A 54,133-nucleotide genomic window follows, 5' to 3' on the forward strand; every position below is an offset into this window, starting at 1 on the left:
CGCCCTAGTACTGCAACGGTGCTTGCCGTGACTGGTGGCCAGGTCAGGGGATGTGTCCGCGTTGTTTGTAGTGACTGGTGCGGGCCTGGTGCTGTCGTCGTCGGCGCCAGGTCGACCAGTGCAGGATGTGCTCGACGGGTGTGGGCCGGCGGTTGGTGAGGCGGGTGATCAGCCGTCGTACCTCGGCGAGGCTGAGGTGGATGAGCTGGGAGGATCCGTTTCTGCTTTCCCTGCGTCCAGCTCTCGGGCTCGCAGGACGGTCAGGCAGGCACGGGCGGCCATGGCGAGGGTGATGTGGCGGTGCCACCCGGGATAGCGGCGGACTTGGTAGTCATCCAGTCCGCATTCCTGCTTGGCGCTCTGGAAGCACTCCTCGATGGCCCACCGGCTGCCCGCGATGCGGATCAGGTCATCCAGCGTGGTTCCGGCGGGGCAGTAGGCGATGTAGTAGGAGATCTCCTGCGGTCGGGCGATGCTGCGGCGGGCGATCACCCAGTGGCGGCGGTCGGGCCGGTGCCACGGTCGCACCTCGACGCGTGCCCAGTCATAGATTCGCAGGCCGTGAGCCCCGTTGCCGCAGGAACGACGTTTCCATTTCTGCCGGGCAAGGCCGTTGAACAGGTCGTGGACGGGATGGTCGATGGCCCAGCGGGTGACCACGGTGTCGTGCCGGGTGGTCGCCATGACGTGGAAGACGTCCGCCCGCTCCAGCTCGGAGCGCCAACCTTTGCTGAACCCGTAGGCGGCATCCGCGGTCACCCACCGAAACGGGATCTTGTCCGCGATCGCGCGGCGGACCATCGCCTTGGCCATGGCCACCTTGGTCTCGAAGGCGACCTCGTCGCCGATGCCGGCCCCGTGGCATCTTTCGCGGTCGTCGGTCCAGGAGGTGGGCAGATACAGACGCCGGTCGATCAGCGTCCGCCCGCGGTCGGTGGCATAGGCGAGGAAGACGCCGACCTGGCAGTTCTCCGTTCGCCCGGCGGTTCCGGAGTACTGCCGCTGCACCCCTGCCGACTGCGTGCCCTTCTTCAGGAAGCCCGTGTCGTCCACGACCAGGACGGCGCCGGGGTCGCCGAGGTTGTCGACCACGTACTGACGCACATCGTCGAGCACCTCGTCAGCGTCCCAATCGATCCGGTTCAGCATCCGGTGGATGCGGTCCGGGCCTGCGTGGCCGGCTTCTTCCGCCAGCGTCCAGCCGTTTTTCCGCTGCAGCGGAGCGATCAGGCCCCGCATATAAGCCAGTGCGGACTCCCGCGGCTCCGACCTGCTGAAACGGTGCACGAACCGCCCATGCACAGCTTCCAGTTCGCCCGCCCACAACCTGACATCAGCAAGGTCCCCACCCATAACCACACCAACGACCAACCTGGCCACCAGTCACGGCAAGCACCGTTGCAGTACTAGATGCAGGGTCACGACGGCTCGGACGAGGCTTGTGACGCGAGTGGTCGAGTACCGCGGCTTGCGGAGGAGTAGCCAGGACTTGAGGGTGGCGACGGCTTGCTCGACCAGGGCCCGGATCTCGGCGTGAGACCGGCTGACGGCCTTCTGACCTCGGGACGGTGTCTCCCAACGTCCCCGGTACGGGACGCGGACTGTGCCCCCGGCACCTCGGTATCCCTTGTCGGCCCAGCACGTGATGTCGGCGTCCGTGAGTGTGCGGACGACGCCGTGTTCGTGGGCGGTCCGGACGTCGTGGACGGCACCGGGCAGAGCCGGAGAGGTCCACAGCAGCCAACCGGACGGATCGGCCAGGCCCTGCACGTTCATCCCGCGTTTCTTGTGCTTGCCGGAGTGGAAGGGGCGGTCCGCGGCGATGCGGTCGATGAGCAGCAGGGTGCCGTCCATCAGCACGAATGCCTTCGTCGATGCCGTACGGGCCGCCTCCTCGAGGGCTGGGGCAAGTGCGGCCAGGAGCTCGACGGCCTCGGCGACGTACCGGTAGGCGGTCGTGGTCCCGATGCCGAACCCGGTCGCGAGCTGGGCATACGGGTGGCCGTTGCGAAGGTGGGCGAGAGTGAGTAGGGCCTGTCGGCCCGGGCTCAGGCGCCGCCACCGGGTGCCGAGCTCGCGACGGTGTCGGCGGAGCTTTGTGGACAGGAAGCGCAGGGCAGAGCTGGACACGTCGATGCCCGACGGGTAGACAAGCACACGAAGCCTCTGGTGGAGACGGTTCTCTTGGTCGAAAACCCGCCTACCAGAGGCTTCACCTGTCTGTCAGTCCAATGGGCTTGTCCTGCGGCCAGGTTGGAAAGGGCTCATTGCACCGTGGATGACCGGTCAGGCCGGCCCTACCGTCACAGTGCGTTGCCGCACCACGATCACGAGATCGACATCAGTGACGCGCGCGGCGGGTATCTCGGACCCGCGTACTTCGCGCAGGCGGCCACCCCCGAACAACTCGGGGCCCTGCGCACAGCCCGGGCGGAGCGTGCCCGGTCTGGCGCAGCCGCCCGCGATCACGTGCTTGTCGGTTGGAGCACGGCGGAAAGCCAGTTCCTACGGACAGCGCCGGGTGTAGTCGGCATGGTGCCGCGCAATATTGGTGGCGGGCGTTGTCGCGTCGATGCCACACTGCGCGGGTGATCGACGATCTTCCAGCTTCCTTCGCCGTCCGACACCCGACCTCTGATGACCATCCACGGGTGCTTGCCGTACTGGATCGGTGGTGGGGCGGGATGAAGGGGGAGGCGGGAGCGCTGGAGCGGGCATTGCTGCTGCCCCGGCTGTATTTTCAGCATTTCAGCTCGACCAGTTTCCTTGTCGAGTACCCCGACGGAGAACTGGCCGCGTTCCTCATCGGTTTCCTGTCACAGACGGAACCGGACACCGCCTACGTCCACTTCGCAGGCGTGGATCCTTCACTGCACGGGCAGGGCCTCGGAAGGTCTCTTTACCGGGCGTTCTTTACGCTCGTCCGGTCGCAGGGCCGCCGGTACGTGAACTGCGTCACCAGCCCCGAGAACACCGTTTCGCGTAACTTCCACACCCGCCTCGGTTTCAGCGCCTCCGGCCCCCTGTTGGACTACGACGGACCCGGCCTCGCCCGCGTGGCCTTCAGCATCGGCTTGACCGACGAACCGACCCGCCCCGCGCGAAGGCTCCGGGTGCTGGACAAGACCCTTTACCTCGAACACCTCCCGGAGCTGCGAGAGCCGAGCGACGATCACTGGCTGGCCCTGGTCCGTGCTCCAGAAGGGCTGACGGTGATCCGCGCCGCCAGTTCCTCCGCTGCGATCCAAGACCGCTGGGTCGCGCTCTACGACGCCGACCCGGACCACGGCCTCGACGAACCGGGCTTGCTGGCCGCAGTCCTCACACCGCTGGCCCGCGCCGCAGTTCCGGCGTTCACTGCCTCGACCTACCACGCTGACCTCGTGCTGGTACCCGAGGAACGCCGGGATCTGGCACTGGACGCCTTGCGTTCGGCTGGATTCGAAATCTGCTGATTCTTGCACCCGACCGCGTGGCTCAAGAGTGATAATCGCGCTCGAAGGCCCGGCGGCTCCAACTCACGGCCACACACTGATCGCTGATCACTGATGACAGCGGGCTCTGCGGCAAAGTACACGGAGTCCGGGGCGGCGGCCACCGCGGCGGACATGGTGGTGAGACTCCACCGGCTCCAGCCTGCCGGGGCTTCTGCACGCAGTTATGAGACGACGATGCCGCACCGGAGTGCTCCGGTGCGGCATCGTCGTGAGGCTGGTTGCGCCGATGTTGCACCGCGCGGACGGCGCCTCACCCGGTTTGTGATCCGGTGAAGACGAGGGCCGCGGTACGGCCATTACCTGCATACCTGCAAAGATCCTGCTGCGCACAGCGATTATGCCCTCACAAGTCTTGATCCTCGGGCGGCGTCGGGCTCCGCTGCCGTCTCAGCTGCGGTGGCTGGAACCGGCACCTGCCAGTCCCGTGCAGAGAAGAACGTATGTGGCCAGAGCCGGGAGCGGCACTTGCCCGCCCATGCGGTCGATGTCGTCGATGAAGTACCCGGAAAGCGCTACCCAGGACAGCCCACCGGTGATCAGCAGTACTGTGTTGCCGGCCTTCCCCATCACCCGCATGCCGGCCCACAGCGATACGGGCATCAGCGCCCAGGAAGCGGCCGTCGTGACCAGGAACTCGAACGCACCGGAGAACACCGTGTCGCCCGCGGCAGCGCTGCCGCGGGCCCATGCGTAGCCGGACGACATGAGGGTGTGACTGGCCGCGGTGGCACCGGTGACGGTCAGGGTCCCTTTTAAGTGTCGTGCGCATCGTCTGGCGGGGACCCTCGCTCTTCCTCGGCTGAGGGTCCGGCGGACAAGCGACCGATCGGTCGAATCTGTAGACACCTCCTGAAGGTAGGCGATGCTCACGACTCACGCATAAGTAGCGCTCCTTACCCTCTCCGCTGATTGGTGGTCCGTTTGAGTTTGATGCCCTGCTCGTGAGGGCTGGAGCATGCACTTGTTGCCTGTCCGGTTGACGCATGTCGGTGCCCGCGCGGTCGCCTCCCCACCGAGGGGGTGTCCGTGGTTGCCATAGCCGGCTCGGTGCTCCAGGCGCTGGGAGGGTGTTCCCCTGCGGTGGACCGTCTTGGGGGGCGTAGACACCGTGGGAGCGTCGGCAGGCGCGACATGCGGTCGGAGCCGAGCCAGCCGAGGACCTGGGCAGGCAAGCCGGTCAGCGTGTGGGCGATGCGAGGGCGTCGTAGTGTCCGGCTGCAGCCACTGTGAGACGTTCACGGCCAGCACGAGCCGGCCGTCCACTCCCCTCAGCAGTAGTACGGGCCTTGACCCCTGATGTTGGACACACGAGACACTGGATCCTGCGGATCTGAGAACGGACATCTCGTGGTCATGAAGAACTACCCGCCGCAGTTCAAGGCGGACGCGGTCGCGCTGTACGAGTCGCGGCCGGAAGCGACGATCAGGTCGGTCGCCGCCGATCTGGGGATCAATCCGGAGACACTGCGGAACTGGGTGAGGGCAGCCGGGGTGAGCCGTCCCCGAGGACGGCGGACGCAGGAGCCGGCCCAGCCGCCCGCCCCGCTGGAGGCGGAGAACGCCGCCTTGCGGAAGAAGGTCCGTGAGCTGGAGGAGGAACGCGAGATCCTGCGCAAGGCCGCGAAGTATTTCGCCGGGGAGACGCGCTGGTGAACCGCTTCCAGTGCGTCGCCGACCTCCAGCGCCGCCACGGCGTGAAGCGGCTCTGCAGCATCCTCGGCGTCAGCCGCTCGAGCTCCTACTACTGGCAATGGACGGCCGTCGACCGGGCCGCCCGGCAGGCGGCCGACGCGAAGCTGGCCGCCCGGATACGGGCGGTGCACCAGGAATCGGACGGCACCTACGGAGCCCCGAGGATCACCGCCGAGCTCCGCGAGGAGAACGGTGTCGCGGTCAACCACAAGCGCGTCGCCAGGATCATGCGGGCGTCCGGGATCGAAGGGGTCCGGTTGCGTCGCCGGCACCGCACCACCGTCTCTGACCCGGCAGCGGCCAAGGCCCCGGATCTGATCAGCCGCGACTTCACCGCGGACAGGCCCAACACGAAGTACGTCGGCGACATCACCTACCTGCCCCTTGAGGGCGGGAAGTTCTGCTACCTGGCGACCGTCATCGACCTCGCCTCACGCCGTCTGGCCGGCTGGGCGATCGCCGGCCACATGCACGCGGACCTCGTCACCGACGCCCTGGCCGCGGCGATCCGCACCCGCGGCAGCCACGCCGGATCGATCATGCACACCGACCACGGAGCCCAGTACACGAGCAGGATTTTCGCCGAAGCCTGCAGGTCAGCAGGGGTTCAGCAAAGCATGAGCGCGGTCGGGTCCAGCGCGGACAACGCGCTGGCCGAGTCCTTCAACGCGACGTTCAAACGCGAGACCCTGCAAGGACGAAAGAGCTGGCCGACCGAGCGCGAGGCCCGACTCGACGCCTTCCGATGGCTCCACCGCTACAACACCCGACGCCGACACTCCCACCTCGGACAACGATCACCGATCGCCTTCGAGAACGCCCTCCACCGCACACCAACTACGCTGGCACAAGCCGCATAACCCGTGTTCAGGATTCGGGGTCAAGGCCCGTGCTTGAAACGGCACCCGATGCTGTTGTCCGGGTCGTCTCCCGGGATCTGCAGGAGGATCAACCGGTCATCCCCTTGCAGTATGGTCAACGATTCACTGGCTTTGGTTGTCTCCACCTCGAAGTACTGCTTGCCGTCCACTGTCTCCAGCGTCCAGCTCCCCTGGCCGTCTTCTCTGCCGGTGATGCGGGATTCACTCACGCTGTAGCCCGTTGCCCAATGCTTCCACCGGGCCGAACCGCCCTTTTCCAACACGAGAGAGGCGTCGCACGACCCACCGGCATGCCAGTGGCCCGCGAGGTCGGAACGGTTGACGTCTTCTGCTTCGGGCTCCGGGGAGCATCCGGCGGCAAGGCCAGTAGCGAGACAGAGGAGGATGGTGGCTGCCAAACGATGTTGCATTCATGCCCCCGGCTTCATATGTGAGGCAGACGATATACCTCGGTCAGAGGTGCTTTCCCAGAGGGCCTCCAGACCGGTCCGGGCCGGCCAGGCCGAGTGTCCCGAGCGCGGCGCAATTTGGGTGGCCGGGGTGGACCGGCGTTCGAACACTGTGTATTGCTCGCGGCGGTGCGTGGTGAGGGCCTGGAGGGCTCGGAAGGAAACGTTCGGTGAACAGTCACAGTGACCGCATCGCGAACACCTTCGGGTCACAACTGCGTTCAGAATGTGGCCAGCTACGGCCGTTCCTTGTGATCGTCGTAGAAGGATGGAGCAGCGAATGCGGCAGAGGAATTGGTGGCCCTGGCCGCTGCCCATCCCGACGACACTGCCCTGTACTGCGACGTACTCCTGAACATCAACCCCGAGGGGCTCATACCGGCGTTGATGGCGGATGTTCCTCGAGCACTCAAGATCGTCCGGGCAATGCCCGAGCTCCTGGGCACACACCGGTCAACGGAGCGTGCGAAGTCGACGCCATCATCCTGTGGCTGTTCACCGTCGCACACCACGCCGCTGACGCAGCCCAGCTGCGCCTGGTGGAGGAATGCTGTAACGGCGCGTTCGCCAGGGTGGTTGTGGGACCAGTGGACGCCGCAGGACAAGATCAGGCCCTGGCTGCGCACCCTGACAGGGGACGTCAGACTCCCGCCCGCACCTGTGCGACGACTGCAAGCAGAACGCCGGCCCTATCGTCGACCCAGCGGCCGGCACGCAGGAGGGCCAGGGGCCGGTGCGTGGTGAGGCAGGGCCGGACGACTTCTGGCCCACCCCCCAGCGCCCCGTCGGCACCGAATGCGGTGCCGCGTTCACCGGCAAACGATGGAAGGCGACCAAGCTCGTCGGCTGGAGCCGCTCCCCAGCGAAGCTTCCGTCTCTGTGCGGGGACTGCGACCAGCGGTTCGAGGCCGATTTGGATCTGTCCTGGGGCGTGAGTCACCGGCAGGAGGAGCGTGACCAGGAGCAGGAACAGGCCGTGCCCGAGCAGAAGGCCGGCCGAACCTGGCTCTCCCGCTTCCGCAGGTGACGCGACCAGCCTTGGTCGACTTCGCACGGGGGCTTCTTCCGCGAGCTTCTGGACCGGGTGCTCGGCAGCGCCTACTGAGCAGTGTCGCTGGCGGCGTTCGGTAGGGTTCCAGAGCGCTGACCGTCTGGTTGGTGCCTTCCTGGGGGGATGACGAGACGAGGAACATGCCGGAGCAAGCGAGTCCGCCTGCGATAGTTCCGACCGGACCTTCGGGCCCGACGGTTGAGGCGGCGCGGATGGCGGCGGTGCGCCGTTACGACATTCTCGACACCCCTCCGGACGGCGCTTATGACCGGGTTGCGGCGCTGGCCGCACGCCTGTTCGAGGTGCCGGTGGCGACGGTGACGATCGTGGACGAGGACCGGATCTGGTTCAAGGCCACGCACGGCCTGGAAGGTGTCACCGAGATCGGCCGCGATCCGGGCCTGTGCGCCTCGGCGGTCCTGACGGATGACCCCACCGTCATCCCCGACACTCTTGTGGACCCGATCGCCTGCTCCAATCCGCTGGTCGCCGGCCCGATGGGAGTGCGGTTCTACGCAGCTGCTCCGATCATCACCGCCGACGGGTACCGGCTGGGCACGGTCAACGTCCTCGACACCCGCCCCCGCGAGATCAGCGAGGCGGATTCGGCCACGCTCGCGGACCTGGCGGCGGTGGTGCGTGACCAGCTGGAGCTGCGGTTGTCGGCGTTGCACGTGGTGCGCGCCGAGCAGGAGCGCCGCAAGGTCGAGCAGGACAAGCGCCAGGCGGAGGAAGAGGCTCGTCAGCGGGCGGAGCGGGACAAGACGGCCATCGCCGCGTTCGCCTCCACCCTGCAGCGCACCCTGGTGCCGCCGGCTCTGCCCGCTGTACCCGGGCTGGAGCTGGCCTGCCACTACCAGACCGCCTCCCCGCAGGAAGTGGGCGGCGACTTCTACGACGTCTTCCCCGTCGACGGCGGCCGGTGGGCGTTCTTCCTGGGCGATGTGTGCGGCAAGGGCGCCGAAGCCGCCTCGGTCACCTCACTGACCCGCTACACGCTGCGGGCCGCAGCCCTCGTCGACGCGGACCCCACGGCCGCGCTCAAGGCCCTGAACACCGCGCTGCTGCTGGACGCGGCGGTCGGCACCCGCTTCTGCACCGCTATCTTCGGCCTGCTCGATCCCGCCCCAGACGGCGGTTTCACAGTCACGCTGGCCACCGGCGGCCACCCGCCCGCCTACCACCTGAGCCCCACCGAGGACGGCGGCGTGCGGGTGGAGGCGGTCCGCGCCAAGGGCGGCATGCTGGTCGGCGCATTCGCCGAGGCCGCCTTCGCCTCACGCACCCTGCACCTGGCACCCGGCCAGGGCCTGCTGCTCTACACCGACGGTCTGACCGAGGCACGCACCGCCGACGGTGACATGCTGGCCGACACGGGCCTGACAGACTTCCTGGCCCAGCGGTCGGCGACAGTCGGTGCCGGCCGCCTGATCGACGACACCGTCGCGCTCCTGGACACCCTCCCCGACACCGAACGCGACGACGTGGCCCTGCTGGCCCTGTCCGTCCCCGCCCCCGATGCCGCTCCCGCGGGCATCACCACCACCGCCCACAGCGCCGCCGCCCCGACCGCCGACGCCTCCGTCGGGCAGGAGAACCGACGTCCATGACCGACGCATTCCACATCGACGTCCCGCACACCGACGGCACCCTGGCCGTCATCGCCCTGTCCGGTGAATTCGACATCACCACCGCCCCCGCCGTGCGGGCCCGCGCCCTGGAACTCATCGCGGCCGGACACCCCGACCTGGTCGCCGACCTGGCGGGCGTCACCTTCTGCGACTCCTCCGGCCTGGGCGCCCTGGTCGGCATCTGGCGCTGCGCCAAGGACGCCGACGGTTCCCTGGCCTTGGCGGCCATCCCAGACCGGTTGGGTCGCTTGCTCAGCGTCACCGGGATGGACACTTTCCTGCCCGCCCATCCCAGCGCCGACGCCGCGCTCGCCGCAGGCCAAGGCCGCACCACTGCCTGAGACTCCTCGCTTGCCGGGGCGGCACAAACAGCTGGCCGGCACTGCACGGCCCGGCCTTTTCTTCCCACAGGGGACGGGGGGCACGGACAAGCGTGCGCCGCGGCCAACGTACTGGTCGCGACGCACGCTTCATCCGCTCCGCCAGGCGCTACACGTCGCTACGGCCTCTCCGCCGTGTACCAGCAACATGGCCGGAGCCCAGGGTCCGTCTTCGAACCGATCTTGCCCAGAGCAGGAGTGACGCGAGACCGACCGCTGCCTCGTACGAGGTGGCGGTCTCGTCGTACCTGGTGGCGATGCCGCAGAAACCTTGAGCCGGTTGAAACAGCGCTCGACGACGTTGCGTCGGCGGTAGATCTGCCGGTCGAATGCCGGTGGCCGACCACCGCGGCGACCGCGGTTGCGGCGGTGTTGCTGCTGATCGTTCTTCTCCGGGATGGTGCACGCGATGCCGCGATTATGCAGGTAGGAGCGGAAGCCTCGGGAGCTGTAGGCCTTGTCTGCGACGACCTGGTCGGGTCTGCAGTGTGGGCGGCCGAGGCCGGTGCGCGGGACCCGGATCCGTTCCAGGAGGAGACGTGCGCAGACGTCGTCGTGGCGTTCACCTGGGGTGAGCAGGATGGCGAGGGGACGTCCGCGGCCGTCACAGGCGAGGTGGATCTTGCTGGTCAGTCCTCCTCGGGATCGGCCGAGGGCGTGATCGTCCGGTTCGTCCTGCCGATGCCGCCCCCTTTTCGGCCGGTGGCCGCAGCGTGTTGGTGGGCGCGGACGGTGGTGGAGTCGATCTGGAAACGAACCAGTCGATGTTGCCGGCCGCGTCAGCGCGGGCCTGGATCCGCTGGAGAGCCCCGGTGAACACGCCGTCCAGGGCATAGCGGCGGAAACGGGTGTAGACCGTCTTCCACGGCGCCGATGTCCGATCCGCGGCTACGGAAGCAATCGACTCGGCCGAGGGCACGCTTGAGGACGCACTGCGCGCGGAAGACCGCCTGCTCGGCGAAACGTTCACCCCCGCGTCTGGAGAGCTTGCCCGGGCAGCACCCGCGGCCGGGGTTCACACGCGCGAGGTGGAGTTGGACATCGAAGAGGTGCTGCGCGCGAACCTCGTCCGACATTCGTGATAGTTCATCAATCTTTGTCCCGCTGGCGGGGAGGGAATGATTCCGGGCCGTGTGATGCAAGTGTTCGAGGGCATCGCGGCGTTTCCTGGTGAAGATCGTGTGGCATCTCGTGTGCGCCTCGTGACCACTGAGGTCTGAGAGATGCGTCTTCCCGTGGGAGGAAGTCTTGATGCAACGCACCGTCGGTGTGTGCGTCCAGGGTGCCCGGAGGAGAACCCGCCTTGCCACCGCCGCGGCCCTGGCCGCCGGTGCCCTGGCCCTGTCCCTGCTGCCAACCACGGGCGCGGTCGCGGCGGATGAGCCGGGCTCGGCGTGGGGCAAGGACGCGCCGAGTCTCACGATGCCCGAGGTGAAGGTCGGCTCCAACGAGCCGGCCAAGCCCGAGGCGGAGGCCAAGCCCTCCGAAGAGGTCAACCGTGGCGGGCGGCTCAGAAAAAGCGGGCTCAGGGCGGCGAGGCCGCCACCACACGCGCGGTCCGCACCGCGACGCCCGCGACATACGTGCCCGAGGGCCGGGGCAACGTGCCCTGGCACAAGATCAGCGACTTCGCGATCATGGATGCCCCGACGGCCCGGGTCGACTACTCCACCGGCAACCTGATGCTCACTGCCACGGACTTCTCCCTCGCGGGCGTCGGCCAGCAGCTCACCCTGGCGCGCTCCTACAACTCCCTCGACGCATCTGGGGCAAGGTCTCCCAGCGCTGGTGGCAGCAGTACGAGCGCTATCTGCAGATCCTCGACGACGAGGTCGTCCTCTACGACGCCTCCGGCGACACCCTGCGCTTCGACAAGGCTGCGGACGGCTCCTTCACCACATCCAAGGGCTACTCCGAGGAGCTGGAGAAGAACGCCGACGGCACCTACACCGTCACCAACTGGAAGTCCCACACCGAAGGCACCTACAGCAAGCACGGCACCCTGACCAAGGTCACCGACAAGAACAAGGGCGCCATCACCGTCACCCAGCACGGCCAGGGCGACGAGCACAAGGGCTTCAAGCTGACCGAGACCCGCTCCGGCCGCTGGATCGACCTGCTCAAGGCCGACGCCTCACAGTGGCAGGCCAAGGACAACTCCGGCCGCGCCGTCGTCTTCGACCTCGACCCGGCCGGCAACCTGCACAGGGCCACCGACGCCGACAAGGCCACCACCTTCGACTCCAAGGTTTCCTGGGGGCCCACTCCTACTCCGTTGGCGGCACCCCCTACCTGGCGCCTGAACTGGTCCTGCTGTTCAAGGCCAAGCATCCACGGCCCAAGGATCAGGAAGACTTCGGCTCAATCCTCCCGCACCGTCAGCTCAGCGCACAGTCCTGGGGCTCGGTGAGTGGCCAGGCCGATCACGTACGGTCAGCGGCATGACAGCTGCGCTGCGGCCCGGACCGCTCAAGGATGACCCCGGGGTGTGCTGCCGCTCCGCGGCCCCGGCTAGCCTGGGCGTCAGCCGGTGGGCGCGGTCACCTCCCGGGCGCACAGGCGCTCGTCCGTGGGTCCGGTGACCGCCTCGCCCGTCTCCAGCGAGAAGCTGGAGTGGTGCAGGGGGCAGGTGATCCGCAGCCGCGCGGCGTTGACATAGCCGTGGGCGAGGAAGCCCTTGCGGTGCGGACACGCCGCGTCCACCTCGAACTCCCGGCCGCCGACCCGTACCCGGAGCTTGTCCTCGCCCACTTGCTCGATGGTGGCGTCGTTCACTCAGACCGCCTTGAGCGCGGAGGCGACCGCCGCCTCGGTGGCGCCGCCGATGACGTCGCTGGCCATCTTGAACCCGGCCCAGACCTTGACCGGTTGAAGGTCGGCCTCGGCGTCGAACTCGCGGATGGCCACCTGGAGCTCCTTGGCGTGGAAGTGGTCGATGTGCAGGTGCTCGGTGTAGTAGCGAGCGCCCTGGAGGCCGAGCCGTTGCGCCGCCGCGGCGAAGCACTTGAAGGCGTAGAGGATGCTGGATTCGAGGTAGCAGAGCGTGCCGAGGAAGTACTCCGGGCGCGGTGCCCGCGCGGCCGCCCAGAAGAACGTGTTGACGTAGGCGTACGTCTCCTCGTTCGTGCGGTCGAGATAGTCCCCGACGTCCAGGGACATGCCCAGTTCGGTCATCAGGTCGCGATAGATGTTGAAGTGCGCCTGGTCGAGGTTTCCGCAGCCGAACTCGTCGATGAGCACCCGGAACACGGCCATCTTGGCCTTCCTCGGAAGCCGCCAGACGATCGGCAGGAAGGATTCGGACTCGGTGAGGCCGTCCACCGCGAACTGCGCGACGACCTCCTTGAACTGTTCCAGGTCGAGATCCTCCGCCATGACGCGCTCGAACTCCGGCGGGTCGGCCTCTTCGGCCTTGAGCAGTTCCTTCATCTGCCGGCCCAGTGCCGCGCGGTCCGGCAGTTGCGGTGCGGCGGCCTCGATCTCGCGGACGCGCGAGGTGATCAGGCGCTCTTCGAGTTCGTGCAGTTCACGGAGCTCGTCGGGGCTGGGAATGGTGCGGTTGAGAACGAACAGGCGGCTGCCGGCGGTGCGTTCCACTGTGGCGTTCGCTGTCACTGGGGCGCTCCTTCGCGGGGGTGGGAGGTAGGGGTCGGCGGGGCGGGTCGTGCGGCGGTCTCAGCGCACGGTCTGGGCGCGGCTTCGGCCGGTGGCAGGGGCACGGGTTCAGCCGACGGCCAGCGCGGTGCCGATGACACCGCGCCGGGCCAGTTCGGTCTTGACGTGCAGGTACCAGTCATCCGCCAGCAGGTCGTACCGCTCGGACAGCTCGTTGATCCGTTCCTGGCTGACGCGCGAGAAGGACGTCACCGCCTCCGCGCAGGTGTCGGGTTCGAGGTTGGCCAGCGGGCCGACGAAGCCCTGGACGCCGGGGACGTCGGCGATCTGGTGCTCCCAGCCCTGGAAGACCGGCACCGGCACCGCCTCGGCCAGCAGTTCCTTGGTGAACTGCGCGTCGCCGCTGGACTCCTTGACGCCGATGACGCCCGGCAGGGCGCACACCTCGCGCAGCGCGGCCACGTCGAGGTCCATCTTGGAGACCGCGTTCTCGTGGTAGACGAAGACGGGCAGCGGGCTCTTGGCGATGATCTCGCGGAAGTGCTCGACCAGTGTGGGGCGGGGGGTGCCAGAGGCCGGGAACGGCGGCGGCACCACGATCGCGTCGGCGCCCAGGGCCTCGGCGAGCGCGGCCCGCGCCAGGATGCCGGCGGGCCGTCCGACCTCGACCCCGGCGAGAACCGGAGCGCCGTCGGCGTGCTCGACGGTCAGGTGCACGATGTCGATCCACTGCTTGAGGGAGAGTTTCCACCCCTCGCCGGTACTGAGCGCCGGCATGTATCCCGTGACCCTGCCCCGCAGGTCGGCCATCAGCCGGGCGACGCTCGACGCGCACACCTTGCGCTGCTCGTCGACTGGTGTGACCAGTGGCACCACCACGCCGCTGAGTCGCTTCAGCCGCTCCACGGCGGCGAACGGGTCGGCGGGGGCTTCAGACGGCGGCATGGTCGACCTCCAGGGTCAGGGACGTGCGGTAGAGAGTGTCGAGTACGTCGTCGGCGTCCTCGAAGCGCACCGAGGCGCCGGCCCGCAGCGGGGTGCTCACGGGCATCCCGTCGGCGGCGAGGGCGGTGAGGCGGGGATTGATGGTGACCAGTTCGCCCTCGCCGGCCAGCACGGACGCCAGCAGCATCCGTTCGCGCAGCTCCAGGCCATCGGCCCGGGCGGGCAGTTGGGCCAACGCCTGCCAGTCGGCGCAAGTGTAAGCCCGCCGACTGATCGGCATTATCGAGTGCAGCACGTCCATGAAGGGGTAGTAGGCGTCCTGCTCCTGGCGCGGATAACTCCACACGAGGTCGTCGCACCGGCCGACTTCCTCGTAGGTCATCACGACCGGTTGGTGCAGGTGTTCGGCGAAGAACGCGACGCAGGAGGCGCGCACCGCCGGATCGACGCTGTGCATCCCCATGAACAGCGTCGCGTCGACATAGACGTCACGCGCCATAGCTGTCCACCGCCTCGCGCAGGCGGGTGAGGGACTGCGCGAACTCCTGCGGGTCCCGGGCGAGCGCGATGCGGACGTAGCGTTCGCCGCGCTCCGGCTCGTTCCAGTAGAAGTAGGTGCCGGGCAGCACGTAGACCTCATACGCGGTCAGGTGCGCCTGGAGCTCGCTCGCCTTGATCGTGTCGTCGGTGATGCGGAACCACGCCACGCTGACGTTGACCGTGGGCTCCAGGTGCTCGAGAAGGCTGCCCTCCAAGGTCTTCAGGGCGGTCTCGCGGTTGCGGGTGATGACGTCGCGCACCGAGGCCATGCCGTCCTCGATGGAGTCCTCGACGTAGCGAGCGAGGAAGTTCAGGACGAACGGCGAGACGTCGAGCAGGACGCTGGTGTGGATGTTGTAGACGTCCTCGTGCAGGTCCCGGCTGCACGTGAGCAGGGCGCACTTGGCATCCTGCAGCGGCCAGGTCTTGCCGGTGTCCTCCAGGGCTATGTAGCGCACCCCCGAGGTGTCGAGGAGTTGGTAGAGGTCGAAGCGGCCGAAGCGCGGGTCGGCGAGGGCGAAGGCCGCGAAGCAGAGGTCGACGACGAAGAGCTTGTCGTGGTCGACGCAGTAGCGGATGACTTCCTCGAAGCCCTTCCGGCCGTGGCTGAGCAGCGAGAAGCCGGTGGGGTTGTTGGGGTCCACCAGGAAGAGCGCGTCGGTGGTGACGGCCTCGGCGAGGCGGTCGTAGATGCGGTCGGCGTCGTGCAGGGTGTCCTCAGGGATCGGCACCGGGTGGACGCCGACGTTGCGCAGGACGTCGGGCAGGTTGTCGAAGCAGGGCTCGACGAGGCTGACGCTGATCTCGTTGCGTCGCAGGTACATGCCCGCGACCAGGGTGGAGATGGAGGCCGCGTAGGAGAGCATCGTGCTCTCCGCACGGACGCTGTTCTGGCCGTGCAGCCGGAAGAAGACCTCCTTGAAGCGGTCCTCCAGGTCCGCCTGGCGGCTCTCCTCGGCCTCGTACCAGAGGGCGGGCAGCGCCTGGACGATCTCGCGCTGGCCAGGGGACTGCTGCTGGTGCGTGTGGGCGTCGGCGAGGTTGAACCGGGTCTTCAGTGCCTGGATCTCGTGCTGGGTGAGGTCGAGAAGGTGCTCGGTCACAGGATTCCTTGAGGAGGAGGGCGACGCGGACGGAGCCGGGGCGTGCCCGCACGGCACGGCGGCCGGGTCCGTTCGAAGGCGTCGGCGTCGGGAAGGGCGGTCGAGGTCTGCTCGGAAACGCGCGTCATCCGCGGGGAGGAGCCGGGCCCGCACCCGGCGTGTCCGCAACAGGGTTTACCTCAGAGGGTTTTGAACCTGGTGCGGCGTGACCACCGTGGCGTACGTTAGACGATGATCGATCATCGCTCAACCCTTCGCCCACCCCAGACCAGTTCCGACCGGAGTCCTCATGCCAGGTGAGCAAGTCCCCGAAGCCCCGGCGCCCGTCGTCTCGTTGAAGCGCGTCCCCCTGAGCGAACAGGTGCGGCGCACCCTCCTCGACGGCCTGCTCAACGGCCGCTGGCGCCCCGGCGACCGCATCATCGAGCGGCACATCGCCCAGGAGCTCGACGTCAGCCATGGCCCGGTGCGAGAGGCGCTGCGCGACCTTCAGGCCATGCAGCTCGTGGACGTTCTGCCCAACAGGGGTGCCCGTGTACGTGAGCTGACCCCGGACTACCTCGCCTCGGTCTATCCGGTACGCGCCGCCCTGGAGCGCCTCGCCGGCCAGTTGGCGGTGCGCCGGCTCGGCGGGGACGTGTCGGAGCTGGAGCCGCATCTGGACCTGCTGCACCAGGCGGCGCGGGACGGTGACACCGACCTCCAGATCCACTGCGCGGTCGAGTTCCACCGGGAGATCGTCCGGTCCGCCGGCAATGAGGTGCTGCTGCGCAACTGGGAGTCCCTGGCCATCGAGCTGTGGACCCGCCTCTCCCTGAAGTGGCTGCGCACGCAACTGCACGAGAACGCCGAGGACCACATCGCCATCGTGGACGCCTTCCGACGCCAGGACCCCTACGTGGGACGCATGCTCGAACTGCACGTCCTGGAATACGCACACAAACCGATAGGAATGCCATGACCACCACTCCGCACCCGCGCGATCAGGTCGCGACGGGCACCATCACCGTGTTCTCCGACATTTGGTGCTCTTTCGCCCACGTGGCGCTGTACCGCCTGCACACGACGCGGGCCAGGCTCGGCCTCCAGGGCCGGGTCCGCTTCGACCACCGGGCCTTCCCGCTGGAGCTGTTCAACAACGGGCCGAGCCCCCGGCCGGGCACGGACTCCGAGGTCGGCGGGGTGGCGCACATCGAGCCGGACGCCGGCTGGCAGATGTGGCGGGCGGCGGACTGGAAGTTCCCCTCCTCCTCGCTGCCGGCGCTGGAAGCCGTCCAACTCGCCAAGAAGCAGGGCCTGGAGGCCTCCGAACGGCTCGACCTCGCGCTGCGCCGCGCCTTCTGGGCCCAGAGCCGGTCCATCGGAGCGCGCGCCGTGGTGCTGGAGGTGGCCGAGGAGACGGAGGGGGTCGACGCGGCCCTGGTCGCCGAAGGCCTGGACGACGGGCGAGCGCGCCACGCGATCACGCGGGACTTCGTGTGCGCCCGGGAGCACCGGGTCCAATGCAGTCCGCACCTGTATCTGCCCGATGCCTCAGACTGCGCCAACCCCGGTGTGACGGCCCGTTGGCACGGCAAGTACGGGACCGGGTTCCCGGAGGTGACGGGGAACGACCCCCTGGTCTATGAGGAGTTGCTCCGCCGCGCCGCCGACTGACGTGGGAGCCGCCCGCCCCCGGATCGTCGCTGATCCGCCACGGTCTCGCATCGTGAGAAATGATCGATCATCGCTCATTACTTGTCAGTAAGTGTTGACCGCACCTATCGACGGCTCCTACGTTTTGAATCCCGGAAACGGTCTTCCGCATCACGAAATGCTGTACCTCGTAACAGCGCGGGATGCGGAAGCCGCGTCAGCAGAGAGCGCGTCGCCGCCTCCACCCATCGGCCGGACCACCCGTAATCCGGCCCCCTCACCGGGCTGCCACGACGAACCGTGGCGGCCCCGACTCCTTATCCAGGAAAGCGAAAGGGGATCGCCCGTGTCCCAGCTCGACCAACTGCCCGACAAGGACCCGTCCGAAGTCGCCGAATGGTGCCAGTCCCTCGACGCGGCCGTCGGCTTCGGCGGCCCGCAGCGGGCCGTACAGCTTCTGCAGCGCGTCAACGAGCACGCGCGGCGCACCGGAATCGACCTTCCGCCGTTCCTGGAAACGCCCTACGTCAACACCATCCCCACCGCCGCCGAACCGCCCTACCCGGGCGACGAGGAGATGGAGCGGAAGATCACCGCGTGGAACCGCTGGAACGCGGCCGCGATGGTGACGCGGGGCAACCAGCGCGGCGGCCTCGGCGGACACATGGCCACCTTCGCCTCGGCGGCCTGGCTCTACGAGGTGGGCTTCCAGCACTTCTTCCGCGGCAAGCAGGCGGACGGCTCCGGTGACCAGCTCTACGTCCAGGGGCATGCCTCCCCCGGCGTCTACGCACGCGCCTTCCTCGACGGCCGCTTGAGCGAGGACCAGTTGGACCGCTTCCGCCCTGCCGGACGGCGCATTGAGACTCATGCGCGGACTCCCTTACCGGGCCGGGGAAAGACGGTCTCGATGTCCCCGTGGGCGGCGACTCCCCGGGCCCCTGGAGAACGCGCCGGTGACAAGAGTGGTGCCGGGGGGATTGTACGTAATCCAGCCGGCCTCGGAGCAGTGGCCCACAGCACTGATGGCCGCGGTCCTCATCGCGCGCGCCCCTCGGCCTCCGGCGATGCCCGGGTCCCGCCTACGGCCGCAGCAGCTTCCGCAGGTGCTCTCCGAACTCGGCCGGGTGCGTGGTCAGGCCGACGTGCCCGCCGGGGAAGTGCTCCGGCTCCCTGCCGAGGCGTCCGGCGAGACGGGCCGCCGCGCGATGGGGCAGCTCACCCCGGGAGTCCCGGCCGCAGGCGACCACGAGCCGGTCCGTCAGCGTCTTCAGGAGGGGGACGTCCGGGACGTACCGCATGAAACGGGGAACGATGCGCCCGATGAAGTACGGCAGGTCGGCCATCGTCCGCTCCGCCCGCGCCGCGGCCCTCGGCGGCAGCGCGGACCCGGAGCCCGGCCGCGCGCCGCCGTCCCCTTCCGCACCGCCCGCGGGCCCGCTGAGCCCCGCGGCGAACACGGCCATCGCCGGCATGAGTCCCTCGGCACGGAAGGTCGCCTCCACCCGGTCGACGAACGCCCGCTGGTCGGCGGCGTCCGGCAGGACCTCCACGACCGGCGGCTCATGCGCCACGACCCGCGCGAGGCGTTCGGGACGCGTGGCGAGCAGGTGCAGGGCGGCGATACCGCCCGAGCTGGCGCCGAAGACCTGGGCGGGCTCACCGGGTGACAGCAGTTCGATGAGGCGGTGGGCGTCGTCGGCGTGCTCGGCCACCCGCTGCTCGGCCTCGGGGTCGTCCAGCGGGCTGCGGGACAGGCCGCGCGGGTCGTAGGTGGCGACGGTGTGGTCGGCGGCCAGGTCGTCGGCGATGCCGTCGAAGGCCGCCGCGCCGCCGGAGCCGCCGGGGATCAGCAGGACGAGCGGGCCCTCGCCGCGCACTTCGTAGTGCAGGGTCGCGCCGTCGGTGCGGAGGGCGCCTGTGGTCGGTGCGGTCATGAGGGGTCTCCGTCTCGGGCCGATGGCCAGTGGGTCAGGGTGGCGTGGAGCGCGTCGAGGGCGCGCTCCCAGGACCGCTGCGGCGCGCGCTCGTGGCCGAAGCCGCCGGCGCTCTCCAGGGCGACGAAGCCGTGGAAGGTGCTGCGCAGCAGGCGGACGGCGTCGGTCAGGTCGGGCTCGGCCAGGCCGTAGCCGCGCAGCACGCCGTAGGTCAGTTCGACGGCGCGGCGCGGTCCGGGCGCCCGCGCGGCCAGTTCGGGGTCGATCGTGATGCGGATCTGCGTCGCCGCGTAGCGGCCCGGGTGCCGGTGGGCGTAGTCACGCCAGGCGTCGGCGAACGCCACGAGCGCGTCCTTGCCCGCCCGGCCGACGGTCGCCTCGGCGATGCGGAGGGTCTTCTCGTCCGCCGCGAGCAGCGCGACGCGTCCGCGCAGGTCCTCCAGGCCGCGCACGTGCGAGTAGAGGCTCGCGTCCTTGACGCCGAGCCGGCTCGCCACGCGCGCCATCGTCACCTGGTCGAGCCCGGCCTCGTCCGCCAGTTCGGCGGCGGCGAGGGTCACCCGCTCCGCCGTCAGCCCGGCCCGCACCATGCGTCCTCCTCATTGCCTAGGGCCCCTAGTTATAACCTAGGGCTCCTAGGCGAGCAAGATCCGGGGGTGCCGGACCGGGCCCACGCCCTTTCTCCGTCAGCCGAGCCAGCGGCCGTCACGCATCAGGTCGCGTCCGGCCAGCTCGTTCGCCTCGCGCCAGGCCTGGATCCGCCGCGGCACGATCCGGAAGTACTGGTAGGGCTCGTCGAGGCCGCGCGGGTCGAAGCCCGTCCTGGCCGCGAAAGCGTCGCCCGTCCCGCCGAGGTCGGCGGTGGCCACCGGCTCGGCGACGCCCTCGACCACGACGACGTCGCGGGTCGGCCCGAAGCTGAGCCGGACCCGCCCGTCGGCCAGCAGGTTGCGTCCGGTGACCGAGGCGCGCGGCGTGGCGATGATGAACGCGGTCCCGTCCCAGAGGTAGGACAGCGGGATGAGGTGGACGCCGCCCGGTGATCCCGCGGTCGCGACCCACAGGTCGACGTCGTTCTCCAGTCGCGAGCGCGTGTCCCGCAGCCTCTCGTCCAGCCCGCGCGGCGGCGCTGCCGTCATGTTCGCGCCTCCCCTGACCTCACGCGGAACCCGTCCGCGGCGGAACCGTTCCGCGGCGGGAACAGTGGCACATCACGGCGCGGTCGTCAGTGCCGCGGCCTCCCACTCGAAGCCGTCCGGGTCGGTGAACGCCGCGGCGCCGCCGCCGATCACGACCCGGTGGGATCCCGTCCCCTCGGGGGCGACGCCCGCGTCCTTGGCCAGCGCACGGCGCCGGTAGAGGGCCAGCTTGACGGGGCTCGCCCCGGCGTCGAACTCGACGTAGACGCGGCTGAAGCTCTTGGCCACGGTCAGGCCACGCTCCACGTAGAACCGCTTGCTGGCGGCGATGTCCGCGACGCCGAGCAGCAGCACGATCTCGTCGATCCGCCCGGTGGCGGGGCCGGTGTCCTTCTTCTCCGTCGTCGCCACCTTCCAGATCGTCCCGTCCGGGGCCTGGACGACACCGCCGTAGCCCCAGAGCGACTTGGCGGCGGGCTTGAGCGGTGTGGCGCCCGCGGCGAGGGCCGCGGCGATGAGGCCGTCGACGTCGGCGGGCCCGGACACGGTGAGCGACAGCGTGAATCCGCGGAAGCCGGTCGTGTCGGCGTCGGAGGCCCGCAGGCGTATCTGCGTGTCGAGCCCGAAGGCGGTGGTGTAGAAGCGGCGGGCGGCCTCGGGGTCGGCCACGGTGAGGGTGACGGATTCGATGATGTCCATGCCCCTGACGCTAGTGACGAGCCGGGTGCCGACGCTTCTCGAAAACTGACCGTTCGCTCACGGGCCCCGGCCGGTGCCGCGCGGGCCGCCTCCGGGCTCCTGGCACCGGGCCCGCGGACGAGCGATGGTGGTGCGGTGGATCAAGCGACAGAGGCCGGACTCTTCACCCGCCGATTCGGGCCGCCACCGGGCGAGGGCACACGGACCGTGGTGCTCGTGCACGGACTCGGGCTCTCGGGGCGGTATTTCGTGCCGCTCGCCCGGCGGCTCGCCGCGGGCGGCGCGTCCGTGCTGGTGCCCGACCTGCCGGGCAACGCGCGGTCGCGGGCCGCCGCACGCCGCGCGCCCGCCGTGGGGCAGGCGGCCGACGCCCTGGCCCGCTGGCACGAACACCTGTCCCTCGGGCCGAGCCTGTTCGTGGCCAACTCGGTGGGCGCCCAAGTGGTCGCCGCCTGCGCCGCGCGACATCCGCACCTGGTGAGCGGGACGGTGCTGGTCGGTCCCGCCCTGGAGCCGGGCGCGTCCGCGCTCCGCCTCTTCGGCCGGCTGGTCGCGGACGCGCCCCGGGAGACGTTCTCCCTGCTCGTGCTGGCCGCGACCGACTACCTGCTGACCGGTCTGCCGCGCTGCGCCGCGTCCTTCCGGCACGCCCTGCGCGACGCCGCTGAGTCATTCGAGGGGAACCTCGGCGACGTGCACGTGCCGACACTGGTGGTGCGGGGAGCGGGTGACACCATCGCGTCCGGCGCCTGGGTCCGGCGCGTGGCCGCTCTGACCGGCGGACGCACCGCCGAGATCCCGGACGCCGCGCACGCGGCCCACTACACCGCGCCGGACGCCCTGTCCGCGCTGATCGACGAGTTCACGGCGGGAGAGCCCGTATGACGTCTTCGAGGGCGCCCGACGCCACCCGGCGGCAGCGGCGGAAGCGCCCGTCGCCCTGGCTGCGCCTGCTGCCCGGCGTCTCCCCCGAGCGCCGGGGCTTCATCCTGGCCTGGTGGGGGTTCGCCCTCACCTTCGGCGGGATGCGCCTGCTGACCTGGCTGATCCACATCGACGTGGCAGGGGTCGGCGACATGCAGGCGGGCGGGGTGCACATCCACCACTACGTGTGGGGGATCGTGCTCCTCGCGGCGGTCGGCGCGGCGGGCCTCGTCGACCGCACCCCACGGACACGCGCCTGGATGGGCCTCGCCTACGGAGTGGGCCTCGCCCTGATCGTCGACGAGGCTGCGCTGCTGATCAGCCTGGAGGACGTGTACTGGGACACCGAGGGCGGCGTCAGCATCGCCCTGGCCATCGCCGTGATCGCCGTCGCGGGAAGCGTCCTCGCGATGACACGCGGACGGCGCGCTTCCAGGAGAGAGTCGGCCACCTGAAGGGCCGGGGGGTCAGGGGGCGTGCCCTTCAGGTGGCCCGGTTCACCGCGGGACTCGGCGCGGTTCACCCACTCCACGCATACCGTGTGCCCCCGCCTTTCCCGGTTACGCACACGAAACGGCCGTCGATCCGGATTCTTCCCCCGGCCGGCGTCACCGGGCGCCGGATTCCTCCGTCAGCGGGCGTCGCCGGGCCGCCCGCGGCGTTCGACGAACGGCAGGAGTTTGCGCAGCCGTACGCGGTCGAGGGCCTCGTGGACGCAGTCGCTCGCCCCGGTCAGCGAGAGGCTGCCGCCGGCGTGGATGGCCGCGTGCCGCATGCCCAGGAGGGTGTAGAGACTGCCGACGTCGCACCAGGTCACGCCGGTGAGATCGACGAGCAGATGCCGCCGGCCGGCTTCGAGCGCGTCGACGACGGTGTCGCTGAGCTTGCCGACGTTCAGGACATCCAGTTCGCCGTCGAGCGTCAGCAGGAGAATCGCCGGACTCTCGGACGGGGTGCTGCGGATGGCCAAACGGTCCATGCCCGCATCATGCACCCGTCCGGCGGAATCCACGCCGTGCCGACGCCCGGTCTTCGCCCCTCGCCCTCTCCCCGACGCCCCGTACGGCCCAGGTGATGGACCCGGCGCCGCGCACGGCCCAGGTGATGGACCCGGCGCCGTGCACGGCCCGGGCGATCAGGACCCGGCGCTCCGCACGGCTCAGATGATCACGACGCGTCGCCCGCGCGCGTGCCCTGCCTTGCTGTCGATGTGCGCCGCCGCGGCGTCGGCGAGCGCGTACCGCTGCTCGACCGGGATGTGCAGCCTGCCCCGCGCGATGAGGTCGGCGGCCTCGGCGAGGGCGTCCGGCACGCTCCCGGCCACACCGGAGAAGCGGACGCCGTGCTCCGGCGCGCCGAGATCGGCGATGCTGATCACCTTCCGCGGGTCCCCGGTCAGCGCGATGAGTTCGGGGAGCACGCCCGTGCCCGCGAGGTCGAGGGCCGCGTCGATGTCGCCGAGCCGGCGCACCCGCTCGACCCAGCCTTCGCCGTAGGTCGTGGCCATGGCGCCGAGGCCGCGCAGATACTCCTGGTTCGCGGCCCCGGCGGTGCCGATCACCGTGATGCCGCGCTCGCGGGCGATCTGCAGCACCGCCGACCCCACTCCCCCGGACGCGCCGCTGACGAGCAGCGTCTGTCCGGGCCGCACACCGACCTCGCGGATGACGCGCAGCGCGGTCTCCACCACCGAGGGGTAGCCGGCCGCCTCTTCGAACGAGAGCCCCTCGGGCATCCGGGCCCAGGCCGTCAGGACGGCGAACTCGGCGTAGGTGTCGATGCCTTCGCCGAAGACGTGGTCGCCGGCCTCGACCCCTTCGACGCCCTCGCCGACCTCGTCCACCACTCCGGCGGCGTCGAGGCCGACCCCGGCGGGCAGCTCGATGGGGTGGGCCTTGAGCATCTGGCCCTCGCGGATCCTCCAGTCGACGGGGTTCACTCCCGCCGCCCGCACGGCGATGCGTATGCGGCCGGGGCCCGCGTGGGGCGCCTCGACCTCTTCGAGCCGCAGGACGTCCGGGCCGCCGTATTCGCCGAAGCCCACCCTCTTCATGGTCGTGACGGTGTTCGCGCTGTTAGCGCTCTCGCTGTTCTCCATGACGTTCTCCATGGCAGCGACCGTAGCACTAACGGTTACGGTTTTGGAATCGTTGTTGTTTCGTATTTGCTAGTTTTACGTCCATGACCGAGCCGATGGGACGCCGTGAGCGCAAGAAGGCGGCGACCCGCCAGAAGATCGCCGACACCGCCATGCGGCTCTTTCTCGATCGCGGGTACGACGCGGTGGGCATCCGTGACGTGGCGGCCGAGGCCGACGTCGCCGTCACCACGGTCTTCTCCCACTTCGCCTCGAAAGAGGCCCTGGTCTTCGAGCGGGACGACGACTTCGAACAGCGCCTCACGCGGGCGGTCACCGACCAGCCGCTGATCCCCGCGCTGCGCCAGGAGATCCGGGCCATGGTGCGCCACTGCACGGCGGACAGCGCCGCCCCGGTCTGGCACATGATCGACGGATCACCCGCCCTGCGGCAGTACGAGGAGTCGATGAGGCTGCGGCACGCGGAGGCCCTGGCGGCGGCCATCGCCGCCGGCCCCGGCCCGGACCGGACCACGACGGCGTGCCGGACCATCGCGCGGTTCGTCGTCGACGCCTACGCGCTGGCCCGTGAGGCGGCCGACCCGGACGCCGCGGTCGACGAGACCTTCCTGATGATCGAGGCCGCCTGGGAGGCCGCGCGCCCCGAGCGGGCCACCCTCGGCTCCGGCGCGGCATGACCCTCCCCGCGGTCACGCCGTAGCCGCGCACCGCCTCTCTCGCCCCCTGACGCGGCCGTAGCCCAACCGAGTCACATCTCCGCCCAACACTCCCCCGCCCGGTGCGTCCGCGTGGCCCGCTCGTGGCGGGCCGACGATGTTGGTGACCGGTGTGTGTGCCGGTGCGGCGCGCGGCACCGGCCAGCCACGCGAGCGAGGGAGCCCACGATGCCGGAACTGTTCGTCGACGGGGAGTGGACCAGCGCCGCCCAGGGCGCGCGGCGTGACGTGGTCAATCCGTACGACGCCTCCGTCATCCGGCAGGTCGACGACGCGGACGAGACCGACGTGGACCTCGCCGTGCAGGCCGCGCGGCGGGCCTTCGACCGCGGGGACTGGGCGTCGGCGCCCACCAGGGAGCGGGCCGACGTGCTGCACACGGTGGCGCGGCTGCTGCTGCGCGACCAGGAGGAGATGGCCCGCGTCGAGAGCCTGGACACCGGGAAGACGCTCGCCGAGGCCCGCATCGACATCGAGGACGTCTCCCACGCCTTCCGCTACTTCGCCGAGATCGCCGACAAGGACGGCGGCCGGGTCGTGGACGTCGGCCCCGACGTGCTGAGCCGTGTCACCTACCACCCCATCGGCGTCTGCGCGCTCATCGCACCCTGGAACTATCCGCTCCTCCAGGCCTCCTGGAAGGTCGCCCCCGCCCTGGCCGCGGGCAACACCTTCGTGCTGAAGCCCAGTGAGACGACCCCGCTCTCCACCCTCCACATGATGCGGCTGATCGCCGAGGCGGGGACGCCCGCCGGGGTCGCGAACCTCGTGCTCGGCCCGGGCGCCACCGTCGGCGCGGCGATGTCCGCGCACCCCGACGTCGATCTGGTCTCGTTCACCGGCGGCCTGTCCACCGGGCGGCGGATCATGGAGGCGTGCGCGCCGGGAGTGAAGAACCTCGCCCTGGAACTCGGCGGCAAGAACCCCAACGTCGTCTTCGCCGACTGCGACTTCGACGCCGCCGTCGACCACGCCCTCGAAGCGTCGTTCCTGCACTCCGGGCAGGTGTGCTCGGCCGGTTCCCGGCTGCTCGTGGAGGACTCCCTGCACGACCGGTTCGTGGAGCGGCTCTCCGCCCGCGCGCAGGCCATCCGGCTCGGCAACGGCCTCGACCCGATGACCGAGAGCGGGCCGCTCAGCTCGGCGGAGCACCGGGCGAAGGTCGAGGGCTATCTCGACATCGCCCGCGAGGAGGGCGCCCGCCTCGTGTGCGGCGGCCGGCGTCCCGACGACCCGGAACTGGCCAACGGCTTCTTCCTGCTGCCCACGATCTACGCCGACTGCGACCGCTCCATGCGCATCGTGCAGGAGGAGGTCTTCGGCCCGGTGGTCACCGTGGAGCGCTTCCGCGACGGCGACGAGGACCAGGCCGTGGAGCTGGCCAACGACACCCGGTACGGCCTGGCGGGCGGCGTCTGGACCAGCGACGCGAGCCGCGCCCAGCGCGTCGCGGCCAAGCTGCGCCACGGCACGGTCTGGATCAACGACTTCCACCCGTACGTGCCCCAGGCGGAGTGGGGCGGCTTCGGCCGCTCCGGCTTCGGCAGGGAGCTCGGGCCCACCGGCCTGCGCGAGTACCAGGAGGCCAAGCACATCTACCAGAACCTGCGCCCCGCCCCCTCCGGCTGGTTCAAGGGCTGAGCGGGCACGGCGAGAGGACGGGCGAGACATGGACGACGAGACGGCGACCACCTACGACTACGTGATCATCGGCGGCGGCACGGCCGGCTCGGTGCTCGCGGCCCGGCTCAGCGAGGACCCCGCCTGCCGGGTGTGCGTGGTGGAGGGCGGCCCCAGCGACGTCGGCGACGACCGCATCCTGAAGCTCCGCAACTGGATCAACCTGCTCGGCGGCGAGTTCGACTACGGCTACACCACCGAGGAGCAGCCGCGCGGCAACTCCCACATCCTGCACTCCCGGGCCCGGGTGCTCGGCGGCTGCTCCTCGCACAACACCCTGATCAGCTTCCTGCCGTTCCCGCAGGACCTGGAGGAGTGGGTGGCGGCCGGGTGCGAGGGCTGGGGGCCCGAGACGATCCTGCCGTACCGCTCACGGCTGCGGAACACGATCGTTCCGGTCGGCGCCGCCGACCGGAACGCCATCGCCAAGGACTTCGTCACCGCCGCGGCCTCCCGGCTCGGCGTGCCGGTCGTCGAGGACTTCAACGCCCGTCCCTTCACCGACGGCGCCGGCTTCTTCTCGCTCGCCTACGACCCCGAGACGAACAAGCGCTCCTCCGCCTCGGTCGCGTATCTGCATCCCGTGCTCGACCGCCCGAATCTGACGCTGCGTCTTCAGACCTGGGCCTATCAGCTGCTGCCGGACAGCGAGGGCCGCTTCACCCGCGTGCGGGTCCGCGACGCGCACGGCCTGGTGTCGACGCTGGAGGCCGACGCCGAGGTGCTGCTGTGCGCGGGCGCCATCGACACCCCCCGGCTGCTCATGCTCTCCGGCATCGGCCCCGCGGACCAGCTCCGCAAGCTGGGCATCGAGGTCCGCGCGGACCTGCCGGGGGTCGGCGAGAACCTGCTCGACCACCCGGAGTCGGTGATGGTGTGGGAGACCCGCGGCCCGCTGCCGCCCAACTCGGCGATGGACTCCGACGCCGGTCTCTTCCTGCGCCGCGACGCCGCGAGCGGCCCGCGCCCCGACCTGATGTTCCACTTCTACCAGGTGCCGTTCACCGTCAACACGGAGCGGCTCGGCTACCCCGTGCCCGAGCACGGCGTCTGCATGACCCCGAACGTGCCGCGCGCCCACTCCGTGGGCCGCATGTGGCTGCGTGGCGCCGACCCGACGCTCCACCCGGCCCTGGACTTCCGCTACTTCACCGACCCCGACGGGCACGACGAGCGCACAATCGTCGACGGTCTGCGCATCGCCCGCGAGGTGGCCGCCACGGCGCCGCTCGACGAGTGGCTGCTGCGGGAGGTGGCGCCCGGCCCGGAGGTGACGTCCGACGCGGATCTGTCCGAGTACGGACGCCGTGCCGCCCACACCGTCTACCACCCCGCCGGGACCTGCAAGATGGGCGCCGAGGGCGATCCGACGGCGGTCGTCGACCCGCAGCTGCGGCTGCGCGGGCACGACGGTCTGCGCATCGTGGACGCGTCCGTCTTCCCCACCATGCCGACCATCAACCCCATGGTGACCGTGCTGCTGGCCGCCGAGCGCGCGGCGGACCTCATCAGCGCCCGGCCCGGTCCCGGGGCCGCCGCCCCGGAAGGCGTGCACCGGTGACTACCGCGTCCGGCGTCCCGGAAGGCCCCGCGGACGCCGCTGCGGGGGAGGAGAAGTCGGAGTTCCGCAAGGACATGGGACCGTGGGCGAACTTCGCCCTGGGGTTCACCTACCTCTCCCCCGTGGTGAGCACGTACACCCTCTTCGGCACGGCCCTCGCCGACGGCGGCCCCCCGATGATCTGGGCCTTCGTCATGGCGGGCTGCGGGCAGTTCCTCGTGGCCCTGGTCTTCGGCGAGGTCGTGGCGCAGTACCCGGTCGCGGGCGGCGTCTACCCGTGGGCGCGGCGCCTGTGGGGCAAGCGCTGGGCGTGGATGACCGGGTGGGTCTATATGTGGGCGCTGCTCGTGACGATCACCAGCGTCGCGTACGGCGCGGGTCCCTACATCGCGATCCTGCTCGGCTTCCGGCCCACCGTGCACACCACCGTGCTGTGCACGATCGCGCTGATCGTCATCTCCGTGCTCATCAACTACGCCGGGACGAAGGCCCTTTCGTGGGCGGCGCTGATCGGCTTCGGCGCGGAGCTGCTCGGCGCGCTCGCGGTCGGCATCATCCTGCTGACCACGCACCGCTTCCACGGCCTCGGGGTGCTCTTCGACGACTTCGGCGCGTCCGGTGACAGCTCCTATCTGCCGGTCTTCCTGGGCGCGGCCATCATCGGCTTCTACCAGTACTACGGTTTCGAGGCCTGCGGGGACGTCGCCGAGGAGGTCAAGCACCCCGGCAAGGTGATCCCCAAGGCGATGCGCCGCACCATCTACGTCGGCGGGGCGGCGGCGACGTTCACCTGTCTGACGCTGCTCCTCGCGGTCGTCGACTACCGGGCGGTGATCTCGGGCAAGGACACCGACCCGGTGGTCAGGGTCCTCTTCGACGCCCTCGGCGAGGCGGGCGCGCGGACGGTGATGGCGGTCGTCCTCATCTCCTTCCTGTCCTGCACGATCAGTTTGCAGGCCGCGGCGGGACGGCTGATCTACTCCTACGCCCGCGACGAGGTGATCATCGGTCACCGGCTCCTGCGGAAGTTCTCCGAGGCACGCGCGGTGCCCCCGTACGCGCTGCTGATCGCCGCGGTGGTGCCCGCCCTGATCGCCGTCGGCTCGCTGATCTCGGCGGACGCCCTGACCTCGATCGTGTCCTTCGCGATCCTCGGTATCTACGGCGCCTTCCAGATGGTCGTCCTCGCCGCCCTGCGGGCCCGCCTCAAGGGCTGGAAGCCGAGCGGCGAGTACCGCCTGGGCCGCTGGGGCCTGGCGGTCAACATCGGAGCGCTGGCCTACGGGATCTTCGCCATCGTCAACATCTCCTGGCCCCGCAAGCCGGAGTCCCCCTGGTACGACAACTGGATCGTGCTGTTCAGCGGCGGCGTCGTGGTGGCCGCGGGGCTCGTGTACATGTTCACCACCCACCACTACGGGCGCAGCGACGCCCCCGCCGACAGCGCGGTGCCGGATTAGACCAGTGCCGAGACGTCCGGTTCGGAGCCGGTGCCGAAGCCGCCGACGACCGTCAGGCGGTCGAGGTCGACGACGGCGATCCGGTCGGAGTCGAGCAGGGACACATAGGCCAGCGCCCGGTCGGGATGGAACGACACGGCGGCCGGGATGCCGTCGAGCCGCAGGGTGCGCAGGGGCCGCAGGTCGGCGGTCGCGCACACCGTCAGGGTGTTGCCGACGATGTCCGTCACCAGGAGCCGGTCGTCGTCGAGGGTGTAGACCCGCAGCGGGTCGCCGCCCACCTTCCTGCTCCGCCGCACCTTCATGGTGCGCGCGTCGACGGCGACCAGGGCGGAACTCTTGCGGGCGCCGACGAACAGCGTCTTCTCGTCCGTGCTCAGGCAGCTGCTCTCCGGCAGTTGCCCCGGGGTCACCAGGACCGGCGGCGCGGCGGCGTCGTGCGGCCTGACGAGGCTCACCGTGTGCGACAACAGGCCGGTGACATAGGCCCGTTCACCGTCGCGGCTGAGGGCGAAGAGGTGGGTCTTCACTCCGTGTGTCGGCACCGCCCTGACCGGCGCCCGGTCGGCGGCGGGGTCGTCGAAGCCGAGCAGCACCGCCTTCTCCTCGCTGAGCGCGTACAGCCGGTCCCGGTCGTCGATGCCCATGCCGTGGATGCGGTGGAACGGGCGGGTGTCGATGGTCCGGGCCAGGGACCGCTCGGCGAGGTCGATGACGAAGACGGCCGCGCCGCCCTCGCCGACGGTGGAGGCCATGCGGACGCCATAGTGACCGACGTAGGCGAACCGCCGGCGCGAGTCGACGACCATCTCGTGCGGGTAGTCGGGCAGGCGCACCGTCTTCAGGCGCCGGCCGGAGGCGACGTCGTAGAAGCTGACCGCGTGGCCGCTCTTCTCGACCACCAGCAGCACGTCGTCCCGGGGCGCCGCGGCGGCCTCGGCCGGCGCCGTGAGCCCTGCCGTCAGCGTGCCGCCGCCCGCCGCCTTGATCACCGTACGCCGCGTCACCACGGTTTCCTGCTCCCCCCATTCCTCCACACGAATACGTCCTTGACGCCGTTCGTGTCGTCCGGCACGAAGTCCTCCTGGTCGGACCCGGCGAAGACGACGGTGCGCGCGCGGGAGTCCATGCGCGCGTCCACGGCGTCGGCGGGCCTGCCGTCCTTGTCCGGGGAGACCAGGACGTCGGTGTCGGTGCGCAGGTCGCGGATGTGTTCGGCGTCCTCGGTGGTCAGGACCGGATAGGTGTCGAGGAGGAGCTTCGTCCCGTGGGCCGACACCCCGTCCACGGTCACGACGCCCTCGGGTCCCGGCGCCTTCGCGTCCACGCGCCGGAGGACGCCGCCTCGCAGGTCGCGTACGAACAGGTCGGACCGGCCGTTGTCGTCCCCTCGTACGAGGTTGATGGCCGCTGAAGCGAAGGCGGCGACGCGGCCGTCGGCACGGATGACCGGCGAGCCGGAGGCGCCGTCCGCGGGGCCGCCGTCGACGGCGGCGCTGAGCAGTTCGGTGGCCGGCCCCCGGCCCGGCGATGGCGCGTCACCGGCCGGTGCGACGAAGGCCGCGGGCAGGGCCGCGGCCAGAAGCAGGACGGCGAGGACACCGCCACCGGCCGCCCGTACGCCTTCGCCGCTCGGACTCCTCCGTCTGGTTCTGACCATGCTTTCCCCCCGGAAGGCGTGCGCCCCGGCCGGATACCCGGGCCCCGCGGGGATGCAAGCGCACACCGGGTGGCCGGGTCAATCGGGGGAACACGTACAGGTCGATCGGAGGAACACGAACCAGCCGTTTCCCGTGTGCCCCGGCGGCCCCTCGTCGGGACCCGGGCACGTCGCCCGACCGGACCCGGAGGACCGGTATATAGGCTGCTCACGGGCGCCTACCGAAGACTCGGCACAACCCAGCCCCTCGGCCTAGGAGATACATGTCCGCCGGTGCACGCCTCGCCCGTTGGCTCGTCCCCGTCGTGCTTCTCGTCGCCTGGCTCGGCGTCGGCGGGGCGCTCGGCCCGTACGCCGGGAAACTGGGCGAGGTCGCCACCAACGACCAGGCCGCCTTCCTTCCGCGGAACGCCGAGTCGACGCGGGTCATCGACGCGCAGCGCGCCTTCGACCAGGAGGAGACGCTGCCCGCCGTCGTCGTGTGGACCGCCGGCGACGGCGAGCGGGCGCGGCGTCTGACGGCCGCGCAGCGGGACGCGGCCTCCCGGGCGCTGCGCTCGCTGGACGGCTCGCCCGGCACGGCGGGCCGCGCCTCGCCCGCCCTGGCGGCCGAGGACGGCCGCGCGCTGCGGGGCGTCGTGCAGTTGCGGCCGGATCTGGGGGACGAGCTGCCCGGCACCCTGGAGCGGATCGAGAAGGCGGCCGCGCAGGTGCCGGACGCCACCGCGCGGCTGGCGGGACCCGCGGCGACCCAGGCCGACCTGTCCGACGCCTTCGCGGGGATCGACGGCATCCTCCTGGGCGTCGCCCTGGTCACCGTCCTGCTGATCCTGCTGCTCGTCTACCGCAGCCTGCTGCTGCCGTTCGTCATCATCATCGGCGCGGTGTTCGCGCTGGGGCTGGCCTGCGCGATCGTCTACGCGCTGGCCGACCACGGCGTCGTACGCGTCGACGGGCAGGTGCAGGGCATCCTGTCGATCCTCGTCATCGGCGCGGCCACCGACTACGCACTGCTGCTCACCGCGCGCTTCCGCGAGGAACTGGCGCTCGGCGGCGACCGGGTGGCCGCCATGCGCTCCGCGCTGCGCCGCTCGACGGGACCCGTCGTCGCCAGTGGCGCGACGGTGGCTCTCGGCCTGCTCGCCCTGCTGCTCAGCGACCTGACCAACAACCGGGCGCTCGGCCCCGTCGGCGCCATCGGCATCGCCTGCGCGGTCCTGAGCGCGCTGACCTTCCTGCCCGCGGCGCTGCTCCTGCTCGGGCGGGCCGCGTACTGGCCGGCCAAGCCGCGCGCCACGCGGGACGGCGCGGCCGGGCACGGCCTGTGGCGCAGGGTGGCCGAGGTCGTGGACCGGGCGCCGCGCAAGGTCTGGGCGTGGACGCTCGCCGCGCTGTGCGTGTGCGCCGCCTTCGCCCCGACGCTGGACTCCAAGGGCGTCCCGCTGGACGAGATCTTCGTCAACGACGCGCCCTCCGTGGCGGCGCAGCAGACCCTGGGCGAGCACTTCCCCGGCGGCTCCGGCAACCCCGCCGTCGTGATCGCCGACGCCGCGCGGCTCGACGAGGTCACCTCCGCGGTGCGGCGGACCGAGGGCGTGGCCGAGGCCTCGGCGGTGACCGCGTCCGGCCGCCCCGGAGCGGGTGAACCCCTCGTGGTCGACGGCCGCGTACGCCTCGACGTCACGCTGAAGGACCCCACCGACAGTGACGCCGCCAAGGAGACCGTGGTGCGGCTGCGCGACGCGGTGCACGCGGTGGACGGCGCCGACGGCCTCGTCGGCGGCTACACCGCCCAGCAGCACGACACCCAGCGGACGGCGGAGCACGACCGCACGCTGATCATGCCGGTCGTCCTGGCGATCATCCTGGTGATCCTGGTCGGCCTGCTGCGCTCACTGCTGATGCCCCTGCTCCTGGTCGCGACGGTCGCCCTCAACTTCGTCGCCACCCTCGGCGTGTCCTCGCTGGTCTTCCAGCACGTGTTCGGCTTCAGCGGCACCGACGCCTCCGTGCCGCTCTACGGCTTCGTCTTCCTCGTGGCACTCGGCGTGGACTACAACATCTTCCTGATGTCCCGGGTGCGCGAGGAAGCCGTGCGGCACGGCACGCGCGAGGGCGTCCTGCGCGGTCTGACGGCGACCGGCGGCGTGATCACCTCGGCCGGTGTCGTCCTGGCCGCGACGTTCGCCGCGCTGGGCGTCATCCCCCTGGCGTTCCTCCTCCAGATCGCCTTCATCGTCGCCTTCGGCGTCCTCCTCGACACCCTGGTCGTACGGTCGCTCCTCGTGCCCGCGCTGGTCCGCGACATCGGCGACACCGCGTGGTGGCCGGGCCGGCCCGGCGGCGGGGCGACCCGAGAGGGTCACTGAAACCCTCCGCCGCGCACGGGCCCTGACCGAGCATCACGGGCGGACCTGGCCGTCTTCGCGGGGCCGGCCGATGGAGTGCGGTCAGATCTCGATGAGCCGCAGGGTCTCCATCCGGTCCCAGCCGCGGGCGGCCACCCGTTCCCGCAGCCCGAGCGCGGTGGGCGCGCGCACCAGCAGGCACTGCGGCGGCCGGAGGTTGTTCGCGAGCGCGACGAGGATCTCCAGCGCACTGTTGGCGAGGTAGTGCACACCGGTCAGGTCCACGGTGATCTCCTGCGTGTGCAGGCTCTGTTCGGCGAGGGCGATGGCCAGCGGCCCCTTGTGGGTGCCGATGACCTCGCCGAAGAGGCAGACGCCCGGCGTGGTGCTGGAAGGAGTGATGAGAAGCAGCTCGTCGGCGAAATAGCCGCGCATGACAACCCCGGGTGCAGTGCACCGATGAAGGGATGCGGCGACGGGGAACGAGCACCCGAAGAAAGGTCCCGGACTCGGTGCCAAGGAGCGGGCGCAGAGTCCCGCTGGACGCAGCCGCTGGCGGAGAGAGCCCAACTCCGGGCCCGAGAGATCGCCGGAACTCCACCGCCGCGCTGACGACTGCGGGGATTCCACGGACTTCTCCACAAGCTACCGCAACGGCGCCGGCACGGTGGAACTACGTGAGCCATTCACTCAGGCGGCTGACGTCATGCCTTCCGGAACCCACGAGGCCGAGGTGACGTCTACCGGGGCACAAGATCACCGCCCGTCGGTGGACCCCGGAGGAGTTCGGCATGACAGGCACGGCCACCCGCCATCTCTACCTCGTACGGCACGGCGAGGCGACGGCCGACGAGAGCGGGCTGACCGAGGCGGGACGGCAGCAGGCCACACTGCTCGGCCGACGCCTGCGGGACGTGCCGCTCGCCGCCGTCCACCACGGCCCGCTGGCACGGGCGCGGCAGACCGCGCGCCTGATCGGCGACCAGCTCGACGGCGTCCCGCTGCACGTCTCGGAACTGGCGGACGACTTCGTCCCCCACGTGCCCGAGCGGGACGAACTCCCGCCGGAGTCGGCGGACCTCTTCCTCCGCTTCCTCGCAGGCTCCGGCGCCGACGAACGCGGTCCGGACCTGGCCCGGCGGGCGCTGGCGGAGTTCACCGGTCCGGTGGCGGGCGACGAGGACCGGCACGAACTGGTCGTGACGCACAACTTCCTGATCGCCTGGCTCGTACGGGACGCGTTGTACGCGCCGAAGTGGCGCTGGCTCGGGATCAACCACGCCAACGCGGCGCTGACCGTCATCCGGTACCCGGTCGACCGTCCCGCCTCCGTCGTGGTCTCCAACGACATGCGCCACCTGCCCGCCGAACTGCGCTGGACCGGCTTCCCGTCCGAGGCGCACGTCTGAACCGGACGCGGGGCCGACGCGGGCCCCGCGTTGACAGAGATCTGTCGACATGTTGCTATAGGTCGCCACTCGGCCGGGTCTGTGCCGCACGCGCGTCGCACGGGCACCGGAACCACAGCCACATGACCGGGGTGGCGCCCCCGAACCAGAGCGAGGACTCATGCCGCAGCGCGCCGCGACCATCGTCGGCGGCGGGATCGGCGGCCTCGCGACCGCCGTCGCCCTGCACCGAAGAGGCTGGCGCGTCGAAGTACGGGAACGCGCCCCGCGGTTCACCGAGGTCGGCGCCGGCATCTCGCTCTGGCCGAACGCGCTGCGCGCCCTGGACGCGCTCGGCCTGGCCGAGACGGTGCTGTCCCTCGGAGCCGTCGAGCACGGGGGTGGCGTACGCGACCGCCGGGGCCGCTGGCTCTCCCGCACGGACAACGCGGAGCTGGAACGGCGCTTCGGTCATCCGCTGACGGTCCTGCACCGCGCGGACCTGCTCCGGGCGCTCGCCGACGCGCTGCCCGCCGACAGCCTGCGGTCCGGCAGCGAGGTCACCTCGGTCCGCGAGGAGAAGGCCCGACCGGACGAGGACCACGGCTGCCTCGTGGTCGAGCACGGACAACAGGGGCAGGGGCGAGGCGAGTCGCTGCCCGATCTCGTGGTCGGCGCCGACGGGCTGCGCAGCGCGGTCCGGCGGGCCCTGTGGCCCGACGCGCCGGAGCCCCGCTACGCCGGTTACACCGCCTGGCGCATGGTCACCGATCCCCTGCCCGAACCGCCCGCCGAGGGCGCGGCGACCTGGGGGCGCGGGGAGAGGTTCGGATACACGGCGTTGCCGGGCGGCCGGATGTACTGCTTCGCGACCGCGACACTCCCGGCGGGGACGGCCTTCGACACCACCGAGCACGCCGAACTGCTGCGCCGCTTCGGCTCCTGGCCCGCGCCGATCCCCCGCCTCCTCGCGGCCGTGCCCGAGGACGCGGTGCTCCGCCACGACCTGTACGCGTTGCCACCCCTGCCCTCCTTCGTCCGGGGCCGGGCCGCGCTGCTCGGCGACGCCGCGCACGCCATGACCCCGAACCTCGGCCAGGGCGCGTGCCAGGCGCTGGAGGACGCGGTGACGCTGGCCCACTGCCTGGACGGCGCCGCCGACGTGGCCGCCGCACTCCGCTCGTACGACCGGCAGCGACGCCCGCGCACCCGGATGGTCACCCGCCGCTCGGCCCGCCTCGGCACGCTCGGCCAGTTGGCGTGGCCGCCCGCGGTGTTCGCGCGTGACCTCGCCGCCCGGCTGACGCCCGCTCGGGCGACGGTGCGGTCCATGGCCCCCGTGCTCGGCTGGACCGCGCCCGGCGGCCGGGTCACCTCGGCGCAGAGCGGGGGCCGCTGATGCCGGACTGGACGTATCACCCGCTGCGGGGCGCCGCCGCCGCCCTCCTCGGCCGACGCCGCTCACAGCTCACCGCGCTGCGGGTCCTCGCCTCGATCGGAGCCCGCCCCGCGGGCGCGCGGCTGATCGCCCGCGGCTTCGGCCACCGGCATCCGCCGCGGCGTCTCGCGGGCGACGTGGCCGGGGTGCCCGTGGCGGTACGCCTCGGAATATCCGTGCCGCCCTCGCTGGCCCACGAGACGGTGCGCGCCATGCCGCCGCTGGGGGCCGGTGTCGTGGAGGTGGGCCCGGTCGGGGCGGCCGACGTGGACAGGGTGCGGGAGGCGGCCACGGGCCGTTCGATACCGGTGGTGGTCCGCGACTGCGACCCGTCACTCGAAGCGGCCCTCGCCCCGCATGTCGACGGGTTCACTCGCGGCGACGATCCGCGCGTGCTCCGGGTGTCCGACGCGTCGGTCACCGCCGCCGCCACGGCGCTCGGCGAACCGGGCGCCGTCGTCCTCGCCCGTCCCGAGGTGCTCGTGGCGTCCGGGCCCGGCTGGTTCGCCCGCGTCACCGAGGCGGCCACCCCCACCGCGCCCGCCCCGGCCCTGCGGGACGTCGGCCGGTCGCCCCGCCGCTGGCCCGCCTGGTGGTGGGCGCTGCTCGTCGGCCTCGGGATGACCGGCGCGGGGCTCGGCGCCGCCGCGATCACGCTCGGTCCCGTACTGCTCTGGTACGACCGCGACTACCTGGGCATGACGGTGCATGAGCTGCACGGCGTCAACCACCATCTGGTGCACTTCCTCCAGCACGACCGGATCACCATGGCCGGCACGATGGTGTCGATCGGCGCCCTCTACACGGGCCTCGCGGTGGGTGGCATCAGACACGGCCGGCCCTGGGCCCGGGAGGTGTACCTGGTCTCGGGGGCGATCGGCTTCCCCACCCTCTTCTACTTCCTTTCCACCGGCTTCGTGGAGCCCCTGCACACGGCCACCACCGTCGTGCTCTTCCCGATGTTCCTGGCGGCGGTCCTGCGCCGCGCGCACGCCGTGCCGCGCTGGCGGCCGGTCCCCGAGGGGCCCGAGCCGGAGCGCCGACGGGCCCTGGTCGGGCAGTTGCTGCTGATCGTCACGGGAGCGGGGCTGTTCGTCGGCGGGGCGGTGATCTCGGTGGTCGGCCTCACGAGTGTCTTCGTACCGACGGACCTGACGTTCCTCGGCACGGACGCGCGGGCGCTGGACGCGGTGAACCCCAGGATCGTCCCGTTCCTCGCGCACGACCGCGCGGGGTTCGGCGGCGCCCTGATGTCCGCCGCGGTGGCCATCGTCCTGGTCAGCGCGTGGGGTTGGCGGCGCGGCGAGGCCTGGGTGTTCTGGAGCCTGGCCGTGGCGGCGGCGGCGGGCTTCCTGCCGGCCGTGGCGGTGCACGGCACGATCCACTACACCGACTTCATCCACCTGGCCCCCGTCTACTTCGGCATCGTCCTGACCGCCACGGGACTCCTGCTGGCACGGCCCTACTTGTGCGCGAAGGCGCCCGCGGGTCCGTGACCGGCCGCGCGGCCGGGCCGGTTCCCCGGCCCGGCCGCGCGCTCAACACACAAGCCCCGCCCCGCGATTGCGGGACGGGGCTTCGTCGGAGCGCCGGGCAGGCCTTGCACCTGCATTTCCCCGCAGGAAGCGGGGCGTCTTTCCTTGGACCACCGACGCGTGCCCGGTCACCGTGTCTCCGGCGACCTGCTCAAGATCCACTATAGCGCATGACGGGACCACGTCGAACCCTTGAGCCTTTTCCATCCCCGGCGTTCGCCGAGCACGCACAATCCGTTGGCCTCGGGGTCGGCGAGGACGACCCACGGTTCGTCGCCGATCCGGCCGACGTCGGTGCGCTTCGCCCCGAGGGCGTGGAGGCGGGCGGCCCCGGCGTCGCGACCGTCCGGGCGGAAGTCGAGGCGCAGAGGGGCTCTTCGTCGTCCCGCGGCCGTCCGCCGCGCCGAAGAGCAGACCGGGGAGGCGGTCCGGCGCCGGTCTGATCTCGAACTCCTCGGCGGATTCCTCGACCACCACCCAGCCGAGCGCTTCGGCGCCCGGCGGCGCCGCGTGCGCGATCACGCCGGCTCGCTGAGCCCGTGGGCCCGCGCCGCCTCCACGGCGGTCGCCCGCTGGGCCGCGAACGTGCGGAAGCGGCGGGTCGCCGGTGTCATCGCGCGGCCCTCGTGCCAGGCCAGACCCACCTGGCGGTGGGCGTTGGCGTCGGCGAGCGGGACCAGCCGTACACCCGACGCCGACGGGGCGCCGCCACCGGCCGGGACCAGGGAGACGCCGAGACCCGCCGCGACCATGGCCATGATGGTCGCCACGTCGTCGGCTTCGGCCGCCACCGACGGGGTCACCGCTGCCCGGTGGAACACCTCGCAGGTCACTTCCCGCAGCCCCAGGGCGCGGCGCATGATGATGACCCGTTCGTCGGCGAGTTCGGCGAGACGCACCCGGGTCCGGTCGGCGAAGCGGTGCCGCTCGGGCACCGCGAGGTGCAGCGGTTCTTCGCCCAGCGGCAGCCAGCCGATGCGGTCGTCCGCCGGGCGCGGCGCCGTGACGGCCGCGTCGACGGCGCCCTCCAGGAGGAGTGACAGGACGTGTTCGGCGGCGTCCTGACGCAGCGTGATACGGGCGCGGGGCGCCTCCTGCCGGTACGCGGTGAGCAGCCCCGGCACGAGCCAGGCGCCCAGCGAGGGCGCGCAGACGAGGGCGAGGGTGTCGTCGGCGGGTTCGGCGAGGGCCGCGATCCGGTCCCGCGCGGTGTCGAGCTCGTCCAGGGCCCGCCGGGCGTGGCGGCGCAGCACCCGGCCCGCGTCGTTCAGCCGCAGTCGGCCGTGTCCGCGGTCGAACAGCTCGCTCCCGGCGCTCTTCTCCAGCCGCCGCAGGGCGCGGGAGAGCGTCGACTGGTCGATGTGCAGGCGGCCGGCCGCCTCCGTCACGTGCTCGGTCTCGGCAAGGACGAGGAACCAGCGCAGGTCGTCGAGATCCACCCTGGAAGTATGCACGCGGCGCATGGCGCCCCCGCGCAACGGTCATTTCCCTTTCCGGGGTCATCGCCGCAGGCTGGAGCCATGTTGACGACGAACGAAGACCTCGGGTCCCGGCACGCGCTCGCGGCGGCCTTCCAGCGCTGCCTGGCGGAGCGCGACTGGGTGACCCTGCGGACCCTGTTCACCGAGGACGCGACCTGGACCCTGCCCGGCGACAACCAGGTGTCGGGGCATGTGGAGGGGGCGGACGCGGTCGTGGAACGGGCCCGCCTCATCGCCGGCTTCGGCCTCCGTTTCGACCTGCTGCACGTCCTGGTCAGCCGGGACAACATGGCCCTGTCGCTGCACAACACCGCGGAGCGGGACGGCGTCGTCCTCGACGAGTACCTGGCCACGGTGTGCCGGCTGCGGGACGGCCGGATCGCCTCCGTGGAGACGTACCTGTCGGATGTGCCCGGCATGAACGCCTTCTTCGCGCAGCGCGATCAGCCATGAGCAGCCGGTGACCTGCCAGGTCGGTCCTGACGGTCCGGATGCGAACCCTGCCGCACACTGCGAGCCTGGATGCGGGGGCGACACAGAGAGGCGGTTGCCCATGTCAGTCATGGACAAGCTGAAGCAGATGCTCAAGGGCCACGAGGACAAGGCCGGCCAGGGCATCGACAAGGCGGGTGACTACGTCGACGGGCGGACGCAGGGCAAGTACTCCGGCCAGGTCGACAGCGCCCAGGACCGACTCAAGGACCAGTTTGGCCGGGACCAGGACCAGCCTCCGCGGCCCTGAACCGCGGACCGGGTCCGGGCCGCGACCTCACCGCCCTGCCCCCGCTTCCCGGGGGCAGGGCACCGGCGTGTCCGGTTTCGCGGCCCCTGCGCGCGATCAGGACGCGGCGAGTTCGGCGTGCCAGACGGGGCTGTCCACGCAGGGGTTGTCGTACCGCTCCGAGGAGGCCGCGGTCTCCGCCGGGTCGGCCTCACCGCGCGCGCCACCCGGCCGAGCAGGCGCAGGTAGTCGAAGCGGCCCATGCCGGGCGTGAAGGTGAACAGCACATCGGCCGGGGGCGGCGGCGAAGGCGTGCGGAAGCACGGCGAGGGCGGGGCAGCGGGCGGCCAGGCCGTGGGGCGTGCTCTTGGCCGTGGGTGCAGCTTGACGGTCGGCGGCCGATTCCGCCGGCCCTCGCCTATTGGTGGAGCCGAGTTGGGCCAACCTCTTCACCGCGGCGCCTCGTACGGGGGGGCGGGCTCTGCCTACCGCCGCCCCCGCACGAGTCACCCGCGTGACGCGGCTTTCTGTGGACGTGGGCGGCTCAGAGGCGGCGGGACACCGCCTTCTGCGCACTTCCCGACATCGAGCGGACCGAGTCGGCCGCGCCGCTCAGCGCCTCCACGGCGTCGTGTCCGGCGTGCCGGGCGGCCTTGCTCCCGGCGACGGCCGCGCCACGGGCGCGGTAGGCGACCGACGGCTTGCCGTGGGTGTCGGCCGCGGCGATCAGGAGGCCGCCGAACAGCGAGAGGTTCTTGGTGAACTGCGTGCGCTGGGCGGCCCGCTTCTCCGGGTCCTCCTCCTTCCACCAGGGGTGCCCGGCCAGAGTCGTCGGCACGAGGGAGGCCGCGAGGGCCAGGGCGGCGACGCGCGGCACCCGCCCGGTCGCCAGCATCAGACCGGCCCCGAGCTGCACTCCGGCGTTGATGCGGACCAGGCGTTCGGGGTCCTCCGGGAGCCAGGGGATGCGCGAGGCCACGGGGAGCGCCACGGGTTCGGCGGCGGGCGCCGCCCCCTTGGCGTCCCGGAGGGTGTTCACGCCTCCGGCGACGAAGGCGGACGCGAGCAACGGGCGTGCGAGTTTCCTGAGAAGAGCCATGCTTGTCGGCTTCCCGCGCCGGCCGCCCTCAGACGCGCTCCCCGCCGCCCTTTCCCACTTTCGCGCGAGCGCTGAGTGGGCCTGTCCCGGGCGGTGGCGGACCGGCGTACGACGCGCCCGCCGCCGCGGATCGTCACGGATGCTGGCCCGGCCCCTGCTCGCCGACGGCGATCCTGCTCGGCGACAGGTCGGTGGGGTCCTCGCCGGCCTCCAGGAGCGTGTCGGCCGGTCCGATGATGAGGGGGTCCGCCTCGCCCACCGCGTCCTTGTCCTTGGACTCGTAGTCCATGAGCAGCAGCAGGTGCCGGATCGCTTCGAGCCTGCCCCGGCGCTTGTCGTTGAACTTGACCACCGTCCACGGCGCGTGCGGGGTGTCCGTGGCCCGGAACATCTCCACCTTGGCCTTGGTGTAGGCGTCCCACAGGTCCAGGGAGGCGAGGTCCGTCGGCGAGAGCTTCCACTGGCGCACCGGGTCCACCTGGCGGATCGCGAAGCGTGTGCGCTGCTCCGCCTGCGAGACGGAGAGCCAGAACTTGATCAGCACGATGCCGTCGTCGGTGAGCATCTTCTCGAACCGCGGCGCCTGTTCCAGGAACTGCTGGTGCTGCTCGGGGGTGCAGAAGCCCATCACGGGCTCGACACCCGCGCGGTTGTACCAGGAGCGGTCGAAGAAGACGATCTCGCCCGCGGAGGGGAGCTGCGCCACGTAGCGCTGGAAGTACCACTGGCCCGCTTCCCGCTCCGTGGGCTTGTCGAGGGCCACGGTGCGCGCGCCGCGCGGGTTGAGGCGTTCGGTGAAACGCTTGATGGTGCCGCCCTTGCCCGCGGCGTCCCTGCCCTCGCAGACGACCACGATGCGCCGGCCCTCCTCGCGGACCGTCTTCTGCAGCTTCAGCATCTCGATCTGCAAGAAGCGCTTCCGGCGTTCGTAGACGCGGCGCCGCAGTTTCTCGCGGTACGGGTAGTTCTCCTGCCATGTCCGCAGGGGCTCGCCCTGTTCGTCGAGCAGCACGGGCCGCTCGGGCCGGGCCTCGTCCACGCTCAGGCCCTCCAGGAGGCGCTCCCCCTCCGCGTCGTCCGACGCCACGTCGTCTCCTCTCGTCGTCTTCACCGCGCCAAGCCGCGGGACCACTGTCTACCCTCATATCAAGCAGCAACTCAGCAGATGTCGCCACAGGCGGCGCTTCAGGCGGTCGTCACGGGGTAGCCGCAGGGCAGACAGCACCATCCGCAACCGTCCCACCGCCACGGCGGTCACAGCCCGGGAGGAAACCATGGCCGGACTGCTCGCACGTCTCAAGGCGTACAGCCGCACACCGCAGGGCCGACGGAACATCGCCACCGCACGCAGGGCGGCGGCCGACCCGCGCAACCGCGCCAAGGCCCGCTCACTGCTCGGCCGGCTGCGCGGCGGCCGTCGCTGAGCGGAGCGGACAAAGGCGGATACGGCGCTGGTCCGGGCCGCCGCCGCGTGCGTACGCGGCGGCGGCCCGGACCAGCTGCCGGAGCGGCGTGATCAGACGAGGTCGAACCGGTCCAGGTTCATGACCTTGTCCCAGGCCGCCACGAAGTCGTGCACGAACTTCTCCTTCGCGTCGTCGCTCGCGTAGACCTCCGCGAGCGCACGCAGCTCGGAGTTGGACCCGAAGACCAGGTCCGCGCGGGTCCCGGTCCACTTCGTCTCGCCCGTGGCCGCGTCCCTGCCCTCGAAGGCGGTCCCGTCCTCCGACGTCGACCGCCACGTCGTACCCAGGTCGAGCAGGTTGACGAAGAAGTCGTTGGTCAGCGTGCCGGGGGCCGTGGTGAAGACCCCGGACGAGGACTGCTGGTAGGTGGCGCCGAGGACGCGCAGGCCGCCGACCAGGACCGTCAGCTCGGGCGCGCTCAGGGTCAGCAGGTTGGCCTTGTCGAGCAGCAGGTACTCGGCGGGCAGCCGGTTGCCCTTGCCGACGTAGTTGCGGAACCCGTCGGCGGCCGGCTCCAGCGCGGCGAAGGACTCCACGTCGGTCTGCTCCTGCGTGGCGTCCGCACGCCCGGGAGTGAACGGCACCGTGATGTCGAAGCCCGCGTCCCTGGCGGCCCGCTCCACGCCCGCGGCCCCGGCCAGGACGATCAGGTCGGCGAGCGAGACCCGCTTGCCGCCGCTCTGGGCCGCGTCGAAGGCCTCCTTGACGCCTTCGAGGGTGCGCAGGACCACCGCGAGCTGGTCCGGCTGGTTGACCTCCCAGCTGCTCTGCGGGTGCAGGCGGATGCGGGCGCCGTTGGCCCCGCCGCGCTTGTCGCTGCCGCGGAAGGACGAGGCCGAGGCCCACGCCGTGGACACGAGCTGGGAGACCGTGAGGTCCGAGGCGAGGACGCGCTCCTTGAGGGCGGCGATGTCCTGCTCGTCGATGAGTTCGTGCGTGACCTCGGGCAGCGGGTCCTGCCACACCAGCGTCTCCGCGGGGACCTCCGGGCCGAGGTAGCGGGCGACGGGGCCCATGTCGCGGTGGGTCAGTTTGAACCAGGCGCGCGCGAAGGCGTCGGCGAACGCGTCGGGGTTCTCCAGGAAGCGCCGCGAGATCTGCTCGTAGGCCGGGTCGAACCGGAGCGAGAGGTCGGTCGTCAGCATCGTCGGGGCGTGGGTCTTCGCCTCGTCGTGCGCGTCGGGGACGGTGCCCGCGCCCGCGCCGTCCTTGGGACGCCACTGGTGCGCGCCCGCGGGGCTCTGGAACAGCTCCCACTCGTAGCCGAAGAGGATCTCGAAGAAGCTGTTGTCCCAGGTGGTGGGGGTGTTCGTCCAGATGCCCTCAAGGCCGCTCGTGATCGTGTCGGCGCCCTTGCCCGTGCCGTGCGTGCTCTTCCAGCCCAGGCCCTGCTGCTCCATGGGGGCGGCCTCGGGGTCGGGGCCGACGCTGTCGGCCGGTCCCGCGCCATGGGTCTTGCCGAAGGTGTGGCCGCCGGCGATCAGGGCGACCGTCTCCTCGTCGTTCATCGCCATGCGGCGGAACGTCTCCCGGATGTCGCGGGCCGCCGCGATGGGGTCCGGGTTGCCGTTGGGGCCCTCGGGGTTGACGTAGATCAGGCCCATCTGGACCGCGCCGAGCGGGTTCTCCAGCTCGCGGTCACCGGTGTAGCGCTGGTCGTCGAGCCAGTTGGTCTCCGGGCCCCAGTACACGTCCTCGTCCGGCTCCCAGACGTCTTCGCGGCCACCGGCGAAGCCGAAGGTCTTGCAGCCCATCGACTCCAGCGCCACGTTGCCGGTGAGGACGAGCAGGTCGGCCCAGGACAGGCTCTGGCCGTACTTCTTCTTGACCGGCCACAGCAGGCGGCGGGCCTTGTCCAGGCTCGCGTTGTCCGGCCAGCTGTTGAGGGGGGCGAAGCGCTGCTGCCCCGCGCCCGCGCCGCCGCGGCCGTCGCTGATGCGGTACGTGCCCGCGCTGTGCCAGGCCATGCGGATCATGAACGGGCCGTAGTGGCCGAAGTCGGCGGGCCACCAGTCCTGCGAGGTCGTGAGCACCTCGGCGATGTCCCGCTTCACCGCGGGGAGGTCGAGGGCCTTGAACGCCTCGGCGTAGTCGAAGTCCTCACCGAGGGGGTTGGCCACGGCCGGGTTCTTGGCGAGGATCTTGAGGTTCAGCCTCTCCGGCCACCACTGGCGGTTGCCGCCGCCCTGCGTCGGGTGCGGGGCGCGCGTGTGGGCCACCGGGCAGCCGCCCGTCTCCTCCGGCTTCGGGTCGGTGACGATCGCGTCGTGGTTCTCGGTCATGAGGATCCTTCCGGACGGGGCAGATCGCACTGCTGGGAGAAGAGGGGCGGGTGAGAACGGGGCGCGGGCGATGGTGTCCCCGCTGTCGTCCCACCCCTTGGCCACTGACCGGAACCGATCCTACGATGGACCCGATCCAAGTCAATACAGCTCACAGAACCGTACGAACTCTCCGACGCACGACGACAGTTGGGCTGGTGGGCATGAGTGACCTGCTGGGACGGCTCCGCTCACGCGGCTGGCGCATGACCGCTCAGCGACGGGCGGTCGCCGAGGTGCTCGACGGCGAACACGTCCACCTCACCGCGGACGAGGTCCTCGCGCGGGCCGCCGTCCGCCTCCCGGAGATCTCCCGCGCCACCGTCTACAACACCCTCGGCGAACTGGTCGCGCTCGGCGAGGTGAACGAGGTCGCCACCACAGGCCGCGCCATGCGCTACGACCCCAACGCCCACCGGCCGCACCAGCATCTGGCGTGCACGGGCTGCGGCATCCTCCGGGACGTCCACCCGGCCGGTGACCCCCTGGCCGCCCTGCCCGAGGGCGAACGCTTCGGCTACCGCGTCCGCGAGGCGGAGATCACGTACTGGGGCCTCTGCCCCGACTGCGCCCGCACATGAGAACGCGGCCTTCGAACCATCGGTTCGAAGGCCGCGGAAAGCGGAAAAGGGGGAGTCGGCGGCGTCAGTGGCCCGAGCGGCTGTAATGGCCGCCGAGCTGATCGCGGTAGGCCGGGTCGCCCAAGTGCTTGTCCTTGTCGAATTCCGGGGCGCCCTTGATCTGTTCCTTGGTGCACGCCACCAGAATGCGCCGCTCCTTGTTGTCGATGGCGGTGACCGTACCGGCCGGCAGCATCACCTGCTTACCGAAGATCCACACGCCGATGTCGACGACGAGGTACTGATCGGCCACTACGTTGGAGTGCTTGTCGACCTTTCCGATGACACCGTCCTCGGCCTCGACCTTGTAACCCGTCAGATCGTCGTCCGCGCTGTGCCCGACGGTCGGAACGTAATTCCACACGTCATTGCTCATCAACAACTCCTCGTTCACATCCCCGCGTGTTCCTGCGCGGTTCAGGTGCCCTGCCCGGCGGCAGACAAACAGCAGGCGCGTCCGGCGGGCCGCGCGTAGCATCGCCGGCGATGACGACGACCGACGACAGCATCAGCCCCTTCCGCATCGACGTCCCGCGGCGGGCACTGGACGATCTGCGCACGCGCCTCGATCTGACCCGCTGGCCCGACGAACTGCCGGGCGTCGGCTGGGCCTACGGTGTTCCGCGCGCGTACCTGCAGGAGCTGGTCCGCCACTGGCGGCACACGTACGACTGGCGGGCCGCCGAGGCACGGCTCAACGAGTGGTCGCAGTTCACCACCACCATCGACGGGGCGAACGTCCACTTCGCCCACCTGCGCTCGCCCGAACCCGGCGCCACCCCCCTGCTCATGACGCACGGCTGGCCCGGCTCGTTCGTGGAGTTCACCGAGGTCGCGGGGCCCCTCACCGATCCGCGCGCACACGGCGGCGACCCCGACGACGCCTTCCACCTGGTGCTCCCGAGCATCCCGGGATTCGGCTTCTCCGGGCCGACCGCGGACACGGGCTGGGAGTTCAAGCGGGTGGCGCACGCCTTCGCCGTGCTGATGGAGCGCCTGGGGTACGAGCGCTACGGGGTGCAGGGCGGCGACTGGGGCGCGGCGATCTCGCGGGAACTCGGCCGCATCCGCCCGGAGCAGGTCGTCGGCGTCCATCTGAACCTGATCCCCGGCGCGGGCGCGTCGCGGGAACCCTCCGAGGAGGAGCTGGAGCGGTTGAGCCCCGCCGAGCGCGCGCGGACGCTCGCCTCGTGGGAGCGCATGCGCGAGTGGACCCGCGAGCGTCAGGGGTACGCCGACATCCAGTCCACCCGGCCGCAGACCCTCGCCTACGCCCTGACCGACTCACCGGTGGGCCAACTGGCTTGGATCAGCGAGAAGTTCATGGAGTGGTCCGACTCCGGGGGCCGCCCCGAAGGGGCCGTCGACCGCGACCACATGCTCACCAACGTGATGCTGTACTGGCTGACGGGCACGGCCGGCTCCTCCGCCCGCATCTACTACGAGCGCGCGCACGCCGCCCGCGCGGGCGCTCCCCCGGAGTCGAGCACCGCGCCGACGGCACTGGCGGACTTCCCGCGGGACAACTTCATCCCGCTGCGGCACATCGCCGAGCGTACGAACAACATCGTGCGGTGGACGTCCTTCGACCGCGGCGGCCACTTCCCCGCCATGGAGGTGCCGGAGCTGCTGACCGGCGACATCAGGGCCTTCTTCCGGTCACTGCCGCCGGGGCCTGCCGCCGGGCCGACACCAGCGTCTTCGTCCGGTCACTGACAGAACGGGCCCCGCCGAAGGCAGGGCCCGAGCCGAGGACGGAAGGTGACCGTCAGGCGGCCAGGAGCGAATCGTCCTGCGACGTCACACCGGCGAGGAGGGCCTTGGCCGCGGCGAGCGCGGCCTCGGGGGTCCGAGTACCCGTGGACACGCACAGGGTGTACGACACGTCCTCAAGACGCCGACGGACGTCGGCCGAGTCCTCGCGGGCCTGCAGATCTCGCAGCTCCGCATGGGTCTCGAGCAGGTTGTACAGGAACGTGGGGTGAGGCCTGAGCACGGGTGCTCCTTCCGTCTGATGCGAAGAATCGCTGGTCTGGCGCGGTATCGCCGCCTCCGGTTCGAGCTGTCGACCATTGGCTGCACCCTTGTGCCCGCTCCGGCGGTCGATATTCACCGGGGGCGGGCCGGATTCATGCAGATGTCGTGGAACGGCCCCGGCGGCCCGTGCTCCGGCCCGTGCAAAAGAAGGCCGCGGCCACCGCCGAGAACGGAGTTCCACGCTTGTTCAGCGTACTCCGGACGGTCCCACGGCGCGCTGCGAGCGGCCCCGCCCCTTTCCCTTTACCGTCGGCGCGGAGAGCGTGCGGAGCCGGGCGAGAGCGCGCCGATGTTTTCACCGGCATTCACCGGGCAATCGGTCAGCGACGGCCTATGCAGGCAGTAGGTCAAAAGGAATCAGCAAGGAATCAGCAGCGAGCCAGGATTGTACGGAGGTCCAGACATGCTGAAGGCCATCGCCGACGTTTTCCGAGCCATCGGCGGCGCCATCGCCACCGTCGTCACGCTGCCGTTCCGCGCGGTCGCGCGGCTCTTCGGCGGCGCGTCCGACACGGCCCACGGCCATCACTGACCCCCGTGCCGCGCCACCACCCACCACCGCGCCGGATCTCCCGGCCCAGACCGCGAACGGCGTTCACCGGGACGTCCCGCTCCACCGCTGCGGCGGACCCACCAGGGTCCGCCGCAGCGGTGCGTTCAGGGGCCCCTTCGGTTTCCTGCGCCCCCTCGGAGCGCACCGTGCTTCCGTCAACCCACCGTGTGGTGCGCGATGACACTTTCGTGCGTCACGGTGCGCTCGCCCGGGCGGTCACGGCGTGTCGCCGGACCAGTCCCAGCGGCGCGGGTCGCTCGCGCGCGGGCCGTACATCGCCCGGCCACCGGCGCCGTGCCGGCCGAGCTCGGTGCGCAGGGCGGCGCCGGCGCCCGCCTCCTGGCGCGTCATGTCGGTGATGTCGAGCAACAGGCCGTCCAGCGGCCCGCCGACCAGCTCGGCATAGCGCCGCCCGGGTCTCGGGCCGGGGCGGGGGTCGTCGTGGTCCTGGCCGTACACGCGGCCTCGCAGCAGCTGCTCGTCGTTGCTGTCCATGCGGGTCAGCCTCGCATCCGCCACTGACAACTCCCCCTCGACGGGGGCGGGCCTGCCCGCGCCGCGCGGGGACCGGGCACGGGAGGCGCGGGCGGCGGGCGTCCCCACGCCGCCCATGGCCTCGGGTCAGGCGCTGGCGTGACTGCGGCCGTCGGCCTCCGACGTGCGGTCGGCCTCGTCGTGGACCAGCAGGGCGAGGAGCGAGGCCACGGCCAGGCCGGACTCGGCCGGGTGCCGCAGGACCTTGCTCGGATCGATGCGGTAGGTGTTCGTGCGCCCTTCGCGGGTGTGGGAGAGGTAACCATCCTGCTCCAGGTCGACGATGATCTTCTGTACGGCGCGCTCGGTGAGTCTGCAGTGGGCGGCGATGTCGCGGATGCGGGCGTTGTGGTTGTCGGCGATCGCCGCCAACACCCGCGCGTGGTTGGTGAGGAACGTCCATCCGGTGTGGGGCTCGGGCACTTCATCCATGGATCCAACCCTAGCGACCCCGGTTACACGATTCCAAAAACACGTACTACCTTTCATGCATTAGTTGACGTGCTTGGGCTGCGGCAGGCAGCCTTGTAGCGGCGGTAGGCAAGACGAGAGGGAGAGGCCATGCCCGAGCCTGCACACTCCGAGCAGCCCCTCACCGGGGACGGCTCCGACGGCGCCGAGGAAGGGCGGGACAGTCGCCCGCCCCTGCCCGCGATGCCGCTGCCGGCCACCCTCGACACCGTGCCGGACGGTGCCCGGGTGGGGGTCATCGTGCGCGGCGAACTCGACCTCGACGCCTGTCAGCGCCTCCGGCCCGACATGCTGCACGCCCTGAGCCGCTCGGCGGAGGGGCTGGACCTGTACCTGAGCGAGGTGGCCTTCTGCGACTGCTCGGGCGTGAACCTCCTGCTCGCCCTGCGCCGCCTCGCGCTGCGGTACGGCAAGACCGTCCTCCTGCGCACCACGAGCCCCGCCGTCGAGCGCGTGCTGGATCTGACGGCCACGCACGCCCTGTTCGAGCCCCACATGTCCGAGGACCCCGCACGGGACGGCTTCGAGGACGGGGCCGCGCCCGGCGTCGCCGGAGGTGACGCGCACGCGGGCGGGACGACCGAGCAGGAGCTGCGGACCATCGTGTCCCAGCTGCAACGGGCCATGCGGACCCGGCCGACCATCGACCTGGCGCGCGGCATCCTGATGTCCGCCTTCACGCTGAGCCCGGAGGCGGCCTGGGAGGTCCTCGTCACGGCATCGCAGAACACCAACACCAAGCTCCACCGGCTGGCCGGGCACCTGGTCGACACCGTCACGGGCGACCAGCTGCCGCCGGCCGTGCGGCAGCAGCTCGCGAACGCGGTCGCCCAGGCCGACAAGGCGCGTGCGACGCCCCCGACGGAGGGCTCGACGGCGGGTCCGCCCGCCGCGGCGGCCGAGCCCTCCGTCCCGCGCCCCTCCCCGGAGCGCCCCGTGAACCGCTGACGCCTACGCGGCCCCGGCGATCTCGTCGAGGTCGACGGTCTCGCCGGGCGCGGGCTTTGCCGGGTTCACCGCCTTGCCGTAGTCGCTGAACGTGGCGGTGTTCGGCGTCTTCCCGCCCTCGGCGGAGCTGCGCAGGATGTACGGCTCGCCCTCGGTGGCCACGTAGAGCGTCAGCTTCTCGCCGCCCGCCTTCTCCTTGGTGAGCTTGATGGCCTCCTGGCCGCCCACCGTGGTGGTCCCGCCCTTCTTCATGCCCTTGCGGTCGGACTTGTTCTCGTCCATCGCCGCGATGAGCTTCTGCTTGTCGCACAGACCCTCGTCGGCGTTCTGGCCCGCGGGCACCTTCGCCCACTTGTCCTTGAGCTTCGGAATCGCCTTCTCGGCGCCCTGCTGTCCCTTGAAAGCGGTCTTCCAGTAGGCCTCGTCACCGCGCATGTAGAAATCCTGGCCGATCTGCCGCACGTCCGCCCGCGCGTTCTGCATGCGGACCGTGCCGTCGCAGTTCTTCTTCTTGTCCACCGCGAGATCGACGGTCATCGTCTGTCCGCCGGACTGCCGCGTGTCGCCCTTCATGCGCAGGGACTCGGCCTTCTTCGTGGCCGCGACCGCCTTTTCCGCGATCTGGTCCGCGCTCTGCCCGGAGAACGGCTTGTCCGAGCCGCCCTTTCCGTCTCCGTCGTCACCGCATCCCGCGAGAAGCGCCCCGGAGATCCCGACAACCGTCATCGCCGCCAGCATCCTGTTTCCACGCACTGTGAACGCCACCCTCCCCTGGAACGCGCGACCGCGTTCCGTTCGTCGGCGCGGCTTCGGTATCAGCCGCCGCTGGATCTGCCGGTTACCCCCAAATGCCGTTTCTGCACAGCCGATTGACTTTTCCCGCCGGCGGATACGGCACCCGGGGATTACGTCCGCGTGCGGGTGGCGGGGACCGGTGTCATCCGGTAGCCGGCGCCGTCGGCGATCACGCGGCCCGCGGTCGGCGGTGCGAAGTGGGTGCCGATGACGAGGGTGTCGGCGCCGGCGAGCGAGGCGAGGAGCCCGCGCCGGGTGGCCTCGGACCGCGCGGGGTCGATGTCGACGCACGAGCCGATGCCGGGGTGGGCGAACTGCACGGGGTGGTGGACGCAGTCGCCCGTGATCAGCGCGGTCCGCCCCCGCGACGACAGCTCGACGGCGACGTGACCGGGGGTGTGCCCCGGCGTGGGCAGCAGCCGCACCCCCGCGGCGACCTCCACGCCGTCCTCCGGGACGTCGACGAGGTCGAGCAGGCCGGCCTCCTCCACCGGGACGACGGAGTCGGCGAACATCTGCCGCCGCGCCTCGTCCAGCTCCCGCCCGGCCCAGAACGCCCGCTCGACGCGGGAGGTGAGGTGCCGGGCGTTGCGGAAGGTCGGCACCCACGAGCCCTCGACGAGGCGGGTGTTCCAGCCGACGTGGTCGGTGTGCAGGTGGGTGAGGAGCACCAGGTCGACGTCGTCCGGCGAGAAGCCCGCGGCGGCGAGGTTGTCCAGGTACGCCGTGTCGAGGCCGTGCCAGGCCGGGTTCGCCCGTGTCTTGCCGTTGCCGATGCCGGTGTCGACGAGGAGGCGCGTGCCGTCCTCGGTCTCGACCGCGAAGCTCTGGCTGTGGGCGCGCAGGACGCCGTCGCGTCCGGCGAAGTCGGGGTGCAGCCACTCCTGCCGGCCCACCACCTCTTCGGTCGCGTCGGGCAGCAGCCAGCGGCCGGTCTCCGGAGGCAGCGCGATCTCCTCGACGCGGTGCACGGTGATGCCGCCCACGGTCCATGCGTGCGGAGACAGGGGCGTGGTGGAGGCGGGAGAGGGGGGTGCGGTGGAGGCGATTCGTGTGGTCATGAGTTCTCCGTGTCTTCAGAGGACGACTCTTAACGCAATGGGTTTGCGTTTATGGACGGTAGATCGTAGCGTCCCTTAACGCAACTGCTTGGCGTTTACGCGTCGCCGAGTCCTCACGTTGACGCGCCGCGCCGAGCCCACCCACCCGAAGGGACCACACCCGATGTCCGACCTCACGCCTCCCGAGGCGGCCCGCCTCGCCGCTCGCGCGGGGCTTCCGCTCGCCGACGCCCGCACCGCCGGAGTCGCGGCCACGGCCAACCACATCCACTCCGTCGTCTCCGCCCTGCGCGACCTGGACTTCGGCGACACCCCGCCTGCCGCCGCCTACCGGGCGCTGGCCACCCGGCACGCGGACGCCCGGAAGGAGAATCCCGATGGCACTCGCTGACCTCACCCTCACGGAAGCCTCGGAGGCGATACGGGAGCGCCGCCACTCCCCCGTCGAGCTCGTCGAGGCGGTCCTCGACCGCGTCGAGCGGGTGGAACCCCGGCTGCACGCCTACGCGGCCGTGACGGCGGACCGGGCCCGCCACGCGGCCGTGCGGGCCGAGCGCGAGATCGCCGCGGGGCGGTACCGCGGACCGCTGCACGGCGTGCCCATGGGCCTGAAGGACCTCATCGACGTCGGCGGCATGGCGACCGCCGCGGGTTCGCGGATCCGCGCGGATCACCGGGCCGGCTCCGACAGCGCGGTGGCCGAACGGCTGTCGGCGGCGGGCGCCGTGCTCCTCGGCAAGACCCACACGCACGAGTTCGCCTACGGTCTGACGACGCCGCAGACGAACAACGCCTGGGACCAGGGGCGTGTGGCGGGCGGGTCGAGCGGCGGCTCCGCGGTCGCCGTGGCGGCCGGCACCGCCACCTTCGCCCTCGGCACCGACACCGGCGGCTCGATCCGCGTGCCCGCCTCGCTCAACGGCGTCGTGGGCCTCAAGCCCACGTACGGTCTGGTGTCCCGGCACGGCGTCACCTCGCTCTCCTGGTCCCTGGACCACGTGGGCCCGATCACCCGGACCGTCGAGGACGCCTCCCTCGTGCTCGCCGAACTGACCGGGTACGACCCGCGGGACCCCGCGTCCGTGCCCGCGCCCGGCGGCGGCCACCGGCCGAGCGGCGCCGACCTGTCGGGGCTGCGTGTCGGGGTGCCGCGCAACTACTACTTCGAGCGGGTCGACCCGGAGGTCGAGGCCGCCGTGCGCGGCGCCGTCGCATGCCTCGCCGAGCTGGGCGCCCGCCTCGTCGACGTCGAGATCCCCATGGCCGAGCACGTCCAGGCCGTCCAGTGGGGGCTGATGGTGCCCGAGGCCACCGCCTACCACGAGCGGGGGCTGCGGAGCGCGCCCGACCTGTACGCCGACGACGTCCGCGCCCTGCTCGAAGCGGGCGAGCTGATGAGCGCCGGGGACTATGTGCGCGCCCAACGCGCGCGCACGCTGATGCGCGAGGCGTGGGCGGGGCTGCTGGACGGCGTCGACGTCATCGCCGCCCCCACCGTGCCCATGACCGCGGCTCCGGCCGGGCAGACGACGGTCACCTGGCAGGACGGCACGGTCGAGAGCGTGTCCGATGCCTATGTGCGCCTCTCCGCCCCCGCCAACATCACCGGCGTCCCGGCCCTCACCCTGCCGGTGGGACGGGACTCGGCGGGTCTGCCGATCGGCATGCAGCTGCTCGGCCGCCCCTTCGGCGAGGACGTGGTCCTGCGTGCCGGGCACGCCTACGAGCGCGCGCGGCCCGCCGCCATGGGCCGGACCGCCACGGCCGCCTGACGCAACGGCTTTGCTTTAAGGTGGTGCCATGAGTCGCAAACCCATGGTGCGCCCGGGCGGGCGCAGCGCCCGGGTCCAGGAGGCGGTGCACGCGGCGGTGCGCGAGCTGCTCGCGGAGGTGGGCCGTGAGCGGCTGACCGTGCCCATGGTCGCCTCGCGGGCCGGCGTCACGCCGTCGACCGTGTACCGGCGCTGGGGCGACCTGCAGGAACTGCTCTCGGACGTGGCGGTGGAGCACCTGCGGCCCGAGAC

57 protein-coding genes and 3 pseudogenes (1 of these 60 cut by a window edge) are annotated in these 54,133 nt (G+C 71.1%); 29 read left to right on the plus strand and 31 right to left on the minus strand.

What is annotated here, in order from left to right:
• Nucleotides 1-168 precede the first annotated feature (168 nt).
• Together DCW30_RS02820 and DCW30_RS02825 are read right to left on the minus strand one after the other, a co-directional pair.
• A complete protein-coding gene (locus DCW30_RS02820) occupies nt 169-1,353 on the minus strand; it encodes an IS701 family transposase (RefSeq protein ID WP_076688319.1) in 1,185 nt (394 codons plus the stop codon).
• Between the two features lie 30 nt (nt 1,354-1,383).
• Complete coding sequence (locus DCW30_RS02825) at nt 1,384-2,157, minus strand: IS5/IS1182 family transposase (protein WP_076681987.1); 774 nt, start codon at nt 2,155-2,157, stop codon at nt 1,384-1,386.
• A 431-nt stretch (nt 2,158-2,588) separates the two neighbouring features.
• On the opposite strand from DCW30_RS02825, the gene DCW30_RS37205 reads away from it, so the two are divergent.
• The gene (locus DCW30_RS37205; protein WP_237283282.1) at nt 2,589-3,455 is read left to right on the plus strand and encodes a GNAT family N-acetyltransferase; all 867 of its coding nucleotides are present in this window, start codon (nt 2,589-2,591) and stop codon (nt 3,453-3,455) included.
• A 429-nt stretch (nt 3,456-3,884) separates the two neighbouring features.
• Here the strand turns inward: DCW30_RS37205 and DCW30_RS02835 are convergent, their stop codons facing one another.
• Complete coding sequence (locus DCW30_RS02835) at nt 3,885-4,202, minus strand: hypothetical protein (protein ID WP_076681985.1); 318 nt, start codon at nt 4,200-4,202, stop codon at nt 3,885-3,887.
• Between the two features lie 642 nt (nt 4,203-4,844).
• On the opposite strand from DCW30_RS02835, the gene DCW30_RS02840 reads away from it, so the two are divergent.
• Nucleotides 4,845-6,049, plus strand: a protein-coding gene (locus DCW30_RS02840; RefSeq protein ID WP_103557334.1) for an IS3 family transposase whose coding sequence is annotated in 2 segments (ribosomal slippage) — nt 4,845-5,136 and nt 5,136-6,049 — 1,206 coding nt in all. Because the reading frame shifts where the segments join, the coding sequence is not laid out codon by codon here.
• A 20-nt stretch (nt 6,050-6,069) separates the two neighbouring features.
• Here the strand turns inward: DCW30_RS02840 and DCW30_RS02845 are convergent.
• Nucleotides 6,070-6,468, minus strand: coding sequence for a hypothetical protein (locus DCW30_RS02845; RefSeq protein WP_123985556.1), 399 nt, complete (start codon nt 6,466-6,468; stop codon nt 6,070-6,072).
• A gap of 784 nt (nt 6,469-7,252) precedes the next feature.
• On the opposite strand from DCW30_RS02845, the gene DCW30_RS02850 reads away from it, so the two are divergent.
• From DCW30_RS02850 to DCW30_RS02860, 3 genes are all read left to right on the plus strand, one after another.
• On the plus strand, nt 7,253-7,546 hold the full coding sequence (locus tag DCW30_RS02850) for a hypothetical protein (protein ID WP_076681973.1): 294 nt from the start codon (nt 7,253-7,255) through the stop codon (nt 7,544-7,546).
• A gap of 236 nt (nt 7,547-7,782) precedes the next feature.
• The gene (locus DCW30_RS02855; protein ID WP_076681971.1) at nt 7,783-9,180 is read left to right on the plus strand and encodes a PP2C family protein-serine/threonine phosphatase; all 1,398 of its coding nucleotides are present in this window, start codon (nt 7,783-7,785) and stop codon (nt 9,178-9,180) included.
• Complete coding sequence (locus DCW30_RS02860; RefSeq protein WP_076681968.1) at nt 9,177-9,542, plus strand: STAS domain-containing protein; 366 nt, start codon at nt 9,177-9,179, stop codon at nt 9,540-9,542. The genes DCW30_RS02855 and DCW30_RS02860 overlap by 4 nt, the downstream gene beginning before the upstream one ends.
• A gap of 129 nt (nt 9,543-9,671) precedes the next feature.
• Here DCW30_RS02860 and DCW30_RS38170 read toward each other — a convergent pair whose 3' ends face one another.
• Complete coding sequence (locus tag DCW30_RS38170; protein ID WP_079249805.1) at nt 9,672-10,415, minus strand: IS5 family transposase; 744 nt, start codon at nt 10,413-10,415, stop codon at nt 9,672-9,674.
• An 848-nt stretch (nt 10,416-11,263) separates the two neighbouring features.
• Here DCW30_RS38170 and DCW30_RS38045 point away from each other — a divergent pair.
• Complete coding sequence (locus DCW30_RS38045) at nt 11,264-11,587, plus strand: hypothetical protein (protein WP_338400581.1); 324 nt, start codon at nt 11,264-11,266, stop codon at nt 11,585-11,587.
• Nucleotides 11,588-12,104: 517 nt separating this feature from the next.
• On the opposite strand, the gene DCW30_RS02885 is transcribed toward DCW30_RS38045, so the two are convergent.
• From DCW30_RS02885 to DCW30_RS02905, 5 genes are all read right to left on the minus strand, one after another.
• The gene (locus tag DCW30_RS02885; protein ID WP_079249804.1) at nt 12,105-12,356 is read right to left on the minus strand and encodes a Rieske (2Fe-2S) protein; all 252 of its coding nucleotides are present in this window, start codon (nt 12,354-12,356) and stop codon (nt 12,105-12,107) included.
• On the minus strand, nt 12,357-13,196 hold the full coding sequence (locus tag DCW30_RS02890; protein ID WP_076681964.1) for an iron-containing redox enzyme family protein: 840 nt from the start codon (nt 13,194-13,196) through the stop codon (nt 12,357-12,359).
• A 108-nt stretch (nt 13,197-13,304) separates the two neighbouring features.
• The gene (locus DCW30_RS02895; RefSeq protein WP_206269282.1) at nt 13,305-14,141 is read right to left on the minus strand and encodes a dihydrodipicolinate synthase family protein; all 837 of its coding nucleotides are present in this window, start codon (nt 14,139-14,141) and stop codon (nt 13,305-13,307) included.
• Nucleotides 14,128-14,640 carry a DUF6190 family protein gene (locus DCW30_RS02900; RefSeq protein WP_076681962.1) on the minus strand — a complete coding sequence of 171 codons (513 nt, stop codon included), beginning with the start codon at nt 14,638-14,640 and terminating at the stop codon, nt 14,128-14,130. Before DCW30_RS02900 ends, DCW30_RS02895 begins: the two co-directional genes overlap by 14 nt.
• Nucleotides 14,630-15,784: an aminotransferase class I/II-fold pyridoxal phosphate-dependent enzyme gene (locus DCW30_RS02905; protein WP_076681960.1), complete on the minus strand. Its 1,155-nt coding sequence runs from the start codon at nt 15,782-15,784 to the stop codon at nt 14,630-14,632. The genes DCW30_RS02900 and DCW30_RS02905 overlap by 11 nt, the downstream gene beginning before the upstream one ends.
• A 289-nt stretch (nt 15,785-16,073) precedes the next feature.
• Between DCW30_RS02905 and DCW30_RS02910 the strand changes: the two genes are divergently transcribed.
• From DCW30_RS02910 to DCW30_RS37210, 3 genes and pseudogenes are all read left to right on the plus strand, one after another.
• On the plus strand, nt 16,074-16,745 hold the full coding sequence (locus DCW30_RS02910; protein ID WP_076681958.1) for a GntR family transcriptional regulator: 672 nt from the start codon (nt 16,074-16,076) through the stop codon (nt 16,743-16,745).
• On the plus strand, nt 16,742-17,440 hold the full coding sequence (locus DCW30_RS02915; RefSeq protein ID WP_076681956.1) for a DsbA family oxidoreductase: 699 nt from the start codon (nt 16,742-16,744) through the stop codon (nt 17,438-17,440). Before DCW30_RS02910 ends, DCW30_RS02915 begins: the two co-directional genes overlap by 4 nt.
• A 325-nt stretch (nt 17,441-17,765) precedes the next feature.
• Nucleotides 17,766-18,263: pseudogene (locus tag DCW30_RS37210) on the plus strand (pyruvate dehydrogenase (acetyl-transferring), homodimeric type); the annotation flags it as partial.
• 238 nt (nt 18,264-18,501) lie between these two features.
• On the opposite strand, the gene DCW30_RS02925 reads toward DCW30_RS37210, so the two are convergent.
• The 4 genes from DCW30_RS02925 to DCW30_RS02940 form a co-directional block, all read right to left on the minus strand.
• On the minus strand, nt 18,502-19,356 hold the full coding sequence (locus tag DCW30_RS02925; protein ID WP_076682252.1) for an alpha/beta fold hydrolase: 855 nt from the start codon (nt 19,354-19,356) through the stop codon (nt 18,502-18,504).
• A complete protein-coding gene (locus DCW30_RS02930; RefSeq protein WP_076682257.1) occupies nt 19,353-19,946 on the minus strand; it encodes a TetR-like C-terminal domain-containing protein in 594 nt (197 codons plus the stop codon). The genes DCW30_RS02925 and DCW30_RS02930 overlap by 4 nt, the downstream gene beginning before the upstream one ends.
• 96 nt (nt 19,947-20,042) lie before the next feature.
• Nucleotides 20,043-20,495, minus strand: coding sequence for a pyridoxamine 5'-phosphate oxidase family protein (locus tag DCW30_RS02935; RefSeq protein ID WP_076682260.1), 453 nt, complete (start codon nt 20,493-20,495; stop codon nt 20,043-20,045).
• Nucleotides 20,496-20,567: 72 nt separating this feature from the next.
• Nucleotides 20,568-21,194, minus strand: coding sequence for a VOC family protein (locus tag DCW30_RS02940; RefSeq protein ID WP_076682262.1), 627 nt, complete (start codon nt 21,192-21,194; stop codon nt 20,568-20,570).
• A 135-nt stretch (nt 21,195-21,329) separates the two neighbouring features.
• Here DCW30_RS02940 and DCW30_RS02945 point away from each other — a divergent pair, with 135 nt between their 5' ends.
• Together DCW30_RS02945 and DCW30_RS02950 are read left to right on the plus strand one after the other, a co-directional pair.
• Nucleotides 21,330-22,079: an alpha/beta fold hydrolase gene (locus DCW30_RS02945; RefSeq protein ID WP_076682264.1), complete on the plus strand. Its 750-nt coding sequence runs from the start codon at nt 21,330-21,332 to the stop codon at nt 22,077-22,079.
• Nucleotides 22,076-22,573 carry a hypothetical protein gene (locus DCW30_RS02950; RefSeq protein ID WP_076682266.1) on the plus strand — a complete coding sequence of 166 codons (498 nt, stop codon included), beginning with the start codon at nt 22,076-22,078 and terminating at the stop codon, nt 22,571-22,573. The genes DCW30_RS02945 and DCW30_RS02950 overlap by 4 nt, the downstream gene beginning before the upstream one ends.
• A gap of 176 nt (nt 22,574-22,749) precedes the next feature.
• Here DCW30_RS02950 and DCW30_RS02955 read toward each other — a convergent pair whose 3' ends face one another.
• Nucleotides 22,750-23,097: an STAS domain-containing protein gene (locus tag DCW30_RS02955; protein ID WP_076682268.1), complete on the minus strand. Its 348-nt coding sequence runs from the start codon at nt 23,095-23,097 to the stop codon at nt 22,750-22,752.
• A 180-nt stretch (nt 23,098-23,277) separates the two neighbouring features.
• Entirely contained in the window at nt 23,278-24,171 is an 894-nt protein-coding gene (locus DCW30_RS02960; protein WP_076688418.1) for an NADP-dependent oxidoreductase, read from the minus strand.
• A 128-nt stretch (nt 24,172-24,299) separates the two neighbouring features.
• Between DCW30_RS02960 and DCW30_RS02965 the strand changes: the two genes are divergently transcribed.
• From DCW30_RS02965 to DCW30_RS02980, 4 genes are all read left to right on the plus strand, one after another.
• Nucleotides 24,300-24,893, plus strand: coding sequence for a TetR/AcrR family transcriptional regulator (locus DCW30_RS02965; RefSeq protein WP_076682270.1), 594 nt, complete (start codon nt 24,300-24,302; stop codon nt 24,891-24,893).
• Between the two features lie 207 nt (nt 24,894-25,100).
• Nucleotides 25,101-26,573 (plus strand): aldehyde dehydrogenase family protein, encoded by a 1,473-nt coding sequence (locus DCW30_RS02970; protein WP_076682272.1) that lies wholly within the window; start codon nt 25,101-25,103, stop codon nt 26,571-26,573.
• 28 nt (nt 26,574-26,601) lie between these two features.
• Nucleotides 26,602-28,173: a GMC family oxidoreductase gene (locus DCW30_RS02975; RefSeq protein ID WP_076682274.1), complete on the plus strand. Its 1,572-nt coding sequence runs from the start codon at nt 26,602-26,604 to the stop codon at nt 28,171-28,173.
• Nucleotides 28,170-29,633: an APC family permease gene (locus DCW30_RS02980; protein ID WP_241743504.1), complete on the plus strand. Its 1,464-nt coding sequence runs from the start codon at nt 28,170-28,172 to the stop codon at nt 29,631-29,633. Before DCW30_RS02975 ends, DCW30_RS02980 begins: the two co-directional genes overlap by 4 nt.
• On the opposite strand, the gene DCW30_RS02985 is transcribed toward DCW30_RS02980, so the two are convergent.
• A complete protein-coding gene (locus DCW30_RS02985; RefSeq protein ID WP_237283298.1) occupies nt 29,630-30,670 on the minus strand; it encodes a YncE family protein in 1,041 nt (346 codons plus the stop codon). The two genes, DCW30_RS02980 and DCW30_RS02985, sit on opposite strands and share 4 nt — an antisense overlap.
• Nucleotides 30,637-31,293, minus strand: a complete 657-nt coding sequence (locus DCW30_RS02990; RefSeq protein ID WP_076682278.1) for a hypothetical protein — start codon at nt 31,291-31,293, stop codon at nt 30,637-30,639. Before DCW30_RS02990 ends, DCW30_RS02985 begins: the two co-directional genes overlap by 34 nt.
• Nucleotides 31,294-31,556: 263 nt before the next feature.
• On the opposite strand from DCW30_RS02990, the gene DCW30_RS02995 reads away from it, so the two are divergent.
• Nucleotides 31,557-33,662: an MMPL family transporter gene (locus DCW30_RS02995; protein ID WP_076682280.1), complete on the plus strand. Its 2,106-nt coding sequence runs from the start codon at nt 31,557-31,559 to the stop codon at nt 33,660-33,662.
• An 81-nt stretch (nt 33,663-33,743) separates the two neighbouring features.
• On the opposite strand, the gene DCW30_RS03000 is transcribed toward DCW30_RS02995, so the two are convergent.
• Complete coding sequence (locus DCW30_RS03000) at nt 33,744-34,076, minus strand: hypothetical protein (RefSeq protein WP_076682282.1); 333 nt, start codon at nt 34,074-34,076, stop codon at nt 33,744-33,746.
• 356 nt (nt 34,077-34,432) lie between these two features.
• Here DCW30_RS03000 and DCW30_RS03005 point away from each other — a divergent pair, with 356 nt between their 5' ends.
• From DCW30_RS03005 to DCW30_RS03015, 3 genes are all read left to right on the plus strand, one after another.
• Nucleotides 34,433-35,050 carry a histidine phosphatase family protein gene (locus DCW30_RS03005; protein WP_076682284.1) on the plus strand — a complete coding sequence of 206 codons (618 nt, stop codon included), beginning with the start codon at nt 34,433-34,435 and terminating at the stop codon, nt 35,048-35,050.
• 160 nt (nt 35,051-35,210) lie between these two features.
• Nucleotides 35,211-36,428, plus strand: a complete 1,218-nt coding sequence (locus DCW30_RS03010) for an FAD-dependent monooxygenase (protein WP_076682286.1) — start codon at nt 35,211-35,213, stop codon at nt 36,426-36,428.
• Nucleotides 36,428-37,963 carry a hypothetical protein gene (locus DCW30_RS03015; RefSeq protein ID WP_076682288.1) on the plus strand — a complete coding sequence of 512 codons (1,536 nt, stop codon included), beginning with the start codon at nt 36,428-36,430 and terminating at the stop codon, nt 37,961-37,963. Before DCW30_RS03010 ends, DCW30_RS03015 begins: the two co-directional genes overlap by 1 nt.
• Nucleotides 37,964-38,163: 200 nt before the next feature.
• Here the strand turns inward: DCW30_RS03015 and DCW30_RS36495 are convergent.
• Nucleotides 38,164-38,439 (minus strand): annotated as a pseudogene (locus DCW30_RS36495) (VOC family protein); the annotation flags it as partial.
• 81 nt (nt 38,440-38,520) lie between these two features.
• Complete coding sequence (locus tag DCW30_RS03025; RefSeq protein ID WP_076688422.1) at nt 38,521-39,441, minus strand: LysR family transcriptional regulator; 921 nt, start codon at nt 39,439-39,441, stop codon at nt 38,521-38,523.
• An 81-nt stretch (nt 39,442-39,522) separates the two neighbouring features.
• Between DCW30_RS03025 and DCW30_RS03030 the strand changes: the two genes are divergently transcribed.
• A complete protein-coding gene (locus tag DCW30_RS03030) occupies nt 39,523-39,936 on the plus strand; it encodes a nuclear transport factor 2 family protein (RefSeq protein WP_103557341.1) in 414 nt (137 codons plus the stop codon).
• Nucleotides 39,937-40,036: 100 nt separating this feature from the next.
• Nucleotides 40,037-40,225, plus strand: a complete 189-nt coding sequence (locus DCW30_RS03035) for an antitoxin (protein ID WP_062777902.1) — start codon at nt 40,037-40,039, stop codon at nt 40,223-40,225.
• Nucleotides 40,226-40,321: 96 nt separating this feature from the next.
• Here DCW30_RS03035 and DCW30_RS37215 read toward each other — a convergent pair.
• From DCW30_RS37215 to ppk2, 3 genes and pseudogenes are all read right to left on the minus strand, one after another.
• Nucleotides 40,322-40,522: pseudogene (locus DCW30_RS37215) on the minus strand (cupin domain-containing protein); the annotation flags it as partial.
• 226 nt (nt 40,523-40,748) lie between these two features.
• Complete coding sequence (locus tag DCW30_RS03045; protein ID WP_076682290.1) at nt 40,749-41,303, minus strand: DoxX family protein; 555 nt, start codon at nt 41,301-41,303, stop codon at nt 40,749-40,751.
• Between the two features lie 133 nt (nt 41,304-41,436).
• Nucleotides 41,437-42,414 carry a polyphosphate kinase 2 gene (ppk2, locus tag DCW30_RS03050; RefSeq protein ID WP_062777898.1) on the minus strand — a complete coding sequence of 326 codons (978 nt, stop codon included), beginning with the start codon at nt 42,412-42,414 and terminating at the stop codon, nt 41,437-41,439.
• A gap of 163 nt (nt 42,415-42,577) precedes the next feature.
• Here ppk2 and DCW30_RS36500 point away from each other — a divergent pair, with 163 nt between their 5' ends.
• Nucleotides 42,578-42,727, plus strand: coding sequence for a hypothetical protein (locus tag DCW30_RS36500; protein WP_162933531.1), 150 nt, complete (start codon nt 42,578-42,580; stop codon nt 42,725-42,727).
• A gap of 92 nt (nt 42,728-42,819) precedes the next feature.
• Here DCW30_RS36500 and katG read toward each other — a convergent pair whose 3' ends face one another.
• Complete coding sequence (katG, locus tag DCW30_RS03055; RefSeq protein WP_076682292.1) at nt 42,820-45,051, minus strand: catalase/peroxidase HPI; 2,232 nt, start codon at nt 45,049-45,051, stop codon at nt 42,820-42,822.
• 203 nt (nt 45,052-45,254) lie between these two features.
• Here katG and DCW30_RS03060 point away from each other — a divergent pair, with 203 nt between their 5' ends.
• Nucleotides 45,255-45,671: a Fur family transcriptional regulator gene (locus DCW30_RS03060; protein ID WP_076688426.1), complete on the plus strand. Its 417-nt coding sequence runs from the start codon at nt 45,255-45,257 to the stop codon at nt 45,669-45,671.
• A gap of 64 nt (nt 45,672-45,735) precedes the next feature.
• Here DCW30_RS03060 and DCW30_RS03065 read toward each other — a convergent pair whose 3' ends face one another.
• Nucleotides 45,736-46,086, minus strand: a complete 351-nt coding sequence (locus DCW30_RS03065; RefSeq protein WP_076682294.1) for a PRC domain containing protein — start codon at nt 46,084-46,086, stop codon at nt 45,736-45,738.
• Between the two features lie 110 nt (nt 46,087-46,196).
• On the opposite strand from DCW30_RS03065, the gene DCW30_RS03070 reads away from it, so the two are divergent.
• Nucleotides 46,197-47,426, plus strand: a complete 1,230-nt coding sequence (locus DCW30_RS03070; protein WP_076682297.1) for an epoxide hydrolase family protein — start codon at nt 46,197-46,199, stop codon at nt 47,424-47,426.
• 52 nt (nt 47,427-47,478) lie between these two features.
• Here DCW30_RS03070 and DCW30_RS03075 read toward each other — a convergent pair whose 3' ends face one another.
• The gene (locus DCW30_RS03075) at nt 47,479-47,706 is read right to left on the minus strand and encodes a DUF5133 domain-containing protein (protein ID WP_076682299.1); all 228 of its coding nucleotides are present in this window, start codon (nt 47,704-47,706) and stop codon (nt 47,479-47,481) included.
• A gap of 444 nt (nt 47,707-48,150) precedes the next feature.
• On the opposite strand from DCW30_RS03075, the gene DCW30_RS37865 reads away from it, so the two are divergent.
• Nucleotides 48,151-48,279 (plus strand): LPFR motif small protein, encoded by a 129-nt coding sequence (locus DCW30_RS37865; protein ID WP_252102819.1) that lies wholly within the window; start codon nt 48,151-48,153, stop codon nt 48,277-48,279.
• Nucleotides 48,280-48,516: 237 nt separating this feature from the next.
• Here the strand turns inward: DCW30_RS37865 and DCW30_RS03080 are convergent, their stop codons facing one another.
• Both DCW30_RS03080 and DCW30_RS03085 read right to left on the minus strand, forming a co-directional pair.
• On the minus strand, nt 48,517-48,795 hold the full coding sequence (locus DCW30_RS03080) for a hypothetical protein (RefSeq protein WP_062777886.1): 279 nt from the start codon (nt 48,793-48,795) through the stop codon (nt 48,517-48,519).
• Between the two features lie 126 nt (nt 48,796-48,921).
• On the minus strand, nt 48,922-49,266 hold the full coding sequence (locus DCW30_RS03085; RefSeq protein WP_062777884.1) for a helix-turn-helix transcriptional regulator: 345 nt from the start codon (nt 49,264-49,266) through the stop codon (nt 48,922-48,924).
• A 129-nt stretch (nt 49,267-49,395) separates the two neighbouring features.
• Here DCW30_RS03085 and DCW30_RS03090 point away from each other — a divergent pair, with 129 nt between their 5' ends.
• Nucleotides 49,396-50,253: an ANTAR domain-containing protein gene (locus tag DCW30_RS03090; RefSeq protein WP_076682301.1), complete on the plus strand. Its 858-nt coding sequence runs from the start codon at nt 49,396-49,398 to the stop codon at nt 50,251-50,253.
• A gap of 3 nt (nt 50,254-50,256) precedes the next feature.
• On the opposite strand, the gene DCW30_RS03095 is transcribed toward DCW30_RS03090, so the two are convergent.
• Complete coding sequence (locus DCW30_RS03095) at nt 50,257-50,979, minus strand: hypothetical protein (RefSeq protein ID WP_237283299.1); 723 nt, start codon at nt 50,977-50,979, stop codon at nt 50,257-50,259.
• A 179-nt stretch (nt 50,980-51,158) separates the two neighbouring features.
• On the minus strand, nt 51,159-52,109 hold the full coding sequence (locus DCW30_RS03100; protein WP_076682305.1) for an MBL fold metallo-hydrolase: 951 nt from the start codon (nt 52,107-52,109) through the stop codon (nt 51,159-51,161).
• A gap of 163 nt (nt 52,110-52,272) precedes the next feature.
• On the opposite strand from DCW30_RS03100, the gene DCW30_RS03105 reads away from it, so the two are divergent.
• The 3 genes in view from DCW30_RS03105 to DCW30_RS03115 are tightly spaced (at most 28 nt apart) and all read left to right on the plus strand, a layout consistent with a single transcriptional unit that may run on beyond the window.
• A complete protein-coding gene (locus DCW30_RS03105) occupies nt 52,273-52,500 on the plus strand; it encodes a hypothetical protein (protein WP_076682307.1) in 228 nt (75 codons plus the stop codon).
• Entirely contained in the window at nt 52,487-53,881 is a 1,395-nt protein-coding gene (locus DCW30_RS03110; RefSeq protein WP_076682309.1) for an Asp-tRNA(Asn)/Glu-tRNA(Gln) amidotransferase GatCAB subunit A, read from the plus strand. Before DCW30_RS03105 ends, DCW30_RS03110 begins: the two co-directional genes overlap by 14 nt.
• A 28-nt stretch (nt 53,882-53,909) precedes the next feature.
• Nucleotides 53,910-54,133, plus strand: the 5' end (the start) of a protein-coding gene (locus DCW30_RS03115) for a TetR/AcrR family transcriptional regulator (protein ID WP_076682311.1). 376 nt of this gene lie beyond the right edge of the window; the window shows 224 of its 600 coding nt (coding positions 1-224); its start codon is at nt 53,910-53,912; its stop codon lies beyond the right edge, outside the window.

Source organism: Streptomyces alfalfae (genome assembly GCF_004127445.1).
Classification (GTDB): Bacteria; Actinomycetota; Actinomycetes; order Streptomycetales; family Streptomycetaceae; genus Streptomyces; species Streptomyces alfalfae.

Excerpts from the sequence above, each read along its gene's own strand:
- DCW30_RS02820 (WP_076688319.1), bottom strand. The coding sequence starts at position 1,353 with ATGGGTGGGGACCTTGCTGATGTCAGGTTGTGGGCGGGCGAACTGGAA.
- DCW30_RS02835 (WP_076681985.1), bottom strand. The coding sequence starts at position 4,202 with ATGTCGTCCGGCTACGCATGGGCCCGCGGCAGCGCTGCCGCGGGCGAC.
- DCW30_RS02855 (WP_076681971.1), top strand. The coding sequence starts at position 7,783 with ATGGCGGCGGTGCGCCGTTACGACATTCTCGACACCCCTCCGGACGGC.
- DCW30_RS02860 (WP_076681968.1), top strand. The coding sequence starts at position 9,177 with ATGACCGACGCATTCCACATCGACGTCCCGCACACCGACGGCACCCTG.
- DCW30_RS38170 (WP_079249805.1), bottom strand. The coding sequence starts at position 10,415 with ATGCCCTGGACGGCGTGTTCACCGGGGCTCTCCAGCGGATCCAGGCCC.
- DCW30_RS38045 (WP_338400581.1), top strand. The coding sequence starts at position 11,264 with ATGCTCACTGCCACGGACTTCTCCCTCGCGGGCGTCGGCCAGCAGCTC.
- DCW30_RS02895 (WP_206269282.1), bottom strand. The coding sequence starts at position 14,141 with ATGCCGCCGTCTGAAGCCCCCGCCGACCCGTTCGCCGCCGTGGAGCGG.
- DCW30_RS02900 (WP_076681962.1), bottom strand. The coding sequence starts at position 14,640 with ATGGCGCGTGACGTCTATGTCGACGCGACGCTGTTCATGGGGATGCAC.
- DCW30_RS02910 (WP_076681958.1), top strand. The coding sequence starts at position 16,074 with ATGCCAGGTGAGCAAGTCCCCGAAGCCCCGGCGCCCGTCGTCTCGTTG.
- DCW30_RS02915 (WP_076681956.1), top strand. The coding sequence starts at position 16,742 with ATGACCACCACTCCGCACCCGCGCGATCAGGTCGCGACGGGCACCATC.
- DCW30_RS02925 (WP_076682252.1), bottom strand. The coding sequence starts at position 19,356 with ATGACCGCACCGACCACAGGCGCCCTCCGCACCGACGGCGCGACCCTG.
- DCW30_RS02930 (WP_076682257.1), bottom strand. The coding sequence starts at position 19,946 with ATGGTGCGGGCCGGGCTGACGGCGGAGCGGGTGACCCTCGCCGCCGCC.
- DCW30_RS02935 (WP_076682260.1), bottom strand. The coding sequence starts at position 20,495 with ATGACGGCAGCGCCGCCGCGCGGGCTGGACGAGAGGCTGCGGGACACG.
- DCW30_RS02940 (WP_076682262.1), bottom strand. The coding sequence starts at position 21,194 with ATGGACATCATCGAATCCGTCACCCTCACCGTGGCCGACCCCGAGGCC.
- DCW30_RS02950 (WP_076682266.1), top strand. The coding sequence starts at position 22,076 with ATGACGTCTTCGAGGGCGCCCGACGCCACCCGGCGGCAGCGGCGGAAG.
- DCW30_RS02955 (WP_076682268.1), bottom strand. The coding sequence starts at position 23,097 with ATGGACCGTTTGGCCATCCGCAGCACCCCGTCCGAGAGTCCGGCGATT.
- DCW30_RS02960 (WP_076688418.1), bottom strand. The coding sequence starts at position 24,171 with ATGAAGAGGGTGGGCTTCGGCGAATACGGCGGCCCGGACGTCCTGCGG.
- DCW30_RS02965 (WP_076682270.1), top strand. The coding sequence starts at position 24,300 with ATGACCGAGCCGATGGGACGCCGTGAGCGCAAGAAGGCGGCGACCCGC.
- DCW30_RS02970 (WP_076682272.1), top strand. The coding sequence starts at position 25,101 with ATGCCGGAACTGTTCGTCGACGGGGAGTGGACCAGCGCCGCCCAGGGC.
- DCW30_RS02975 (WP_076682274.1), top strand. The coding sequence starts at position 26,602 with ATGGACGACGAGACGGCGACCACCTACGACTACGTGATCATCGGCGGC.
- DCW30_RS02990 (WP_076682278.1), bottom strand. The coding sequence starts at position 31,293 with ATGGTCAGAACCAGACGGAGGAGTCCGAGCGGCGAAGGCGTACGGGCG.
- DCW30_RS02995 (WP_076682280.1), top strand. The coding sequence starts at position 31,557 with ATGTCCGCCGGTGCACGCCTCGCCCGTTGGCTCGTCCCCGTCGTGCTT.
- DCW30_RS03000 (WP_076682282.1), bottom strand. The coding sequence starts at position 34,076 with ATGCGCGGCTATTTCGCCGACGAGCTGCTTCTCATCACTCCTTCCAGC.
- DCW30_RS03005 (WP_076682284.1), top strand. The coding sequence starts at position 34,433 with ATGACAGGCACGGCCACCCGCCATCTCTACCTCGTACGGCACGGCGAG.
- DCW30_RS03010 (WP_076682286.1), top strand. The coding sequence starts at position 35,211 with ATGCCGCAGCGCGCCGCGACCATCGTCGGCGGCGGGATCGGCGGCCTC.
- DCW30_RS03015 (WP_076682288.1), top strand. The coding sequence starts at position 36,428 with ATGCCGGACTGGACGTATCACCCGCTGCGGGGCGCCGCCGCCGCCCTC.
- DCW30_RS03030 (WP_103557341.1), top strand. The coding sequence starts at position 39,523 with ATGTTGACGACGAACGAAGACCTCGGGTCCCGGCACGCGCTCGCGGCG.
- DCW30_RS03035 (WP_062777902.1), top strand. The coding sequence starts at position 40,037 with ATGTCAGTCATGGACAAGCTGAAGCAGATGCTCAAGGGCCACGAGGAC.
- DCW30_RS03045 (WP_076682290.1), bottom strand. The coding sequence starts at position 41,303 with ATGGCTCTTCTCAGGAAACTCGCACGCCCGTTGCTCGCGTCCGCCTTC.
- DCW30_RS36500 (WP_162933531.1), top strand. The coding sequence starts at position 42,578 with ATGGCCGGACTGCTCGCACGTCTCAAGGCGTACAGCCGCACACCGCAG.
- katG (WP_076682292.1), bottom strand. The coding sequence starts at position 45,051 with ATGACCGAGAACCACGACGCGATCGTCACCGACCCGAAGCCGGAGGAG.
- DCW30_RS03060 (WP_076688426.1), top strand. The coding sequence starts at position 45,255 with ATGAGTGACCTGCTGGGACGGCTCCGCTCACGCGGCTGGCGCATGACC.
- DCW30_RS03065 (WP_076682294.1), bottom strand. The coding sequence starts at position 46,086 with ATGAGCAATGACGTGTGGAATTACGTTCCGACCGTCGGGCACAGCGCG.
- DCW30_RS03070 (WP_076682297.1), top strand. The coding sequence starts at position 46,197 with ATGACGACGACCGACGACAGCATCAGCCCCTTCCGCATCGACGTCCCG.
- DCW30_RS37865 (WP_252102819.1), top strand. The coding sequence starts at position 48,151 with ATGCTGAAGGCCATCGCCGACGTTTTCCGAGCCATCGGCGGCGCCATC.
- DCW30_RS03080 (WP_062777886.1), bottom strand. The coding sequence starts at position 48,795 with ATGGACAGCAACGACGAGCAGCTGCTGCGAGGCCGCGTGTACGGCCAG.
- DCW30_RS03085 (WP_062777884.1), bottom strand. The coding sequence starts at position 49,266 with ATGGATGAAGTGCCCGAGCCCCACACCGGATGGACGTTCCTCACCAAC.
- DCW30_RS03090 (WP_076682301.1), top strand. The coding sequence starts at position 49,396 with ATGCCCGAGCCTGCACACTCCGAGCAGCCCCTCACCGGGGACGGCTCC.
- DCW30_RS03095 (WP_237283299.1), bottom strand. The coding sequence starts at position 50,979 with ATGACGGTTGTCGGGATCTCCGGGGCGCTTCTCGCGGGATGCGGTGAC.
- DCW30_RS03100 (WP_076682305.1), bottom strand. The coding sequence starts at position 52,109 with ATGACCACACGAATCGCCTCCACCGCACCCCCCTCTCCCGCCTCCACC.
- DCW30_RS03105 (WP_076682307.1), top strand. The coding sequence starts at position 52,273 with ATGTCCGACCTCACGCCTCCCGAGGCGGCCCGCCTCGCCGCTCGCGCG.
- DCW30_RS03110 (WP_076682309.1), top strand. The coding sequence starts at position 52,487 with ATGGCACTCGCTGACCTCACCCTCACGGAAGCCTCGGAGGCGATACGG.